Origin of the sequence: Lutibacter sp. TH_r2 (genome assembly GCF_033101135.1) — a bacterium.
In the GTDB taxonomy this organism is placed as follows: Bacteria; Bacteroidota; Bacteroidia; order Flavobacteriales; family Flavobacteriaceae; genus Lutibacter.
In genome coordinates, this window is sequence record NZ_JAWMPV010000005.1 from 173,014 (window position 1) to 213,780 (window position 40,767).

39 protein-coding genes and 1 tRNA gene (1 of these 40 only partly in view) are annotated in these 40,767 nt (G+C 28.2%); 19 read left to right on the forward strand and 21 right to left on the reverse strand.

Going from position 1 to position 40,767, the window contains the following annotated elements:
- The 3 genes from R3X25_RS14025 to secA all read left to right on the forward strand — a co-directional run.
- Window positions 1-299 carry the 3' portion of a cob(I)yrinic acid a,c-diamide adenosyltransferase gene (locus R3X25_RS14025; protein WP_317675580.1) on the forward strand. Its footprint begins 277 nt before the window's first position, so only the last 299 of its 576 coding nucleotides appear in the window; its start codon lies off the left edge, out of view; its stop codon occupies window positions 297-299.
- An 86-nt stretch (window positions 300-385) separates the two neighbouring features.
- A complete protein-coding gene (locus R3X25_RS14030) occupies window positions 386-607 on the forward strand; it encodes a DUF2795 domain-containing protein (protein WP_317675581.1) in 222 nt (73 codons plus the stop codon).
- A 172-nt stretch (window positions 608-779) separates the two neighbouring features.
- A complete protein-coding gene (gene secA, locus R3X25_RS14035) occupies window positions 780-4,127 on the forward strand; it encodes a preprotein translocase subunit SecA (RefSeq protein ID WP_317675582.1) in 3,348 nt (1,115 codons plus the stop codon).
- 57 nt (window positions 4,128-4,184) lie between these two features.
- Here secA and ppk2 (R3X25_RS14040) read toward each other — a convergent pair whose 3' ends face one another.
- The 10 genes from ppk2 (R3X25_RS14040) to R3X25_RS14085 all read right to left on the reverse strand — a co-directional run bounded on the left by ppk2 (R3X25_RS14040) (window position 4,185) and on the right by R3X25_RS14085 (window position 14,404).
- Window positions 4,185-4,973 carry a polyphosphate kinase 2 gene (gene ppk2, locus R3X25_RS14040; RefSeq protein WP_317675583.1) on the reverse strand — a complete coding sequence of 263 codons (789 nt, stop codon included), beginning with the start codon at window positions 4,971-4,973 and terminating at the stop codon, window positions 4,185-4,187.
- A 2-nt stretch (window positions 4,974-4,975) separates the two neighbouring features.
- Window positions 4,976-5,836, reverse strand: a complete 861-nt coding sequence (gene ppk2, locus R3X25_RS14045) for a polyphosphate kinase 2 (RefSeq protein WP_317675585.1) — start codon at window positions 5,834-5,836, stop codon at window positions 4,976-4,978.
- Window positions 5,837-5,840: 4 nt separating this feature from the next.
- The gene (locus tag R3X25_RS14050) at window positions 5,841-6,563 is read right to left on the reverse strand and encodes a sulfite exporter TauE/SafE family protein (protein ID WP_317675586.1); all 723 of its coding nucleotides are present in this window, start codon (window positions 6,561-6,563) and stop codon (window positions 5,841-5,843) included.
- Between the two features lie 3 nt (window positions 6,564-6,566).
- On the reverse strand, window positions 6,567-7,019 hold the full coding sequence (locus R3X25_RS14055) for a FixH family protein (protein ID WP_317675587.1): 453 nt from the start codon (window positions 7,017-7,019) through the stop codon (window positions 6,567-6,569).
- 88 nt (window positions 7,020-7,107) lie between these two features.
- Window positions 7,108-8,517, reverse strand: a complete 1,410-nt coding sequence (gene ccoG / locus R3X25_RS14060; protein ID WP_317675588.1) for a cytochrome c oxidase accessory protein CcoG — start codon at window positions 8,515-8,517, stop codon at window positions 7,108-7,110.
- Between the two features lie 176 nt (window positions 8,518-8,693).
- Window positions 8,694-9,335 (reverse strand): cbb3-type cytochrome c oxidase N-terminal domain-containing protein, encoded by a 642-nt coding sequence (locus tag R3X25_RS14065; RefSeq protein ID WP_317675589.1) that lies wholly within the window; start codon window positions 9,333-9,335, stop codon window positions 8,694-8,696.
- On the reverse strand, window positions 9,328-9,522 hold the full coding sequence (locus tag R3X25_RS14070) for a CcoQ/FixQ family Cbb3-type cytochrome c oxidase assembly chaperone (RefSeq protein WP_317675590.1): 195 nt from the start codon (window positions 9,520-9,522) through the stop codon (window positions 9,328-9,330). The genes R3X25_RS14065 and R3X25_RS14070 overlap by 8 nt, the downstream gene beginning before the upstream one ends.
- 6 nt (window positions 9,523-9,528) lie before the next feature.
- Window positions 9,529-11,700 (reverse strand): cytochrome-c oxidase, cbb3-type subunit I, encoded by a 2,172-nt coding sequence (ccoN, locus tag R3X25_RS14075; protein ID WP_317675591.1) that lies wholly within the window; start codon window positions 11,698-11,700, stop codon window positions 9,529-9,531.
- A gap of 31 nt (window positions 11,701-11,731) precedes the next feature.
- A complete protein-coding gene (gene ccoS, locus R3X25_RS14080) occupies window positions 11,732-11,926 on the reverse strand; it encodes a cbb3-type cytochrome oxidase assembly protein CcoS (RefSeq protein ID WP_317675592.1) in 195 nt (64 codons plus the stop codon).
- 114 nt (window positions 11,927-12,040) lie between these two features.
- Window positions 12,041-14,404: a heavy metal translocating P-type ATPase gene (locus R3X25_RS14085; RefSeq protein ID WP_317675593.1), complete on the reverse strand. Its 2,364-nt coding sequence runs from the start codon at window positions 14,402-14,404 to the stop codon at window positions 12,041-12,043.
- A 110-nt stretch (window positions 14,405-14,514) separates the two neighbouring features.
- On the opposite strand from R3X25_RS14085, the gene R3X25_RS14090 reads away from it, so the two are divergent.
- Window positions 14,515-15,201 (forward strand): Crp/Fnr family transcriptional regulator, encoded by a 687-nt coding sequence (locus tag R3X25_RS14090; protein WP_317675594.1) that lies wholly within the window; start codon window positions 14,515-14,517, stop codon window positions 15,199-15,201.
- A 67-nt stretch (window positions 15,202-15,268) separates the two neighbouring features.
- Here R3X25_RS14090 and R3X25_RS14095 read toward each other — a convergent pair whose 3' ends face one another.
- The 3 genes from R3X25_RS14095 to R3X25_RS14105 form a co-directional block, all read right to left on the reverse strand.
- Window positions 15,269-16,519, reverse strand: a complete 1,251-nt coding sequence (locus R3X25_RS14095; RefSeq protein ID WP_317675595.1) for an aminotransferase class I/II-fold pyridoxal phosphate-dependent enzyme — start codon at window positions 16,517-16,519, stop codon at window positions 15,269-15,271.
- Between the two features lie 145 nt (window positions 16,520-16,664).
- Complete coding sequence (locus tag R3X25_RS14100) at window positions 16,665-17,702, reverse strand: cysteine synthase family protein (RefSeq protein WP_317675596.1); 1,038 nt, start codon at window positions 17,700-17,702, stop codon at window positions 16,665-16,667.
- A 76-nt stretch (window positions 17,703-17,778) separates the two neighbouring features.
- On the reverse strand, window positions 17,779-19,878 hold the full coding sequence (locus tag R3X25_RS14105) for a S9 family peptidase (RefSeq protein WP_317675597.1): 2,100 nt from the start codon (window positions 19,876-19,878) through the stop codon (window positions 17,779-17,781).
- Window positions 19,879-20,024: 146 nt separating this feature from the next.
- On the opposite strand from R3X25_RS14105, the gene R3X25_RS14110 reads away from it, so the two are divergent.
- The 3 genes from R3X25_RS14110 to R3X25_RS14120 all read left to right on the forward strand — a co-directional run bounded on the left by R3X25_RS14110 (window position 20,025) and on the right by R3X25_RS14120 (window position 22,713).
- A complete protein-coding gene (locus R3X25_RS14110) occupies window positions 20,025-20,345 on the forward strand; it encodes a YbaB/EbfC family nucleoid-associated protein (RefSeq protein WP_317675598.1) in 321 nt (106 codons plus the stop codon).
- Between the two features lie 80 nt (window positions 20,346-20,425).
- Window positions 20,426-21,535, forward strand: a complete 1,110-nt coding sequence (locus tag R3X25_RS14115; RefSeq protein ID WP_317675599.1) for an FIST signal transduction protein — start codon at window positions 20,426-20,428, stop codon at window positions 21,533-21,535.
- A 26-nt stretch (window positions 21,536-21,561) separates the two neighbouring features.
- Window positions 21,562-22,713, forward strand: a complete 1,152-nt coding sequence (locus R3X25_RS14120) for a sensor histidine kinase (protein ID WP_317675600.1) — start codon at window positions 21,562-21,564, stop codon at window positions 22,711-22,713.
- On the opposite strand, the gene R3X25_RS14125 is transcribed toward R3X25_RS14120, so the two are convergent.
- Entirely contained in the window at window positions 22,703-24,130 is a 1,428-nt protein-coding gene (locus R3X25_RS14125) for an ATP-dependent RecD-like DNA helicase (RefSeq protein ID WP_317675601.1), read from the reverse strand. The genes R3X25_RS14120 and R3X25_RS14125 overlap by 11 nt on opposite strands.
- Before the next feature lie 109 nt (window positions 24,131-24,239).
- Here R3X25_RS14125 and R3X25_RS14130 point away from each other — a divergent pair, with 109 nt between their 5' ends.
- The 3 genes from R3X25_RS14130 to R3X25_RS14140 are packed head-to-tail and all read left to right on the forward strand — an operon-like array spanning window position 24,240 to window position 26,341.
- Window positions 24,240-24,965, forward strand: coding sequence for a hypothetical protein (locus R3X25_RS14130; RefSeq protein ID WP_317675602.1), 726 nt, complete (start codon window positions 24,240-24,242; stop codon window positions 24,963-24,965).
- On the forward strand, window positions 24,940-25,785 hold the full coding sequence (locus R3X25_RS14135; RefSeq protein WP_317675603.1) for a DUF3822 family protein: 846 nt from the start codon (window positions 24,940-24,942) through the stop codon (window positions 25,783-25,785). Before R3X25_RS14130 ends, R3X25_RS14135 begins: the two co-directional genes overlap by 26 nt.
- Window positions 25,786-25,789: 4 nt before the next feature.
- Entirely contained in the window at window positions 25,790-26,341 is a 552-nt protein-coding gene (locus R3X25_RS14140; protein ID WP_317675604.1) for an RsmD family RNA methyltransferase, read from the forward strand.
- Here the strand turns inward: R3X25_RS14140 and R3X25_RS14145 are convergent.
- From R3X25_RS14145 to R3X25_RS14165, 5 genes are all read right to left on the reverse strand, one after another.
- Window positions 26,333-27,286, reverse strand: a complete 954-nt coding sequence (locus R3X25_RS14145) for a MoxR family ATPase (RefSeq protein ID WP_317675605.1) — start codon at window positions 27,284-27,286, stop codon at window positions 26,333-26,335. The genes R3X25_RS14140 and R3X25_RS14145 overlap by 9 nt on opposite strands.
- A gap of 1 nt (window position 27,287) precedes the next feature.
- Entirely contained in the window at window positions 27,288-28,640 is a 1,353-nt protein-coding gene (locus tag R3X25_RS14150; RefSeq protein WP_317675606.1) for a peptidylprolyl isomerase, read from the reverse strand.
- The gene (locus R3X25_RS14155; protein WP_317675607.1) at window positions 28,633-29,490 is read right to left on the reverse strand and encodes a hypothetical protein; all 858 of its coding nucleotides are present in this window, start codon (window positions 29,488-29,490) and stop codon (window positions 28,633-28,635) included. Before R3X25_RS14155 ends, R3X25_RS14150 begins: the two co-directional genes overlap by 8 nt.
- A gap of 4 nt (window positions 29,491-29,494) precedes the next feature.
- Window positions 29,495-31,099 (reverse strand): peptidylprolyl isomerase, encoded by a 1,605-nt coding sequence (locus R3X25_RS14160; protein WP_317675608.1) that lies wholly within the window; start codon window positions 31,097-31,099, stop codon window positions 29,495-29,497.
- 89 nt (window positions 31,100-31,188) lie between these two features.
- Window positions 31,189-31,470 carry a DUF493 family protein gene (locus R3X25_RS14165; RefSeq protein WP_317675609.1) on the reverse strand — a complete coding sequence of 94 codons (282 nt, stop codon included), beginning with the start codon at window positions 31,468-31,470 and terminating at the stop codon, window positions 31,189-31,191.
- A gap of 107 nt (window positions 31,471-31,577) precedes the next feature.
- Here R3X25_RS14165 and R3X25_RS14170 point away from each other — a divergent pair, with 107 nt between their 5' ends.
- From R3X25_RS14170 to R3X25_RS14190, 5 genes are all read left to right on the forward strand, one after another.
- Window positions 31,578-32,111 (forward strand): ATP-binding protein, encoded by a 534-nt coding sequence (locus R3X25_RS14170; protein WP_317675610.1) that lies wholly within the window; start codon window positions 31,578-31,580, stop codon window positions 32,109-32,111.
- Entirely contained in the window at window positions 32,111-34,006 is a 1,896-nt protein-coding gene (locus R3X25_RS14175) for a RecQ family ATP-dependent DNA helicase (RefSeq protein WP_317675611.1), read from the forward strand. Before R3X25_RS14170 ends, R3X25_RS14175 begins: the two co-directional genes overlap by 1 nt.
- A gap of 1 nt (window position 34,007) precedes the next feature.
- Window positions 34,008-34,952 (forward strand): methionyl-tRNA formyltransferase, encoded by a 945-nt coding sequence (fmt, locus tag R3X25_RS14180; RefSeq protein ID WP_317675612.1) that lies wholly within the window; start codon window positions 34,008-34,010, stop codon window positions 34,950-34,952.
- Window positions 34,953-35,141: 189 nt separating this feature from the next.
- Window positions 35,142-35,414 carry an HU family DNA-binding protein gene (locus R3X25_RS14185; RefSeq protein ID WP_317675613.1) on the forward strand — a complete coding sequence of 91 codons (273 nt, stop codon included), beginning with the start codon at window positions 35,142-35,144 and terminating at the stop codon, window positions 35,412-35,414.
- A gap of 96 nt (window positions 35,415-35,510) precedes the next feature.
- Window positions 35,511-36,068: a YqgE/AlgH family protein gene (locus R3X25_RS14190; protein WP_317675614.1), complete on the forward strand. Its 558-nt coding sequence runs from the start codon at window positions 35,511-35,513 to the stop codon at window positions 36,066-36,068.
- On the opposite strand, the gene R3X25_RS14195 is transcribed toward R3X25_RS14190, so the two are convergent.
- Both R3X25_RS14195 and R3X25_RS14200 read right to left on the reverse strand, forming a co-directional pair.
- Window positions 36,060-36,881 (reverse strand): aminotransferase class IV, encoded by an 822-nt coding sequence (locus tag R3X25_RS14195; protein WP_317675615.1) that lies wholly within the window; start codon window positions 36,879-36,881, stop codon window positions 36,060-36,062. The two genes, R3X25_RS14190 and R3X25_RS14195, sit on opposite strands and share 9 nt — an antisense overlap.
- Window positions 36,882-36,964: 83 nt before the next feature.
- Window positions 36,965-37,348 carry an START-like domain-containing protein gene (locus R3X25_RS14200; RefSeq protein ID WP_317675616.1) on the reverse strand — a complete coding sequence of 128 codons (384 nt, stop codon included), beginning with the start codon at window positions 37,346-37,348 and terminating at the stop codon, window positions 36,965-36,967.
- 126 nt (window positions 37,349-37,474) lie between these two features.
- Between R3X25_RS14200 and R3X25_RS14205 the strand changes: the two genes are divergently transcribed.
- The 4 genes from R3X25_RS14205 (at window position 37,475) to R3X25_RS14220 (ending at window position 40,241) form a co-directional block, all read left to right on the forward strand.
- Window positions 37,475-37,548: transfer RNA gene (locus tag R3X25_RS14205), tRNA-Met, on the forward strand.
- 53 nt (window positions 37,549-37,601) lie between these two features.
- Entirely contained in the window at window positions 37,602-38,933 is a 1,332-nt protein-coding gene (locus R3X25_RS14210; RefSeq protein ID WP_317675617.1) for a tyrosine-type recombinase/integrase, read from the forward strand.
- Window position 38,934: 1 nt separating this feature from the next.
- Window positions 38,935-39,699 carry a hypothetical protein gene (locus R3X25_RS14215; protein ID WP_317675618.1) on the forward strand — a complete coding sequence of 255 codons (765 nt, stop codon included), beginning with the start codon at window positions 38,935-38,937 and terminating at the stop codon, window positions 39,697-39,699.
- A gap of 17 nt (window positions 39,700-39,716) precedes the next feature.
- The gene (locus tag R3X25_RS14220; RefSeq protein WP_317675619.1) at window positions 39,717-40,241 is read left to right on the forward strand and encodes a hypothetical protein; all 525 of its coding nucleotides are present in this window, start codon (window positions 39,717-39,719) and stop codon (window positions 40,239-40,241) included.
- The last annotated feature ends 526 nt before the right edge of the window (window positions 40,242-40,767 follow it).

The following is a 40,767-nucleotide window of genomic DNA, read 5'->3' on the forward strand; positions in this document are numbered from 1 at the left end:
ATCCAGAATCTATTCAACTTCTAGAAAATGAAATAGATAATATGAATGAAAGTTTAGACCCAATGACTCATTTTGTATTACCTGGCGGACATACTTCAGTGTCATTTTGTCACATAGCACGTTGTATCTGTAGAAGAGCCGAAAGAATAGCCTCAATGCTCAATGAAACGGAGAAAGTAGACGAACAAATCTTAATCTATTTAAACCGCCTTTCTGACTATCTTTTTGTACTGGCACGGAAGTTGACATACATTAATAAAGCGGAAGAAATTAAGTGGATTCCGGAGAAAAAAAAATAAGTTCTTATTATTATTGAAAAAATACAAGAAAAAACTTGACTTTTTAAGTAAAAAAATTATTTTTGCAGAAAATTAATACGAAAATTATGTATTGGACATTAGAACTAGCATCTTATTTAGCAGATGCACCTTGGCCAGCGACAAAGGATGAATTGATTGATTATGCAATTAGAACAGGAGCACCTTTAGAAGTAGTTGAAAACCTTCAAGAAGTTGAAGATGAAGATGAAAACTATGAAACAATTTTGGAAATTTGGCCAGATTACCCATCCGAAGATGACTATCTTTGGAATGAAGATGAATATTAAACCATTAAAAAAATAAAAAGTCTCTAAATCGAGGCTTTTTTTTTGCTTTAAACATAAAAATTTAAGTTAATTTTAAACCTTTTTCATTGTAAAAAAGTTTAAATTCGCTAACTATCAAAAAATAAACATACACACTTATTATTTAAGTATAAAAAAACATATATTACTAAAAATGAACATATTAAATTCAGTTCTTAAAATATTTGTCGGAGACAAAAATAAAAAAGATTTAAAATTATTAGAACCTATTGTAAAACAAGTTACAGCATTTGAACAAGAAATTTCAAATCTCTCAAATAACGAACTTCGGAATAAAACAGTTTATTTTAAACAGAAAATTTCCGAAGCAACAAAAGATCTAACTAAAAAAATTACTGATTTAAAAGTAGAAGCACATAAAGAAGACACACATATTGATAGACGTGAACAAATTTATAATGAAATTGATAAATTTGAAGATGAAGTATACCAAATTTCAGAAAAAGTTTTAGAAGACATTATGCCTGAAGCCTTTGCAGTTGTTAAAGAAACTGCAAAACGATTTGTTGAAAATAAAACTATTACAGTAACCGCTACTCCATTTGATAGAGAACTTTCCGCAGAAAGAGAAAATGTAACTCTAGATGGTGAAAATGCTATTTGGGCAAATACATGGGATGCTCAAGGAAAAGAAGTTACTTGGGACATGGTACATTACGATGTACAATTAATTGGTGGTGCTGTTTTACACCAAGGTAATATTGCTGAAATGATGACTGGTGAAGGTAAAACTTTAGTATCTACCCTACCCGTATACTTAAATGCATTAACCGGACGTGGTGTACATGTTGTAACAGTAAACGATTACCTTGCTAAACGTGATGCTGCTTGGATGGGACCAATTTACGAATTTCATGGTTTAAGTATTGATTGTATAGATCACCACCAACCAAATTCTGATGCACGTAGAAAAGCATACAATTCAGATATTACTTTTGGTACAAATAACGAATTTGGTTTCGATTATTTACGTGATAACATGGCACACTCACCAAACGATTTGGTACAACGTCCACACAATTATGCTATTGTAGATGAGGTAGATTCTGTATTAATCGATGATGCTCGTACACCTTTAATTATTTCTGGAGCTACTGCCAATGCTGATCGCCATGAGTTTAACGAATTAAAACCAGGTGTTGACAAACTAGTATCAATGCAACGCCAACTTTTAACAAGTGTTTTAGCTGAAGCAAAAAAATTAATTAATGAAGGTGATACAAAAGAAGGTGGATTTTTACTGCTTCGTGTTTTTAGAGGTCTTCCAAAAAGTAAAGCTTTAATTAAATATTTAAGTCAAGAAGGAGTTAAACAGTTACTTCAAAAAACTGAAAACTACTACATGCAAGATAACAACCGCGAAATGCCAAAAATTGATGCGGAATTGTATTTTGTAATTGACGAAAAAAATAACTCTATTGAATTAACAGATAAAGGTATTTCTTACTTATCTGGAGATGATAAAAATGATGAATTCTTTATTTTACCAGATTTAAGTACTGAAATTGCTAAAATAGATACAGAATTTACTGATAAAAAAGAAAATACAGCCAAAAAAGAAGAATTATACCGAGATTATAGTATAAAAAGTGAGCGTATTCATACTATGAATCAACTATTAAAAGCATATACCCTTTTTGAAAAAGATGTGGAATATGTAATAATGGAAGATAAAATTAAAATTGTTGATGAGCAAACAGGTCGTATTATGGATGGCCGTAGATATTCTGATGGTTTACACCAAGCTATTGAAGCTAAAGAAAACGTAAAAATTGAAGATGCTACCCAAACCTATGCTACCGTAACACTTCAAAATTATTTTAGAATGTATCGTAAACTATCTGGTATGACAGGTACTGCGATTACTGAAGCTGGTGAATTTTGGGATATTTATAAATTAGATGTTATTGAAATTCCAACAAATGTTCCTTTATTAAGAAAAGATAGAGAAGATTTAGTTTTTAAAACAAAGCGTGAAAAATACAATGCTGTAATTGATCAAATTGTAAAGCTAGTTGAAGAAGGTCGTCCAGTATTAGTTGGTACAACTTCTGTTGAAATTTCAGAATTATTGGGTAGAATGCTTGGTATTAGAAAAATACAACACAACGTATTAAATGCTAAACTTCATAAAAAAGAAGCTGATATTGTTGCGCAAGCAGGTAATGCAGGTGTTGTAACTATTGCAACAAACATGGCTGGTCGTGGTACCGATATTAAGTTAAGTGATGAAGTGAAAGCAGCTGGAGGTTTAGCCATAATTGGTACAGAACGTCACGATTCTCGTCGTGTAGACCGTCAGTTACGTGGTCGTGCCGGTCGTCAAGGAGATCCAGGATCGTCTCAATTCTATGTTTCTTTAGAAGATAACCTAATGCGTCTATTCGGTTCAGAAAGAATCGCTAAAATGATGGATAGAATGGGATTACAAGAAGGTGAAGTTATTCAACATTCTATGATTACCAAATCTATTGAACGTGCGCAACAAAAAGTAGAAGAAAACAATTTTGGTGTTCGTAAACGATTGTTAGAATATGATGATGTAATGAACTCTCAACGTGAAGTTGTTTATAAACGTAGAAGACATGCTTTAGATGGTGACCGTTTACAAGTAGATATTGTAAATATGGTGTATGATACTTGTGATTTACTAGTTAGAGAAAATAAACCAACAAATGATTACACAAACTTTGAGTTTGAACTAATTCGTTTTTCTTCAACAAGTTCACCTTTTACTGAAGAAGAATTTAAATCAAAATCTGATCAAGAGTTAATAGATGAATTATTTGATGTTGTATACAAACATTATAAAGATAAATTAGAAAGAAGCGCACTAGCTGCCTATCCGGTAATTAAAGATGTTTATGAAACTCAAGGCGATAGATATGAGCGTATTGTGGTTCCTTTTACAGATGGTACTAAAGAATTAAAAGTTGTTACAAATCTAAAAGAAGCTTATGAAACCAGTGGTAAAGGATTAGTAACAGATTTTGAAAAAAACATTACATTGGCAATAATTGATGATACTTGGAAAGATCATTTACGTCAAATGGATGAATTAAAACAATCTGTTCAAAATGCTACATATGAGCAAAAAGATCCTTTATTAATTTACAAATTTGAATCGTTCGAGTTATTTAATAATATGTTAGATACGGTTAATAAAGAAGTACTTTCGTTTTTATTTAAGGGTGAATTACCATCTCAGGATTCTAAACAAGTTTCACAAGCTAGAGAACAAAAACGTGAAAAAGTTCAATTAAGTAAAGAAGACTATAAAAATACTTCGGAACAAACTCAAACTAATCAAACTCAACAACCACAAGTTACTGAAACTATTGTACGTACTGAACGTAAAATTGGTAGAAATGAAATAATTACTATTAAAAATGTAATGAATGGTGAAAGTAAAAAAATAAAGTATAAGCAAGCTATTCCTTTAATTAATAAAGGTGAATGGGTTATTGTTCATGAAGATTAATACGTAACTAAATTTAGTATAGTAAAAAAAAAGCCTCGCAAATTGCGAGGCTTTTTTTTATATCTCTTTATTTTTATCGTAAGGAATACTTTTTAAAACATGATTAATAACATTTACTCTGGCAGAAGTTTTTCTATTAGCTTTAATAATTTTCCATTTTACTTTACCATGTTTTGTTACTTCAAACATTTTATTTTTGTATTCTGTATAAACATCCCAAAGTTCTTGAGCCTTTTCATCTACAGGAGTCATTTTCCATTGCTTTAATGGATTATTTTTAATTTCTTCAAAACGCTTTGCTTGTTCTCGTTTAGAAATAGACATATACATTTTTACAAGTCTAATACCCGATTCAACAATCATTCGTTCAAAATCATTTACTTGATTCATAAACGTTTCGTGCTGTTCTTTAGTACAAAAACCATTTACTGGTTCAACCACAGCTCTATTGTACCAACTTCTATCAAAAAAAACTATCTCACCCGCTTTTGGAAATTGCATAACATAGCGTTGAAAATACCATTGGCTTCTCTCATCTTCAGTTGGTTGAGGTAATGCTACAATGCGTAAATGTCTAGGATTCATTCTTTCAGTTATTCTACGTATTGCTCCACCTTTACCTGCTGCATCTCTACCTTCAAATAATACTATAATTCGTTCATTTTCATCAATTGCCCAATGCTGCATACGAATTAACTCTACCTGTAATTTCTTCAGTTTTTTTTCGTAATTAACATATCTAATCGCTTTCTCTATATTATATGGTTTACGAGAAAGTAATGCTCTTAATCCTTTATTTGTGTTCAATATTTGAACATCGTCATCTGATAATTCAATTTCTCTCATAATTAATCTATTTGATTTGATGAACGAAAATATCGCATAATTATATTTGGATCAGGTGCAATTGTTGTTAGTGCCTCCTGTTTACCATCATATTCAAATTGTGATAATACATAACGAATACATTCTAACCTTGCTACCTTTTTATCATTTGCTTTTACGGTAATCCAAGGGCTATAACTTGTATGAGTTTTACTAAACATTTGCTCTTTATAATACGTATATCTATCCCATAACTCTTGACCTTTTCTATCAACTGGACTAAATTTCCAACGTTTTAAAGGAGTAGCTATACGTGAATTAAAACGTGACAACTGCTCATCTTTTGAAATAGAAAACCAAAACTTAATTAAAATTAGACCATCTTCGTATAACATGTGTTCAAATTCTGGGACTTGAACCATAAAATTATGATATTGATGTTCATCACAAAACCCCATAACAGGCTCAACTACAGCTCTATTATACCAACTTCTATCAAAAAATACTATTTCTCCTGGATTAGGTAATTGTTTAATATAACGTCTAAAATACCACTGACCTCTTTCCACTTCTGTAGGCTTATTTAAAGCTACTACGCGCATTGATCTTGGATTTAAATGTTCTGTAAACCTTCTAATATTACCTCCTTTTCCGGCTGCATCTCTTCCTTCAAAAATAACAGCAACAGTTTTTTTATTTTTTGAAATCCATTGTTGAAGTTTTACTAACTCTATTTGAAGTTTTCTTAATTCTTCTTCATAAAAAAGTCTACTATTTACTTTATCTAATGAAATCTGTTTTTGTTCAATTATATTTCTTAACCCTTTATTTGTTGAAGATGTTAAAAAATCTTCTCGAGTAAGTTTTGGAGTTTCATTTCCCATAAATTTAGTCTTTTTGTTCAATAGGCACACAGTCTGCCGGATTATTGGATATTTGTAATTTTGCATCAGAAGGAGAAATATAAGGTATTCCTAATCCTAATCCACGCAATATAAATAATAAACCAATAATAACTACAAAAACTGGTATAGCCTTTTGTATTTTATTCCTTAAAGATAAATTTACGAAATTTCCTAATAATATAGCCGTTGTCATTAAGGGAATTGTTCCAATTCCAAAAACGGCCATGTATAAAGCTCCTGTATAATAATTACCTGTAGAAATTGCTCCAATTAATGCCATATACACTAATCCGCAAGGTAAAAATCCATTAAAAAATCCAATTAAAAAAAGTGCTTTATTTGATTTTTTATTTAAATAGAGTCCTAGCTTTTGTTTTACTTTACCTATAACCCCATAAATAGGTTTTGTTATATTAAATTTACCTAACAACGAAACTGGTAAAACAATGGCTAATATCATTATTACACCCATTAAAACAGATAAACGTTGCTGAAAACCAGCCAAATACAAGCCTTTACCAATAAACCCAAATAGAACTCCAATTAGTGAGTAACTTATTATTCTACCTAAATGATATAGAAATGTTTGATAGAATAATCTAAATTTTGAGCTTCTGTCAACTGGTAAAACAAATGCGATTGGACCGCACATTCCTAAACAATGAAAGCTTCCAACCAAACCCAAAACTAATGCTGTCCAAAGCATAAATTAATAGTTAATTTTTTGTTTTAATAGATACTCTTTTTCTTTAGCTTTCCATTCAATTTTAACATTCCACTTTCCTTCAACTAAATCTTGATTTTTAATTAAAACAGTGTTTGTTTCTAATTTTATTGGTAACTCAAAATCAATTTTACTATTAGATAGTCTTTGAAAATAAATTTTTCCTGTAATTTCTTTAGGATTAAATTCTGAAGGAAAAATTATAGATAATCCTTCTACTGTTTTCTCTATTAATACATTTTGTTTTAACTCTACAGCATTATTTAATTTATCAATTTCTTGTTGATAATTTAATTCATCTTTATAATAATCTTCAGATACTAACTGATGGTTATATTCATCTAAAAAAGTAACTTTAAATACAAAAGATAATATAAATATAACAAATGCAACTAATGCAATTGTTATACCCATTGGCCAACTAATTCTAAATTTCATGTGTTTATTTTTATTGTTTTTCAAAGGTCACATGGAACATCAATACAATTAATTTTATACTACTTAATTGCTATTTTGATTGTTTCATTTATTTTATTTTTAATGGTCCCATAAAGTTTGTTGAAGTTGTTTCAATTAATTTTCCTCCAGAATATACCCCAAACTCTAATTCTTCTTTAGACGAATTTAAGTCTTTTCTATCAATCTCAACAAATATAGTCCCTTCTTTTAATCCTTGTTTAGGTACTGTTAATTCTCCCCCAACTAGTACAACTTTACCTTTATGAGAAGTTAATTTTAATTCTACATTTTTTATTTCTTCAGTAGTTTTATTTATTAACTTAAACGTATAAATGTTTTTAATTGTTGTTGGTGTTGATTGAAATGTTTGACCAGGTAAACGCAAAATAGTTGCTTCAACATCATTACGTAAAAATAACATTGTTACTAAAACAACTGCTAATATTGTAAGTATTCCAGAATATGCAATTAATCTAGCGGTAAATTTAAATTTTTCCTTTTTTTCAATATTATCTTCTGACGCATATCTAATTAATCCTTTTTCAAAGCCAGTTTTCTCCATAATTGCATCACAAGCATCAATACAAGCAGTACAATTAATACACTCTAATTGAGTTCCGTTTCTAATATCAATTCCTGTTGGACAAACTTGCACACATTGTTTACAATCTATACAATCTCCATGTCCTAAAGCATCTCTATCTTCATCTTTTTTAATTTTTTTTCTACCTGCTTCATTTTCTCCTCTAACAAAATCGTAAGCTACGTTAATAGATTTATTATCTAAAAGTACGCCTTGTAACCTTCCATATGGACAAACAATAATACATACTTGTTCTCTAAACCAAGCAAAAACAAAATAAAATACAGTTGTAAAAATTAATAATTTAATTAGAGTACCAACATGAGCCATAGGTCCTTCAATTGCGTATTGTAATACTTCATCACCTCCTATTAAATATGCTAAAAATACATTGGCTATAAGAAATGAGATTAAAAAGAATACAAACCATTTTAGAACTTTCTTTCTAATTTTTTCAGCATTCCAAGGTTGCTTATCTAATTTTATTTGTTTAGACCTATCTCCTTCTATTAAATATTCTACTTTACGAAAAATCATTTCCATAAAAATAGTTTGTGGACACATCCAACCGCAAAAAATTCTTCCAAAAACAACTGTAAACAATATAACAAAAACAACACTTAAAAGTATTGATATAACCAATAGATGAAAATCTTGTGGCCAAAAAGGAAAACCAAAAATATGGAATTTTCTTTCTAGTACATTAAATAGCAAAAACTGATTTCCTTTTATTTTAATAAATGGAGCAACAAACAGAAATGTAATTAATACCCAACTTACATAAGTTCTATACTTGTAAAACTTCCCTTTAGGTTTTTTTGGATGAATAAAGTTACGTTTACCTGATTCATCAATGGTTCCGATTGAATCTCTAAATTTTTCGTTTTTTTGCATTCTTATAATATTAAATAAAAGGCTGAAACTTTAATTTTTTGCCACATACAAAAATAATCTTATCTTATAATTATTAAGATACAAAAGTGACAAATAATTAAAATAACAGCCTAATTACTACTAACTAAAAAATTAAAGCACAGTTTTAGTAGACTAAAATGTGCTTTTATAAATTACTATTCTGGCCAAGTTATATCACCTTCAGGTGCTTTTGGAGCTGCTGGAGTAGATCCTTGCATTGAAATAATATAACTAGCTAATTCTATTCTTTCTTGTCTACTAATGGTACTTTCCCATGCAATCATACCTTTACCAGGTCTACCTCCATTAGTTAAGGTGTTAAATATATTTTTAACACCACCACCTAAAATCCATTTATTATCAGTTAAATTAGGCCCTATACTACCACCTAAATCTGCTAAATGGCAAGCTGTACATGTTTTTGTAGCAAATAGTTCTTTTCCTTTTGCTATACTTTCAGCATCAGTTAAAGCTACAATATTTGAATCGTCAAACAATTCTGGATTTGCATCTTTATATGCTTGTATTTCGATTTTAGCTGTTTCTAATTCAGCTGTTAATTCATCGTATTGATTCCACCAACCAAATCCTAAAACTGCTATATAATAAAATACACAAATTATTATAGTTATATAGAAACCATATAACCACCATGGTGGTAAAACATTATCTAATTCTTTAATTCCATCATAATCATGGTCTAACATGATATCTTCTTCTGTTCCTAACTCGTGGGCTTTAGTCATGGATTTCATGAACTTTTTCCAACCCGATATATTTTCTGATTTTTTACTCATTGTCAATTTCTTTATTGTTTGTATTATCTAAAGGCAATTGGCTTATTTCATCAATATTTTTTTTTGGTAATTTAAATACAAAAATTAACATTAATACAAATACAGTGAAAAATAATAGAAGTGAAATAATTGGATATATTTCAACTCCATCAATACCTGATAAATTATGTTTAATAAACTTTAGCATAATCTTTTATTTTAATGCTGTACTTGAATTTACTTTTATATCTGTACCTAGACGTTGTAAGTAAGCTATTACTGCAGTAATTTCTTTATTTTGAATATTACTGTTTCCATAATTTGTAACAAATTCTGGATCTTGACGCAAGTTATTTTCAATTTCTTTTGCTTGAGTTAACAACGTTTGTTTAGCATTAGCGATATCTTCATCACTATAAGGAACTCCAAGCTTAACTAAACCTTTCATTTTCTTTTCTAAATCTGATGCATTTAAGTCATCTTTAATTAACCAAGAATAACGAGGCATAATTGAACCTGGTGAAGTTGAACGTGGATCTAGCATGTGATTAAAATGCCAATTATCGTTGTACTTCCCTCCAATTCTATGAACATCTGGTCCTGTTCTTCTTGATCCCCATAGGAATGGAAAATCATATACAAATTCACCTGCTTTTGAATACTCTCCATAACGTTCAACTTCCGAACGGAAAGGACGAATCATTTGAGAGTGGCAGTTATTACAACCTTCTCTAATATAAATATCTCTTCCTTCTAATTCTAAAGGTGAATAAGGTTTCACACTTTCAATAGTTGTTACATTTGATTTCACCATTATTAATGGTACAATTTCTACTAAACCTCCTATTAATATAGCTATTGTTGTTAAAATTGTAAACAAAACTGTTCTTCGTTCTAACCAAGTGTGCCATCCTTCACCTGCAATACGTTGACCACTAATTTTTTTCAATGGTGCTGCTTCTGCTAATTCATCTTCAACAACAGAACCTGCTTTTGCTGTTTTAATAACATTATATGCTAATAAAATAAAACCTGTAACGTATAAAGTTCCACCTACTGCACGCATCATATACATTGGTATAATTTGAGTTACAGTTTCTAGAAAGTTACCATAAATTAGTGTTCCATCTGGGTTAAATTGTTTCCATAAAAATGCTTGTGTAAATCCAGCAACATATAATGGAATAGCATAAAACATAATACCTAATGTTCCTAACCAAAAGTGTGTATTTGCTAATTTTCTAGAATATAATGGTGTTTTCCATAGCTTTTCAGCTAACCAATAAACAATACCTGCAATCATAAATCCATTCCAACCTAATGCACCAATATGCACGTGACCTACAATCCAATCGGTATAATGTCCAATTGCATTTAAGTTTTTAAAAGATAACATTGGTCCTTCAAAAGTTGACATACCATAACAAGTAATACCAACTACAAAGAATTTTAATATTGGATTTTCACGCACTTTATCCCAAGCTCCACGCAGCGTTAACAATCCATTAATCATACCTCCCCAAGAAGGGAAAATTAACATTACAGAAAACACAGTACCTAAATTTTGTGCCCATCCTGGTAAAGCTGTATATAATAAATGGTGTGGTCCTGCCCAAATATATAAGAAAATTAATGTCCAAAAGTGTATAATAGAAAGTCTATACGAGTAAACTGGTCTATTAGCTACTTTAGGAACAAAATAATACATTAAACCTAAAATTGGTGTTGTTAAAAAGAATGCTACTGCATTGTGGCCATACCACCATTGTACTAATGCATCTTGTACACCTGCGTAAACAGAATAACTTTTAAATCCTGTTACTGGCATTTCAAGGTTATTAAATATGTAAAGAACAGCAATAGTTACTAGTGTTGCTATGTAAAACCAAATAGCAACATAAATATGTCTCTGTCTTCGTTTTAAAATAGTTCCAATAAGGTTAATTCCAAAAACAACCCAAATTAAAACAACGGCAATATCTATTGGCCATTCTAATTCTGCATATTCTTTAGATGAATTAAAACCTAATGGTAGTGTAATAGCTGCCGCAACAATAATTGCTTGCCACCCCCAAAAATGTATTCTACTTAATACATCATTAAACATTCTTGCTTTTAGCAATCGCTGTGTAGAATAATAGACTCCTAAAAAAATTCCATTACCTACAAAGGCAAAAATTACAGCGTTGGTATGTAAAGGTCTTAATCGACCAAAACTTAACCACGAAATTGCATTTTCTGATCCTGTAAATTCTAATAATCCTGGGAAAACAAATAGCAAGGCAACTATAAGCCCTACTAACATACCTACAACTCCCCATAGAATTGTAGCCCAAAGAAACATTTTTACGACTTTATTGTCATAATAAAACTGTTCTTTTTCCATACGTGTTTGATTAATTGTTAATTGTTAATTTTTATTTATTATCTGTTTGCTTGTTCTCTTTAGTTTCTTTTTTTGGCTCTGTAACTAATTCATCATCAAACAACATACGCACTGAAGGTGTATATGTGTCTTCATATTGTCCAGATTTAACGGACTTTATAAAAATAATAAAGAAAAATACGGCTACAATAATACTTACGCCTATTGTAATGTAGACAACTTCCATTTTTTAGTTAAGAGTAATTTTTATTTAATTTTACAAACATATAATTATCATAAGACAAATAAAATGACAATTATCATATAAAAATAGTCATTTATTTCATCTAATAAAACGAATTTATAATTTTTTAGAAATCCAATTTGTGAGAATAGTTACAAAAACCACAATACTAATAGAACTTAAAGGCATTAAAATAGCTGCAACAACTGGTGTTAGTTGACCTGTTAATGCAAAATACAGTCCTATTATATTGTACAAAAATGAAAAGATAAAACTATATTTTATTACACTTATTGTTTTTTTAGATAACTCAAAAAATGTTGGTAACTTGTTAAAAAGTTTTGCATCTAGAATTGCATCACAAGCAGGTGAAAAAACATTTACATCTTCAGATATTGCAATTCCAACATTGCTTTGTGCTAATGCACCAGCATCATTTAGCCCGTCTCCAATCATTAACACGTGTTCTCCATTTTTTTGAAGTTCCTTTATAAATTGCAGTTTGTCTTCAGGTTTTTGATTAAATTTAAATTGTGTGTTTTTAGGTAATATTTTTTCTAAATATGCTTTTTCTCCTTCATTATCTCCAGATAGAATTACAAGTTTATATTTTTTAGATAATTCTTCAAAAACCCTTTTTGTACCTTCTCTATAACTATTATGAAACACAAAGGAGCCTTTATATATTGCATCTATTTCAATATGAATAGCTGTTTCATTTGTACTTTTAGCTTCAATATTTAAAAAACTTGCAGAGCCTAATTTAATAGAAGCATCTTTAATTTGTGCAACAATACCTTTACCTAATATTTCTTCAAAATTAGTTGGTTTCTCTTCTAAACTATCTATTGAAATAAAACAATACAAACTTCTACTTAAAGGATGGTTTGATGCTCTTAAAACAGTTTTTATATGTGATAATTCTTCTGAAGTTAATATTTCTCCTTCATAATTTATTTTAGAATTATCATTTGTTGTAATTGTTCCTGTTTTATCAAATATTATTGTACTTATTTTAGAAAGGTTTTCAATAGTTTCGGCATTTTTTAAATAGAATTTTTTATAACCAAAAATTCGTAACATATTTCCAAATGCAAATGGACTAGATAAGGCTAAAGCGCATGGACAAGCAATTATTAAAACAGCTGTTACTACATTTATAGCCATTGATGAATCTATAAAATACCAAATAACACCTGCAACTAACGCAATACTTAAAATAGCAATTGTAAAATATTTACTAATGGTATCTGTTAAATTTTTAATGGTGAAATCTTCACTTTTATTAAAAACATCATTACTCCATAATTGTGTTAAATAACTTTGTGAAATAGTATTAATAACTTCCATTTCAATTGCTCCTGCTGTTTGTTTACCTCCTGCAAATAATTTATCACCAGATTTTTTTGTAACAGGAATGGATTCCCCTGTAACAAAACTATAATCTAATGCGGCATTCCCATTTATTAAAATACCATCAACTGGAATTAGTTCTTCATTTCTAATTAGCAACCTATCGCCTTTTTTAATATCTTTTACTTGTATATTTTTTTCTTCATTATTCAATATTTTTGTAACTGCTATTGGAAAGTAAGACTTGTAATCGCGCTCAAATGATAAAAAATTATAGGTTTTTTGCTGAAAAAATTTACCAAGAAGTAAAAAGAATACTAAACCTGATAAGCTATCAAAAAAACCAGAACCTAAATCAAAAAGTACTTCAACTGTGCTTCTAATAAATAGTACTGCTATTCCTATAGAAATTGGTACATCAATATTTAAAATACCATGTTTTAAACCTTTGTAAGCTGAAATAAAATAATCTTTTGCAGAATAGAATACTACTGGTATTGCCATAACCAACATTAATCCACGAAAAACATACTTGTATTTATCTAACCAAAACTCATCTACCTGAAAATATTCTGGAAAGGATAATAGCATAATATTTCCAAAAGCAAAAGCCGCAATAGAAATTTGATAAATAAGTGTTTTATCTACTTTATGTTTTTTTGAATCAGCATCTTCTAAACTTATATAAGGTTCGTAACCAATAGAGGTCATTAATTCAACAATACTCTTTAAACTTGTAATCTCATTTTTAAATGTAATTCTTACAGTTTTTTTGGGAAAATTAACTAATGAAGTTGTTACGCCTTCATTTAATTTAGATAAATTTTCTAAAACCCAAATACAAGAACTACAATGTACACTAGGAATGTAAAGTTCTACTACAGATGTTTCTCCATCATTAAATTCTACTAACTTTTCAATTATTTCTTCATTATCTAAATAATTGTATTTTCCTTGTATTTCTGTAGGTATAGTTCCAGGTGTAGCCTCTAAATCGTAATAACAAGTTAGCTCATTTGCATTTAAAATTTCGTATACAGTTTTACAACCATTACAGCAAAATTCCTTATTATTAAATTTTACTGGTTTTTTACCACAATCTGCACCGCAATGATAACAATTACTCAATTAATTAGTGTTTAGTTTTTTACAAATTTATTGATTTATTACGGTATAAATATGACAAATATCATTAAATTTTGTACATTTGTGTAATTACTATAATTAGCAATTTTTATATGTCAAAATGTACACAATGTATTATAAAGCGTTTTAATTCATTACATAAACTTAATCATGATGAATTGGAAAACTTTTCTGAACATAAAACTTCTCTTATTATAAAAAAAGGAGAAAATTTAATGACAGAAGGTCACACAATTAATGGGCTTTACTGTATAAAGGATGGAAAGTGTAAGTTAACAAAATTAAACACTAATGGTAAGGAGCAAATTATAAAATTTGTAAAAGGAGGAGATATATTAGGTCATAGATCAATTTTAAGTGATGAGCCTGTTGGTTTAAATGTTACGGCTTTAGAAGATATGCATGTATGCTTTATTCCTAAAGGAGATATTTTAGATATGATTAGACAGAATTCACAATTTTCTTTAAGTTTAATGAAGAATATTTCACATCAATTAAACGAAGCTAACACATCTATATCTCAAATGGCTCAAAAACCTGTAAAAGATAGATTAGCTGAAACTTTACTTCATTTAGAAAATATTTTTGGTACTGATAAAGAAGGTTATATAGATGTTATATTAACTAGAGAAGAAATTGCTAACACTATTGGAACAGCTACTGAATCTGCTATTCGATTACTTTCTAATTTAAAGAAAGATCAAGTAATTGATTTATCTGGGAAAAAAATAAAAATTACGAATAAAAATGCTTTAAATAATATTTCTGAAGGATATTAAAAGTTTTAATTATAAAAAAAAGCCTTTGAATTATAATTCAAAGGCTTTTTTTTATTCTTATTTATTTTTATTGTTGCATCATTGCAGCTGCAATTCTTTTATAAATACCACCTTCTAATTTAGCTCGAATAGCAGAGAATGATTCAATTGTTACTTTTACATCTTCTAAAGTATGAGTTGCCGTTGGAATTAATCGTAAAATAATTAATCCTTTTGGAATTACTGGATATACAACAATAGAACAGAAAATCCCATAGTTTTCACGTAAATCATTAACCATTGCCATTGCTTCTGGTATATCACCTTTTAAAAATACTGGTGTTACACAAGTATTTGTATTTCCAATATCAAATCCGTTTTCTTTTAATCCGTTTTGAAGTGCATTTACATTCTCCCAAAGCTTATCTTTCAATTCTGGAGAAGTTCTAATCATATCTAAACGTTTCAAAGCACCTTTTACCATTGGCATTGGTAAAGATTTTGCAAACATTTGAGAACGCATATTGTATTGTAAATATTGAATAATATCTTTATCTGCTGCGAAAAATGCTCCAATACCTGCCATAGATTTTGCGAAAGTTGCAAAATATACATCAATATCATCTTGAACACCTTGTTCAAAGCCTGCTCCTCTACCATTTTCACCTAAAGTTCCAAAGCCATGAGCATCATCAACTAATAATCTAAAGTTATATTTTTTCTTAAGTTCAACAATTTCTTTTAACTTACCTTGCTCTCCTCTCATTCCAAAAACACCTTCTGAAATAACTAAAATACCACCATCATGTTCATTCGCGATTTTAGTTGCTCTACCAAGCATTTTTTCTAAACTTTCAATATCGTTATGTTGAAAAGTAAAACGTTTACCTGGATGTAAACGTACACCGTCAATAATACAAGCATGAGCATCAATATCATATACAATTACATCGTTTTTAGAAACTAAAGCATCAATTGCAGATACCATTCCTTGATATCCAAAATTCACTAAATATGCAGATTCTTTATTTACAAACTCTGCACATTCTTTTTCAAGTTGTTCATGATACTTTGTGTGTCCAGACATCATTCTAGCTCCCATTGGATAAGCCATACCATATTCAGCTGCTGCTTCAGCATCTGCTTTTCTAACATCTGGGTGATTCGCTAATCCTAAATAGTCATTTATACTCCACGTAATTACATCTTTTCCATTAAATTTCATTCTATTAGAAATTTCACCTTCTAATTTTGGAAAAACATAGTAACCTTCAGCTTTTTCAGCCCATTTTCCTAAAGGACCTTTATCTTTAATTATTCTATCAAATAAATCTCTCATTATAATATGTGTTTGTGCAAAAAAAAGTTAATTACATCCTTTTTTACAAGACTACAAATTACGTCTTTTTTTTTGGGTTTTCAAATGAACATAACAAAAAAAGAGGTTTCATATGAAACCTCTTTTTAAAAATATTTTTACAAAACTATTTTATGTATTCAACTACCTCATTTTCTTTGGTTTGAGAATCAAAAAAGCCTTGCTCTTTCATCCAATCATCACTATAAATTTTCTCCATATATCGAGAACCGTGATCGGGTAAAATTAAAACTACATTAGAATTTTCATTAAATATGCCTTTTTCACCATATTGTAATGCGGCTTGCACAACTGCGCCACTAGTATAACCTGTAAACAATCCTTCTGTTATGGCTAACTCTCTTGCTTTATGTGCAGCTGCTTCATCTGTTACTTTTTCAAAAACATCAATTACATTAAAATCAGTTGCTGTAGGAATCAAATTTTTTCCTAAACCTTCAATTCTATAAGGGTAAATTTCATTTTTATCAAATTCACCTGTTTCATGAAATTTTTTCAAAATAGAACCAAAAGCATCTACTCCTAATATTTTAACATTTGGGTTTTGTTCTTTTATATATTTTGAAACTCCAGATATAGTTCCTCCAGTTCCACTAGCTGCAACAATATGAGTTACTTTTCCGTTAGTTTGTTTCCAAATTTCAGGTCCTGTTGTATTGTAATGCGCTTCAATATTTAATTGATTAAAGTATTGATTAATATATACTGAATTTGCAGTTTCTTCATGCAATCTTTTTGCAACAGAATAATACGATCTTGGATCGTCTGCTTTGGCATGAGCAGGACAAACATAAACTTTTGCTCCCATTGCTTTTAGCATATTAATTTTCCCTGCAGATGCTTTTGAATTAACTGCTAAAATACATTTATAACCTTTTATTATACTTACTAAAGCTAAACTAAAACCAGTATTACCTGAAGTGGTTTCAATAATTGTATTTCCTGGTTTTAAAATTCCTTGTTTCTCTGCTTCTTCTATAATATGAAGTGCAATTCTATCTTTCATAGAATGCCCTGGATTGTAAGCTTCATATTTAGCATAAAAACTACCTGGAATATGTTGGGTAATTTTATTTAATTGTATAAGAGGAGAGTTTCCTACAAGTTCTAAAATATTTTTACAAATACTTGTATTTTCTATCATTTTATAATTTTAAATTCAAATATTAAAAATTCAAAAATTGAATTATTTAATAACATGCAAATTTAATAATTTATTTTTAAAGTTCTACTTTTCCTTCTAGGTCTAGTATAAAGGTATAGTCTCTAGCTATTTCTTTTAAAGCATCAAAACGTCCAGAAGCTCCTCCATGACCTGTTTCCATATTTGTATGAAGCAATAACAAATTACTATCTGTTTTAAAATCTCGTAACTTGGCTACCCATTTTGCTGGTTCAAAATATTGCACTTGCGAATCGTGTAAACCAGTTGTTACCAATAAATTTGGATAACTTTGAGCCTTCACATTATCATATGGAGAATAAGATTTCATATACTGGTAATATTCCTTTTCGTTTGGATTTCCCCACTCATCATATTCACCGGTTGTTAATGGAATTGTTTCATCTAACATAGTTGTAACAACATCAACAAAAGGTACAGAAGCAATTACACCGTTAAACAATTCTGGATTTATATTAATAATAGCTCCCATTAATAAACCACCTGCAGATCCTCCACTTGCATACAAATGGTTTGCTGATGTATACTTTTTATCTATTAAAAATTCAGCACAGTTTATAAAATCGGTAAACGTATTTCTTTTATCTAATAATTTTCCGTTCTCGTACCATTTTCTTCCTAAATATTCACTTCCTCTAACATGCGCAATTGCAAAAACAAAACCTCTATCTAATAAACTTAAACGTGTTGAACTAAAACCAGCATCTATTGTATAACCATAAGATCCATAACCATATAATAATAATGGTGTGCTTTCAGATAATTTAGTGTTTTTATGATATACTAATGAAATTGGAATTTTTGTACCATCGGTAGCGTTTGCCCAAAGTCTTTCACTTTTATAGTTTTCTTTATTAAACTTACCTCCTAAAACTTCTTGCTCTTTCTTTATTTCTTTTGTTTTATCATCTACATTGTAATCTATAACAGAACTAGGTGTTGTCATAGAATTATAACCGTATCTAATAATATTGGTGTCAAATTCTGGATTTCCATAAACTCCAGCGGAATAAGCTTCTTCATTAAAAGGCATGTAATAGTCTTCTGTATTATCCCAACGCTTAATTCTTATTTTACACAAACCATTTATACGTTCTTCAAGCACTAAAAAATCTTTAAAAACTGAAATATCTTCTACTAAAACATCTTCTCTATGCGGAATTACATCTACCCAATTTTCTTTTGAAGTTGAGTTTTCATTCACCTTCATTAATTTAAAATTGGTAGCATTATCTTTATTAGTCAACACATAAAAATCTGTTCCGTAGTGTGCTATACTATATTCTAAATCGCGTTCACGTTCTTGAAATATTTTAAAATCTTCCGTAGGATTTTCAGTACTAATAAATCTATATTCTGTTGAAACAGTACTCGATGAACCTATTATAATGTACTTTTTAGATTTTGTTCTGTAAACATAACAACCGTAGGTTTCTTCATCTTCATGAAACACTTCAACATCTTCAGAAGGGTTTGTACCTAAAACATGGCGAAATATTTTTTCTGAACGTAACGTTGTTGGATTTTTTTGAGTATAAAAAATTGTTTTATTATCATTTGCCCAAGCAGCTCCGCCTGTTGTGTTTTCAATTTTTTCTGGATAAAGTTCACCCGTTTCTATATTTTTAAATTGAAGTGTATATTGTCTTCTACTTATTGTATCAATTCCAAATGCCGCAATTTTATTATTTGGACTTACAGAAATGCCTGAAAGTTTAAAATAACTGTGCCCTTTTGCTAATTCGTTTACATCGAACAATATTTTTTCTTCAGCGTTTAAGCTTTGAAATTTTCTAGTATGAATTGGATATTGTTTTCCTTTTTCATAACGAGTAATGTAAAAATAATTATTCTTTTTATAAGGAACAGATTCATCATCTTCTTTAATTCTTCCTTTTAATTCTTCAAATAAATTTTCTTGAAATTTTTGAGTGTGCTTTGTTTTTGCCTCAAAATAATTGTTTTCAGCATTTAAATAATCGTACACTTTTTGTGTTTGAGCATCTTTAACTTCAGCATTTTTTTGCTCATCCGTTAAACGCATCCAAAAATAATCATCAATTCTAACATCTCCATGTATCTCTAATTTTTTTGGTGTTTTTTCAGCAATTGGTGGTTTTGCAGCGTTATTTTTCATTTGTGATTCGGTTTTTTTACACGAAGTAGCAAAAATAAGACTTAAAACGCATATATAAGTGGCAACTTTCATGATCTCAATTTTTTTCATTAATAATTTTTCAAAAATACTATATTTGTCAACGTAACAAGTTAAAAAATATACAAATGTTTGGTGATTTATCTGGAATGATGGGCAAATTGAAAGAAGCTCAACAAAAAATTGAAGAGACAAAAAAAAGATTAGATACTATTTTAATTGATGAAACTTCTGCTAACGGACAAGTTAAAGTTTGTGTTACTGCTAATAAACAAGTTAGAAGCATTTCTATTGATGAAAATATTACTGATAAAGAAGAAATTGAAGACTACTTAATTATAGCATTAAATAAAGCGCTTTCTAGAGCAAATGAAATTAGTGAAACTGAATTAGCTGCCGCTGCAAAAAATGGAATGCCTAATATTCCTGGAATGGATATGTTTGGGTAAAAAAATTGTATTAAATAAATAATATTATCTTTAAAAATATTTAACCCTAAATTTTCTAAAGAATAAAATATATTAAAAATATGGATGAGCTATACCTACTAAACTCAGACAACATTGACAAACTTCATAAAAGCTTAAATAGATTTGAACGTGACAAAACGGTTAAATCTGTTTTACTTTTTATGGCTGATACTGATAAATTTTCGGATACTTTATTAGAACCTATACTTCAAAAATTTTCAAAACCTATAATTGGAGGAGTTTTTCCCGAACTAATTTTTAAAGGTAAACGTAAAAAAACTGGAACTTTAATTATTCCATTGGAGTTTAAATTAAATACGCAAATAATAAAACTTTCTGATTCACAAGATTCAATACTTAAGCAATTAGAAGAAGTGCAAAAACACTCCACAGACACATCTAGCTCTTTATTTGTATTTTTTGATGCTTTGGGTAAAAGTAAACGTTTATTTATTCAATCTCTTTTTAATTTTTTTGGTGTAAACCCTACATATATTGGTGCCGGAGCAGGATCATTAAATTTTGAATCTTTTCCATGTATTTATAATAATTCTGGCATTCATAAAAATGTTGCTGTAATTGGTTGGGCTAAAAAAGAAGTTGCAATAGGTGTTGCGCATGGTTGGAAACCAATATCAAAACCTTTAAAAGCTACAGAAACATTTAAAAATGAAGTGAAAAGTATTAATTGGGAACCTGCTTTTAAAGTTTATAAAAACATTGTTGAAAAACATTCTAAAAAAACATTTAACAATTTTAATTTTTTTGAAATAGCAAAATCTTATCCTTTAGGAATATCTAAAATTGAAGCAGAAAAAGTAGTTAGAGATCCATTTAAAATTGTAAATAACAACATACATTTTGTTTCTTCTATAAAACAAGGTGAGTACATCGAAGTACTTCATGGAAACACAAACTCACTTTTAAAAAGCGCCGCTACTGCTATTGATAACTCTATTAATAATTGGCAAAACAAACCAATACATACTGTTTTTTGTGTTGATTGTATATCTAGAGCGCTTTTTATGGGTAATGAATTTAATAAAGAATTAGAAATTATTGAGAATAAAGGTTTAACCTCTGGTATTTTAGGAATTGGCGAAATTGCAAATACTGGAAATTCTTTTTTAGAAATTTATAACAAAACAATTGTTATGGCAATATGGTAGAACGAAATCTTCAAACTGAAATGTTAATGGAACTAATTTTTAGTTCAGACAACGAGAGTAATGAAACTCAAATATTAAAAGAAAGTCTTCCTGTATATTTAAGAAAATTAAATTGTTTTATTGCAGGAGCATTAAAAAAAACAAAACATAACTACTCTGAAATTGTATTGTTTCCGTATGTTGCAAAAAAATCCAATGGTTGGGAAAAAGTAAAAGCCTATTTTATTGAAAACCCTATTAATAATTTACCTTTTTCTACATTTTATTTTGAAAATTCTAATTACTACGCATACAATTTAAGTAGTTACGGAATTTTAATTTTAGGAAGAAGGAATGAATTTAGCAACGCACTTGCTAATGAACTAAAACAAATTGTAAATCATTTAGGAAAAAAATTAGCACTTGCATATGAAATTGAACAAAGAAAAATTGCTGAAAAAAATTTAATAAAAGCTAAAGATGAAGCTGAAAAAAATGAACGATTAAAAACTGCATTTCTAGCAAATATTAGTCATGAAATTAGAACTCCTATGAATGGTGTTTTAGGTTTTTCAGACCTATTAAAAACCCCAAATTTATCTGAAGCTAAAAAAGAAAAATACATTCACGTAATTGAAAAAAGCGGTGAACGTATGTTAAATTTAATTAACAATTTAATTGATATTTCAAAAATTGAAGCAAAACTGATAGAAAAATCAATTTCAAACGTAAATTTTAATCAACAAATAGATAGTATTTACGATTTTTTTAAACCTGAAGCTAAAGCTAAAAATTTAACTTTAATTATATCTAAAACTTTAAATTCTAATAAATCTTATATAGCTACCGATTTAGAAAAATTCTACGCTATTTTAACAAATCTGGTAAAAAATGCTATTAAATATACAGATAATGGTACTATAGAATTAGGCTACAATTTAAAAACACAAAATAATAATTCTTATATTGAATTTTATGTTGAAGACACTGGAATTGGAATACCTATAGAAAGCCAGAAAGTAGTTTTTGATAGATTTATACAAGCTGATATTGAAAATAAATATGCTAGGCAAGGAACAGGTTTAGGGTTATCTATTAGTAAAGCGTATGTTGAATTATTAGGTGGTGAAATTTGGGTTGAAAGCACCGAAAATATAGGTTCTAAATTTTACTTTAACTTACCTTTTACTATTCAATAAAAAATTCATCTTTAAATCCAATAAGGTAAACTTTTTCTTGAGCTCTAGTTATTGCAGTATATAGCCAACGTAAATATTCTATATTTTGCCCATCTGGTAAGTAAGGTTGTTCAATAAAAACGGTTTTCCACTGACCTCCTTGTGATTTATGACACGTAACTGCGTAAGAGAATTTTACTTGTAAAGCATTAAAATACTTGCTTTTTTTAACGCCTAATAACTGCTTGTATTTCGCCTTTTCATCAGCAAAATCTTTTAAAACTTCTTGATACAATCTATTAGAATCTTCATAAGATAAAGAAGGTGTTTCAGACGTTAACGTATCTAATAATAAAACTGTTTCAAATGGTTTTTGATTAGGATAATCAATCATTCTAACTTTAACTTCAGCAAATCTAAATCCATAAAGCTCTTTAAAATTAAAAATTTCTAATATTTCGCAAATATCACCATTTGCAATAAAACCTGCCTCACTCGAATCAGAAAGCCAATGGTAATTATTTTTAACAACCATTACAAAATCTCCAGTAGAAATTTCACTTTCTTGTCCACGAATTTTACTTCGTATTTGTTGATTGTATTGATTGGCTCTTTTATTTGAACGTACTATAAATGCAGTATCTTCTACTCCTATATTATCGTACGCAGTATTAATAGCATCTTGGATATCGTAACCATCTACCAATCTAATTAAATCTGGAAACCCTAATTCGAACTGAAAATCTGAATAGCCGTTATTAGCTAAAATCATTCTTAATTGAGTTGCGTTAGTTAATATTCCAGAATCTTGATGTTGACGCATTACTTCACTTAATTCTATTTCTGTAACATCTTTATTATAATTTAATTCTAATTTAGTAACATCTAAAGCTGGACTAATATTTAACCTTACAGGTGGTAATTGCGCTGTATCACCTATAAAAACTAACTTACACTGGTGCCCTGAATAAACATAAGACATTAAATCGTCCAATAAAGATCCGTTTTCAAACAATTTACTATTACTTGGAGCGTCGGGAATCATAGAAGCTTCATCAACAAAAAATATAGTATTAGTATGTTTATTTGTTTGCAAAACAAAATCTACGCCTCCTCCTCTATTTTTTTTGGGATGGTATATTTTTTTATGAATAGTAAAAGCACTACGTTTAGAATAATTTGAAATTACTTTTGCAGCTCTTCCGGTTGGTGCTAACAAAACTGCCTTAACACCTACTCTCCATAAATTATTTACCACAGTACTTATAGTAGTAGTTTTACCTGTTCCAGCATACCCTTTTAAAACAAATAAAGATTGGTTGTTTTTATCAAAAATAAAATCAGCTAAATTATTTAGTAAATTTTCTTGAGAAACAGTAGGCTCAAATGGAAATTTTTCGAGTAGTTGAGTTCTAAATTCAGATGGAGTTTTTATCATTACAAAATTAAATGTCAAATATACAAATACTTTATACTGAAAAGTTTTTCTGAATGAAAAAAATTTGTAGATTTGCGTATATAGACACTAAAATTTAATACATAACATTATGACATTTTTAATTATACTTGCAGGTATAGTAGTTACAGGCTTATTAGCTTACCTCATTGTAAATTTCATTCCAAGAAAATTGCATTGGATAGTTTCAATTATTTTAATTGCATTAGCAGCATTTTTAGTTTACAAAATTAATTTTGAAATTCAAAAACCAGTTAAATTTAATAAAGAGAAAAAAGTACGTTACGCAAAAGTTATCGAAAATATGAAAATTATTAGAGATGCTGAAGTTGCTCACAAACAAGTAACTGGTAAATACACTGCTAAAGGAGAGGATTTAATTAAATTTATTGATACTGCAAAATTTGCTGTTACTGAAGTAAAAAACGTTCCAAAAACAGTTAGTCTTGGTGGTGGTATTACTAAAGAAATTGAAGAAAGAATTGTTGACACTGTTGGCTACAAAGATGTAAGAGCTAATTTTGTTGGTAAAGATTATAAAAACATGATGAATATTCCAGGAACTGAAGGTAAAAAATTCAAAATTGAAGTTGGCGTAATTGAAAAAATTGCTGGTTTAAAAGCTCCTGTATTTGAAATTAAAGTTGATAAAGCTATCGTTTTAAAAGGAATGGATTATAATTTAATTAAACAAGAAAAAGAAGCAATTGGTGGTGAAGAAATAAAAGGTGAGTTTCTTAGAGTTGGTTCTTTAGCAGAAGTTAGTGAAGATGGTAACTGGCCTCCATTTTATGATAAAGGAGATAAAAAAGATTAATAATACTATAGATTTAAAAAATCTAAATGAGAATAGTCTATCCATCCAAATTAGTTTGGATGGATTTTCTTTTTGTATCTATAACTCATATGAAAAAGAGATCGTAGCTTTAAGTTCGTATGAATTAGAATATGATACAACAATTACTCCAGAACAACATCTAGTTTTTATAAAGGACGTATTTGAAAAAGAAACTATTTTAAAATCAAATTTTAAATCTGTATTAGTTACACATTACAATAATTTAATTACGCAAGTACCAAAACCATTTTTAGACAAGGATAACCTAGAAAGTTATTTAAAATATTCTGTTAAACTTTTAGAAAATGACTATGTTACTTTTGATGAAATTGAAAATTCAGATATTGTTAATGTCTACATTCCCTTTGTTAATATTAATAATTTTTTAATTGACATTTATGGAACTTTTGTTTTTAAACATTCTTCTACTCGATTAATTGAAACTATATTAGTTAACTACAAAAACAACGATAAAGATTATATGTTTATTAATGTATTAAACAATACATTTGAACTTGTAATTTTAAAGAATACTAAATTTCAATTATACAATCAATTTAGTTTTAAAACTAAAGAAGATTTTATTTATTATCTATTATTTACTGCTGAACAATTAGAATTAAATCCAGAAGAATTTGAATTAAAATTATCTGGAGAAATTGAGAAAGAATCTGAACTTTATACTGTTTGTTACCAATATATAAGAAACATTTCGTTTTTAGAAGTTAAAAACTTTCCTTCATTATTAAATAATGAACTATCAAAACACTCATACTATACACTTTTAAGTCAATTATAATTTAATGAGAATTATTTCAGGAAAATTCAAAAGTAAACGTTTAACAGCTCCAAAAAACCTACCTGTTCGTCCAACAACAGATATGGCAAAAGAGGCCTTATTTAATATTCTAAACAACTTATATTACTTCCATAACATACAAGTACTTGACTTATTTTCGGGTACAGGTAACATAAGTTTTGAGTTTGCCTCTAGAGGTACTGAAAATATAACTTCAGTAGATGCTCATTTTGGTTGTGTTAAATATATAAATCAAATTTCTAACGAACTTGACTTAAATATTAATACTATAAAAAGTGATGTTTTTAAATATTTAGGAAAAGCTTCAGGAAAATATGACGTTATTTTTGCTGATCCACCTTACAATTTTGAAATTGAACAGTTTGAAAATATTGTAAAATTGGTATTTGATAGCAATTTTTTAAATAACAATGGTGTTTTAATTGTAGAACATTCAAAACATACAAAACTAGATCATTTGCCTAGTTTTAGCTATTCAAAAAAATATGGTGGAAATATGTTTAGTTTTTTTGAATTAAACACTGAATTAGAATAACGATTCAATAATTTTCTTTTCCGAAATACCTTCTGCTTCTGCTTTGTAGTTTTTAACTACTCTATGTCTTAAAATAGAAAAAGCTACAGCTTGTACATCTTCAATATCTGGAGAATATTTTCCATTAACCGCTGCATACGCTTTTGCACCTAAAATTAAATTTTGTGAAGCTCTTGGGCCTGCACCCCAATCTACATAATTATTTACTAAATCTGTGGCGTATTCACCTTTAGGTCGTGTTTTTGAAACAAGCTTAACAGCATACTCAATAACATTATCTGTTACAGGAATTCTACGAATTAAATGTTGAAATTCATTAATCTGTTCTGAAGATAATAAAGTGTTTAATTTTGGAAACTCATCGTTAGTTGTACTTTTAACAACTTCAATTTCTTCTTCAAAAGAAGGGTATGTTAACTCTATAGAAAACATAAACCTATCTAATTGTGCTTCGGGTAAAGGATAAGTTCCCTCCTGCTCAATTGGATTTTGAGTTGCTAATACAAAAAATGGTTTTGCTAATTTATAATGGTGTCCGGCAACCGTAACAGAACGCTCTTGCATAGCTTCTAACAAAGCTGCTTGCGTTTTTGGAGGTGTTCTATTTATTTCATCCGCTAAAATAATATTACTAAAAATTGGCCCTTTTATAAATTTAAAATTATTTGTTTCGTCTAATATTTCACTTCCTAAAATATCAGAAGGCATTAAATCTGGTGTAAACTGAATTCTTTTAAAATCTAAACCTAATGTTTCAGAAATTGTACTTACCATTAGGGTTTTAGCTAAACCTGGCACACCAATTAATAAGGAGTGTCCACCACTTAAAATAGATAATAATACATGATCTACGGCATCGTTCTGACCAATTATTATTTTACCAATTTCAGCCTTTAAGGCTTTAAAAGTTTCAACTAAATTTTTAAGTGCTGTAACGTCAGACATATTAATCTTTTTTCCAATTTTTATCGAAAGTACATTTTTTATAATCTTTATTTATTTTAATGTACGTATCGTTTATTTTATCTTTTGACCATTTTTCAACAGTTTCTTCTTGTTTTTTCTGAAGTGTTAATTGTTGAATTTTCTCATAGTCTTTAGTAAATTCAGCTTTATGCCCATCTACTTTAGATTTTACTAAAATAATTTTGTGCATTTTTTCTCCACCTCTAACATCTTCATAAAAAGGCTCTGTTATTTCTCCTTGTTTTAAGCTACTAACTTTATTAAATAGATTAGGATCCATTCTTGTTAAATCAAAATGGGTATCGTTAGTTTGAGAATTTAGTAGTAGTCCTTTATTATTTTTTGTGTCTTTGTCTTCTGAATATTTAGCAACTGCATCTTCAAAAGAAATTTCGTTATTTAAAATTTGAGTTCTAATTTTTGCTAATTCTTCTAAAGATTTTGCTAATTCTTCGTCACTAATTTTTGGCTGAATTAAAATATGACGTACATCTCTTTCTTGTCCTTTTATTTTTTCAACTTGTAAAATATGGAAACCAAAACCAGATTCAAAAGGTTCTGAAATTTCACCTTCGTCTAAACTAAAAGCTATTTCTTTAAATTCTTTTATAAATCCACTTTCTCTAGTTAATGTGTACAATCCTCCATTTTGAGAAACTCCTGGATCATCAGAATTAATAATAGCTTTTAATCGAAAGCTATAGCCATTTTCAATGTCTTTTTTAAGCTCATTTAACTTATCTAAAACTCTTTTGGTTTCTTCTTCAGAAGGTTTTAAAATTTTAACAATTTGCGCTAATTCTATTTCTGCACTAAATTCTGGTAAGTTATTATCTACTTCTAAATTTTTAAAATACGTTCTAACTTCTTCTGGTGTAACATCAACGTTTTCAGTTAGGCTAGCTCTTTCTCTTTGAATTAGTAATTGCTCTCTTTGAATGCTTCCTAATTCATTTCTTAAATCTTCTTCATCAGAAAAACCGTAATAATCAACTACTTTCTCTAAGGAACCTAATTGTTGCTTAAAATATGAAATATTACGTTCTACTTCGCTTTCAACTTCAGCATCTGAAACTACAATACTATCAACTACTGCATGGTGTGCAAGTAATTTCTGTGTCATTATTTCTTCTAAAATTTCACAATCTGAAATGTCAACTTTTCCTTCAGTTCTTTGTGCTAATTCTTTTTTAAATTTATCAATATCAGAATCTAAAACTATATTTTCACCTACAACTACTGAAACTCCATCTATTTTAATTCTTTCAGAGTTTTGGGCTTTTATACCAATAAAGGCAAATAAGAAAGCGATTACTAAACTATTTTTACTCATTTTTAAATATTTCAAATTGTTCTTCTTTTTGTGCATCTTCAAATAATGTTTTTTCAATATTTTTTAACAACAACAGCTTACGTTGGTGTAAAATCATTTGTTCAATTGTTGGTGTAATATAACTTTTGGGAGCTATGTTATTTCTATATAAAACATCTTTAACAGTTACCAAATATAAACTTAATGAATCTTCTTTTTTAATAAAATTTCCTTTTTTTAAAATTTCATTTTTATCCATTTCCTTTAGAATTGGAACTTGAGCTAACAAATCGCTGTATTTAACCCAAATAGAATCATTTAAATGAAATGATTCTAACGATAAATGTTGTTCTTGTAAAGCTTTAGTATCTTCTATTTTTGAAGATTTAAACAGCTTTTCAATTACTTTTTTATCTTGAATTTTATTGTTGAGTTTTATATATTTTAGTTTTAACAACTCTTCGTTTAGCATAAAGTTTTGGCTGTTATTTTTATAAAACTTATCAATATCACTTTGTGTAATATCAACATTTAAATATTCTTGTACTACAGCTTCTTTATATGAGTTTATAAACAAATCCTGACGATATTTTGAAACAAGTTCGTCGAATTCACTTTGTTTATCTGCCAAATTAATTTTTGCTTTGGATAATAATAATTGCTGCTTAATCCAATTATTAATATAGTTTGTAGTTAGTAAAATACTATCTTGTTTAGGAATATTATCCGTAACAATGTTATCTAAATCATTTTTATATAAATAATTTTCTCCAACTCTTGCCACAGCTTCTCTATCATCTTTACGCAACGAAAAATAATCGCATGATGAGAATAATACCGCAATATATATATATATTAAAACTTTATTCAACTACTTAAAACTTTTGTTTTAAAACTTTTTTCTTTTCTCTTTTATTCACTTCAACTTTATAGGTATTATAAAGCTCTTGAATCCAATTTTCTTCTAATTTGTTTTGATAATCTGAAATTACCTTTCCTTTTATATTTTTAAGCTCTTTATTTTTATACTTTTCAGCTTTAAGGTTGTTATAGAAATTAGTTAGCCCAGTACTATCTTTTGATTTTTCCCAAACTTTTTGTTCTAACAATTCAAATAACATTAATCCTTCACTAAATTCTTTTAATGTAGCTGCAAATGTAGGGTTTGTAAATTGTAAATTTTCTTTATAATACGTTAAAACTTCAGTTTCTTTAAATTTTTCAAAAGCTTCATTTACGTTTAGGCCTTTTGCTTTTTTTAAAAACAATATAAAATCTTGTTGCAAAATATTTTTATCTTGAATTTTCAACAATTCTGAAGTGAATTTTTCTGGTGTTTCTTTCCAGTTAACAGTATTAAATTGTTTTAAACTTACTGAATTAACTTTGATTGTATAATTTTTATACAAACTATCAATTATAGATTTTCCTATTAAATTAGAGCGACTGTCTTTTTCTATTTTTTGTTTTAACTCTTCTTCAATAGCATTAAAACTTTCAACTGGATATTTTTTAAGTAATTTAATAATATGCCAACCAAATTTAGTTTTAAATGGTTTTGCAATTTCCTCTTCATTTTCTATAGCAAAAGCTTGTTTAGCAAACGGCTCTAACATTCTACCATAAGTGAATTTCTTCATTTTACCACCCTTAATTGCACTTGATGCATCTTGAGAAAACTTTTTAGCTAAAGCGCCAAAATCTTGTTTATCAACTGTTAGCAACTTGTAAATTGAATCAATCTTATTTTTATTTTTATCAGAAGGTGTTTTTAACATTATATGTGCCACTTCAACTTCACCTTGAGCTTTACGTATGTTATTTATTTTTAAAATATGGTATCCAAATTTAGTTTTAAACGGTTCTGAAACTTCTCCAATTTTAGTGTTGTAAGCTACGTTTTCAAATGGGTAAACCATTTGTAAAGCAGTAAAATAACCTATATCACCTCCATTTTGTTTTACTGAAGGATCTTCAGAATACTCTTTTGCAATTGTTTCAAAATCTGCTCCATCCACTATCTTTTTTCTAGCTTCTACTAATTTATTAAACGCTGCCAAGGTATCTGCTGGTGTATCTTCCTTTTTTGAAAAAATTAAAATATGACTCGCATTAACCTCTTTCAACATTCTTTCGTAAGCCTCTTTTACTAATTTATTTGTTACTGCTTCGTCTTTTAAATAAGGCATTAGCAAAGACTCCTTATATTGATTTAATTCTTTTTTATATTGCGAAAGTGTATCTAGCTTTAAATCTTTGGCCTGTTTTACTTTTAATTTGTAATTTATATATAATTCTAAATAATTATCAATTCCGTTTTCTCCTTCGTTTATTAAGTTTAAATTTTTCTTATAAACATTTATAAATTCAGAAGTTAATACAGGCTCATCAGCCACTGTAAATAAAACTTTTTCTTTTTTTTGTGAGAATAAATTAACCGTTATAAATAAAAAAGTGAACAGTAGATATTTAAAATTCATTAGTAAATATATTTTGAATAGTTATTGATTTGTAAATAATAAAAACGTTGCAATTTATTTTTTATTTTTTGAAAAACCTGTATAAATCATTATAAAGATATAATGCCTTCAACTTTTTCTGCATCTTTATATTTTTGAATAACATTTTCAGCTTTTTTCATAACTACTAATATTGATAAACTAGTAAATTTACCTGTTTTTGAAGCTTTTTTGGTAATCACAGCTCCTTCATGATTAAACATGTTTTCTACTTGTAAAATTTTTTCTTCATTCGAAGGAACAATAAATTTAAACAAGTACTTTGAAGGAAATTTAGTATCCTTTTTTAATTTTTTTTGAAGTTTTTTATAAAATTGATCTCTAGAATCCATATATATCTTTTATATAAAGGCTAAACAATTATAATACCAACATTAATTTGTTAATATTAGCTGACAAAATTACATTAATATTTTTACTAAATCCTTATTTTTGCATTATGCAACAAAAAATTGTAATTATAGGTGGTCCAGGAACTGGCAAATCAACAGTAATTAACGAGTTAATTAAAAGAAATTATACTTGTTTTGAAGAAATTTCAAGGCAGGTAACTTTAGATGCTCGAGAAAGAGGAATTGAACAGCTATTTTTAAAAAAGCCATTACTATTTAGTAAATTATTATTAGAAGGAAGAGTTAATCAATACCTTGAAGCTGAAAAAACAACAAGTGATTTAGTATTTTTTGATAGAGGAATTCCCGATGTACATGCTTACATGAATTATATTAGTATCGATTACCCAGATATTTATATTGAAAAAAGTAAATTTCATAAATACGATTATATTTTTTTAATGCCACCTTGGGAAGAAATTTATATTTCAGACAATGAACGTTATGAAAGTTTTGAACAAGCACTTGCTATTCACAATCATTTAGAACGCAGCTATAAAGAAATTGGCTACCATATAACTGAAGTTCCAATTGGAACAGTTGAAGAACGTACAGATTTTATTTTGAATGCCATTAAATAATGCTTTCAATAACAGAAATATTGAAAAAATATTGGGGATTTTCAGAATTTAGAGAACCTCAAGAAGCTATAATTCAATCAGTTTTAGAAAAAAAAGATACACTTGTTTTATTACCTACAGGTGGAGGAAAATCGCTTTGTTATCAAATACCTGCATTAGCTCAAGAAGGTATTTGCATTGTAGTTTCACCTTTAATTGCTTTAATTAACGACCAGGTAACTAGTTTACAACAAAAAGGAATAAAAGCAGTTGCTTTAACTTCTCAACTATCGGAAGATGATTTAATTAGAGCCTTTGACAACCTTCAGTTTGGAGATTATAAATTTTTGTATTTATCACCCGAAAAATTTCAATCGGCTTTAGTTCAGGAAAAAATTAAACAATTAAATGTTAGTACAATTGCTATTGATGAAGCGCATTGTATTTCAGAATGGGGACACGATTTTAGACCTTCTTATTTAAAATTAAATACGTTAAGAGAATTAAAACCAAATGCTACAACCATTGCTTTAACGGCAACAGCTACTAACAAAGTTTTAAACGATATACAAAAGCAACTAGAACTTGAAAATGCTGTTTTGTTTAAAAAATCTTTTAAACGCACAAACCTAAACTACAATGTAATACATACAGAAGATGTTTACGGAAAACTTCTTCAATTATTAAATAGATTAAAAGAACCTTCAATTGTTTACACAAATAACCGAAAACAAACAAAAGAGGTTTCCTCCTTTTTAAATAGAAATGGCATAAAAAGTTGTTATTATCATGGTGGACTTTCTGTAACAGAAAAAAATTCTGCTTTTGAGCTTTGGATGAACGAAAAAACTCCTACAATTGTGGCTACAAATGCTTTTGGAATGGGAATAGATAAAGCAAATGTAAGGTGTGTAATTCACATTAATATTCCACAAAGTATTGAAAACTATATCCAAGAAGCTGGTAGAGCTGGTAGAGATGGAAAACCATCATATGCTATTGCTATTACCAACAAATCTCAATTATTTGAAGCTGAACAAAAGTATAATAACACTATAGCGTCAACAAGCTTTGTAAAAGAAATATACAATCATTTAAACCAATTTTTTAGAATTTCAATAGGCGAACTTCCAAATCATGTTTTTGACTTTTCTTTACAAGAGTTTTGTGTAATTTACAAACTAAACTACCTTCAAACATTTAATGCCATAAAAGTTTTAGAACGAGAAGAAGTGTTGCTTTTAGATGAAAATTACTCAAAAAAATCTACCTTAAAATTTATTGTTTCAAATAACCAAGTATTAAATTTTATTGAAAACCATCCAAAATTAAATCCCTTAATAAATCTTATTTTAAGAAATTATGGTGGAATATTTGAACATTACACGGTTATAAATGAAGCTTTTCTCTCCAAAAAATTGGGGATTCATAAAAATGAAGTAATAAAACAACTCCATATATTAAATAAAGATGGATATGTACATTACAAATTTGAGAATTCAACTTCAAAATTAACTTTTTTAATAGAGCGAGAAGATAATTATACAATTAATAAAATAAAACCTAGAATAGAACAGCAAAACACATTAAAATTAAATAAGCTAAAGGCTGTTTTAAATTATTTTACAAATAATAAAACGTGTAGAAATATTCAATTACTTCAATACTTTAATGAAAAAGTTTCTGAAAATTGTAACAATTGTGATATATGTATTGCAAAAAACAAAAAAATACAAATTTCAACTATTGAACAACCTATTTTAAATCTACTACGTATAAATTCAGAATTAACATCATTTCAAATTTGTGACCTTTTAGAATTAGAAAAAGAACCTGTTTTAAATTCATTAAAAATTTTAATTGAAAAAAATAAAATTGCGATAACTTCGCAGAATAAATTCAAATTATATAAGTAATATGAGAGATTTAAGAATTGTTTTTATGGGAACACCTGATTTTGCAGTTGCAACATTAGACGCTATTCTAAAAGCTGGCTTTAAAGTGGTTGGTGTAATTACAGCTCCCGATAAACCTGCTGGAAGAGGACGAAAATTAAATCAATCGGCTGTAAAAAAATACGCATTAGAACATCAATTAAATATATTACAACCAACCAATTTAAAAAACGAAGATTTTATTGAAGAACTTCGTTCATTAAAAGCTAATCTTCAAATAGTAGTAGCATTTAGAATGTTACCAAATGTTGTTTGGAAAATGCCAGAGTTTGGTACATTTAACCTTCATGCCTCGCTTTTACCAGATTATAGAGGAGCTGCACCAATTAATTGGGCTATTATAAATGGAGAAACTAAAACTGGAGTTTCTACTTTTTTTATTGATGAAAAAATTGATACTGGAAATATTATTTTAAATGAAGAAGTTAGTATTGGAAAGGACGAAATTGTTGGAGAACTACATGATAAATTAATGAATGTTGGAAGTAAGTTAGTTGTTCAAACAGTTCAAATGATAGAACAAGGCACTGTTGAAACAATAAAACAACCTAAAAAAGATACTAAACCTGCTCCAAAAATATTTACTGAAACCTGTAGAATTAATTGGCATGAAAACATTAATACTATTTACAATCTTATTCGAGGTTTAAATCCATATCCAGCAGCATGGACAACTTTAATAAACGGTGATTCTGAAATTAAACTTAAAATTTATACTGTAAAAAAAGAGCTTGAAGAACATTCTTTTACAGTAGGTTCTATAGTAACTTCGAAATCTGAATTGAAAATTGCAGTTAAAAATGGATTTATAAATATAAAAAGCTTACAACTAGCTGGTAAGAAAAAAATGGATACTAAAAGTTTATTAAATGGCTATACTTTTAACCAAAACTCAAAAGTACTTTAAGCCTTATATAATAGGCTTTACAGCGTTTTATCTAGAAATAAGCTTAAGGTTATTAACAAAAGTTATCTTTTATTAACAAAATAGTGTCTTTTTTTAATCAAAACTTGCACAAGCCCTTATTCCGTCTAACTTTGTTATGCTTTTAAAAGCAAAATAAATTGTTTAACCAATAAATTTAATATTAAAATTATGAACAAATCAGAATTAATTGATGCAATGGCAGCTGATGCAGGCATCTCAAAAGTAGCAGCTAAAGCAGCTTTAGAATCTTTAACTGATAACGTAACAGCTACACTTAAAAAAGGTGGGAAAGTTGCATTAGTTGGATGGGGAACTTGGTCTGTATCTCAAAGAGCAGCAAGAACTGGTAGAAACCCTCAAACTGGAAAAACTATTGAAATCGCAGCTAAAAATGTTGTGAAGTTTAAAGCAGGAGCTGGATTTAGCGATGCCGTAAACTAATAAATACAATAATTTATTACTTATAAAAACTCTCTATTAAATAGAGAGTTTTTTTTATTCCTAAATTTTACTATATTTAAAAAAAGAAAAAAACCTATGTCTGCATTAATTCCTGAAAAAGGTAAATTATTAATTTCTGAACCTTCTATTTTGAATGATCAATCATTTAATAGATCGGTAATTTATTTAACAGAACATAATAATGAAGGTAGCATTGGATTTATTATAAACAAACCTACCGAATTTGTTATTAACGATTTGATCCCTGAAATAAATTGCAATTTTACGGTTTATAATGGTGGACCTGTAGAAAAAGAAAATTTATATTTTGTACATAAAATACCTAATAGAATTCCAAACAGTGTTGAAATAGCAAACGGTATTTATTGGGGTGGAGATTTTAATGCGTTAACAGAACAATTAAATAGCAAATCTATTAAACCGTGTGAGATTAGATTCTTTTTAGGTTATTCTGGTTGGTCTGTAAAACAATTAAGCCAAGAGCTAGAAGAAACTTCATGGATTGTTGTTAAAAATAATTATGAAAACATTCTTAATATAAATACTAAAGAAATTTGGAAAAATCAATTACTAAAAATTGGTGGTGATTATAAAATTTGGGCAAATGCTCCGTTAAATCCTTCGTTAAACTAAATTAGGAAGCACTTTATTTATAATGCCTTCTGAAATTTCAGTTTTAAAAACTTTTTTACGATAATTTGTAACTGGCTGAATACCAACTATAACATTTGTAACAAAAACTTCTTCTGCTTTTTGAATGTCAAATGGAGAAATACTTATTTCTTCGCAAGTATATTCTTTAGTTCTATCAAAGTAATCTAATAGTTTAGAACGTACAATTCCTTTTACACATCCATCAGAAATTGGTGGTGTTTTTATAACTCCATTGGAAATAATAAAAATATTACCATTTATTGCTTCTACAACATTTTTCTTTTCGTTTAAAAGAATACAATTATTATAATTGTTTTCACTTGCAAAAATACTTGCTAAAACATTGGTAATTTTATTGGTAGTTTTTAAAGTTGAAAGTAATCCTGAATTTAAATAGAAATCTTTATATAATTCAACTTCATAAGTCTGCTTAATTTCAACTTTTAATTCTTTTGCTTCAATACTATAATTTACTTTATTAGAATTTGGAGTGTATAACCCTCCGTCTTTTCTATATACGGTTAATCTTACACGTGCATCAATCAATTCATTAGCCTCTACCGTTTTTAACACTTCACTTTCAAAAAATTCAAGTGTTAAACCCATAGAAATTTCCATACGCAACATTCTCATTGAAGCCATTAACCTAAAATAATGACTCTCCGTATAAAGAATTTTACCATTCACTACTTTTAAGGTTTCAAACAAAGCATCTCCATATTTAAATGCTCTATTCGTTGAATTAAATAACAATTCGTTATCTGGTTTTAATCTTCCGTTAAAGTTTATCATATTCTAAATTTATGAAACAAAATTACATAAAAAAACCCTGAATAAATCAAGGTTTTTTTAGTTGTTTTTAGTATTTGTATTATTTACGCACCAATGGTATGTTTTAATTCGTCGATTTGATTTTCCCAAAACATTTTAGCTTCATCTACTTCGTCTTCTTCAGCAAAATCAGTTACAATCAAAGCTACATCTTTTGTAATATCATCAATTTCTAGTCTAAATTCAAAATAAGACTTTGGATCTTCATCTTCTTCCCATTTAAATTTTATTTTTTCTTCAGGACGTTCTTGCAAAACTTTTGCTTTTTCTTCAGATCCATCCCAAATAAAAGTAAACATTTCTCCTCTAGAATTTACATTATCTGCAAACCACTCTGATAAGCCAGATGGAGTTGCAAAATATTGGTATAACATTTTAGTTGATGCATGTATCGGGAACTCAATTTCAAACTTAACTTTACTCGACATATTTCTAATAATTTGAAGCACAATATATATAAATTATTGTTTTAAAAAAAATTAACCTATTAAAAAATATAAATGATATTTAGTTGCTATAAAAATAATAATTTTTATATTTGCAATCGCAAAAAAGGCGTGGTAGCTCAGTTGGTTAGAGCGTCGGATTCATAACCCGGAGGTCTGCAGTTCAATTCTGCATCACGCTACAAACATTTAAACCATGTAAATCAGCAGTTTAGCATTCTAAACTGCTTTTTTTATGTTTAAATTAAATGAAATTCTTACTTTTGAATACGAAAGTGCATACGATTTTGCATACGATTTACAAATGAAAAAGAATTATTCGAACCCCAAAATCTACATTGCCAATGGTGATTTAAAAAAACGTTGGTATGTCTATTTCTCTTACAGAAATCAAAAAACAGGAAGATTAAAACGTGTAACTCCATTTTATGGAGATGCTCACAAATACAAAACTAAAGAGGATCGCCTATTTGTACTATCTGTCTATCGCAAAAAAATTCTTGAATTATTAAAACTGGGATACAATCCATTTGAAGATAATCAAGAACTCTATCAGAAACAAAAAAACAAAAAATCCGAGCAACCAGTTAAAACTACTGTTGAAACTAAACAAGAAATAACACCAATAGCTGAACCAGCACCAAAAATAATAAAGCCAACTGGTAAAACTATTGCAGAAGCTTTTGAGTTTGCGCTATCAATTAAGAAAAATGTTGTTGGTGAACGAACTTATGAAGGTTACATTAGTAGACTAAAATCATTAAAAAAATATTTAGATGATAACTATCCAGTTATTAAATACGCTGAACAACTGACTAAAAGTATAATTGTTCAATACTTAAATGCTGTGTTACTTAAAACTAGTGCAAGAAGCAGAAATAATACTCGTATTGCATTAAGTAGTCTATTTCAAATGCTTGAAGATAATGAAATCATTCCTACAAACTTCATAAAGAACATACCAGTATTAAAAGCTATACCTGAAAGAAACAAAACATACACAAAGGAGATCCAAGAACAAATATTCGAGTATTTAGAAAAGAAGGATCCTATACTACTATTATATATTAAATTCATCTCCTATAACTTCCTCCGTCCAATTGAAGTAAACAGATTAAAGGTTGGAGATATTAATCTGGAAGAAAAAACCATTTCATTTAAAGCCAAGAATAGTCCTTTAAAAACAAAAATTATTCCAGATATTTTAATTCAAGATCTACCAGACCTAACAGGATTAAAAAAAGAAAACCCACTTTTTACACCAGATAAATTTGGTGGTGAATGGACAACTTCAGAAAAAAATAAAAGAGATTATTTTTCTAAAAGGTTTAAACGAGTTGTAAAAGAACATTTTAATTTAGGAAAAGATCATGGTCTTTATAGTTTTAGACATACATATATTACCAAGCTGTATAGAAAATTAGCAGAGAACTCCTCTCCTTTTGAAGCAAAAAGTAAATTAATGTTTATCACTGGTCATTCTACCATGGTGGCTTTAGAAAAGTATTTAAGAGATATAGATGCAGAATTACCAGAAGATTATTCAAAATATCTAAAAACACATTAGAATGAACATAGATCCAATACAAACAAATGTTTTTTTAGAAGAGCTAATCAATGTTTACTATCATAAATTTATCATCTATATTCCTGAAGAAGTTATTGATAAAAATGTTTTGAATGAAATTAAGGAGGATATTAAAGATACTTTCTTAAATGATTTTTATTTTTTAGATAATAATTTAGGAAGCTCAAAAGTTAACAATGAAGATGCAGCAGAAGTAAATATCTATTTAGGAGAAAAAAGAACATTTCTACAACAAAACACCTTTAAATTATTAGAAAAGAGTAAAGATTTAAATACAGTTGAATTTTTAATTATAATAGAAAAATACTACGAACAACTCTCTCTTTTTATTTATATCACAGAATGGTTTTGTAAAAACATAAAAAAGTACAAAGGCGAAACTGTTAGCTTAAGTCTTATTGGTGCTTTTAATATCCAATACCAAATGTTTATTGCACATTTGAAAGATGTCTGTAATTATTTTGGATCTTTTATAGATTTTGACAAAGATTTTGACTTTTCAAAAGAAACACTGGTATTACAACACATACCTGAATTAGTTTCTAGATATGTGAAAATTGCAGAAACTCAAAAAAAATCAAAGGTTCAGGAAAAGCCTAAAAATACACTGGAAAAAAAAGAACTGGACCAGTCTAAAAAAACAGATAAGAAAATAACTAACCCAAAGAAAAGAAAACGACCTCAATTAGATGATAAAAAAATAGAAGCTATGATTTTATCAAAAGTGTTTAATGTGGAAGTTTAGAATAAAATATTACTAGAATGTCAGCAAAACAAAAAACAATAATTGAAGATGCATCAATTAACTTTAGACTATCTCCAGAGTTAAAAGAGTGGATAACAAATGAAGCTAAAAAAGAAAACAAAAGTATTTCTAATTATTTGAGAGATCATTTTGAGTCTTATAAAAAAGGGGATTTATATACAGAAGATGTTGACTATTATAAGAATACTTCCTTTATTAATTCAACTTCATTTCTGCAATTGATTGCCTTTGTTTTTAGCAAAAGAAATAATGAATCTTGTACAGCATCTACAAAGCAAATGAATGATTATATCAGTACTATAAAGCAATTACCTAATGAAAATATTCCTGAAGATATAATAACTGAATTTGACAAAGTTCTTATGGACTTGATACGCGTTAAAAATACTGGTTCTGCAATTATTATGACCACATTTCAATTTTGTAAAAGTTCTTTTACTGAACCAGGTTTTAATTATGATTTACTAGAAAAGTACTTACTGGTTGATTTAAAAGCTTATACTATAATTAAAATTTCATAACAAAATTAGCTGCAATATTTCACGTGATACATTTGTGATATTTACGTATTTAAAATATATCACAACTATTTAAAACTATAAAACATACCACAAAAACAATCAAAAAAACCTTTTATTTATAAGAGCTATGTGTAGTTCCTAAAAAAACAACTGGGGTGTATCAATTTTTACAGTGTATATTTATTTGTGATTATTTTTTAAATACAAATAAAATTATTCAGGATCTAACTTTTAAAAACGTGACTGGTACCAGTGTAAATATTTTAGAGTTTTTCATCTAATTCAAAATAAACTGTTATTTGCCATTTCCTACCTGTTCCAGTGTAATAATTGCATAGTTTATAGAATTGTTAAGATTATGAAAATCAAAAATAATCAACCCAACAAACGTTTTTTTTTTATATTATCTACAATTGAAATACGTTAATAAACATGTCTTCTTCTTTATCAAAAATTCTGGATAAACTATCAAAAACAACCTATTATAGAAGTTCAAACCCTTTAAAAATAATTAATTGCGCATATT

What these genes read in the sequence shown, in the direction of transcription:
- R3X25_RS14030 (WP_317675581.1), top strand. Translation starts at nt 386, where the DNA reads ATGTATTGGACATTAGAACTAGCATCTTATTTAGCAGATGCACCTTGG.
- secA (WP_317675582.1), top strand. Translation starts at nt 780, where the DNA reads ATGAACATATTAAATTCAGTTCTTAAAATATTTGTCGGAGACAAAAAT.
- ppk2 (WP_317675583.1), bottom strand. Translation starts at nt 4,973, where the DNA reads ATGAGAGAAATTGAATTATCAGATGACGATGTTCAAATATTGAACACA.
- ppk2 (WP_317675585.1), bottom strand. Translation starts at nt 5,836, where the DNA reads ATGGGAAATGAAACTCCAAAACTTACTCGAGAAGATTTTTTAACATCT.
- R3X25_RS14050 (WP_317675586.1), bottom strand. Translation starts at nt 6,563, where the DNA reads ATGCTTTGGACAGCATTAGTTTTGGGTTTGGTTGGAAGCTTTCATTGT.
- R3X25_RS14055 (WP_317675587.1), bottom strand. Translation starts at nt 7,019, where the DNA reads ATGAAATTTAGAATTAGTTGGCCAATGGGTATAACAATTGCATTAGTT.
- ccoG (WP_317675588.1), bottom strand. Translation starts at nt 8,517, where the DNA reads ATGCAAAAAAACGAAAAATTTAGAGATTCAATCGGAACCATTGATGAA.
- R3X25_RS14065 (WP_317675589.1), bottom strand. Translation starts at nt 9,335, where the DNA reads ATGAGTAAAAAATCAGAAAATATATCGGGTTGGAAAAAGTTCATGAAA.
- R3X25_RS14070 (WP_317675590.1), bottom strand. Translation starts at nt 9,522, where the DNA reads ATGCTAAAGTTTATTAAACATAATTTATCAGGTATTGATGGAGTTGAA.
- ccoN (WP_317675591.1), bottom strand. Translation starts at nt 11,700, where the DNA reads ATGGAAAAAGAACAGTTTTATTATGACAATAAAGTCGTAAAAATGTTT.
- ccoS (WP_317675592.1), bottom strand. Translation starts at nt 11,926, where the DNA reads ATGGAAGTTGTCTACATTACAATAGGCGTAAGTATTATTGTAGCCGTA.
- R3X25_RS14090 (WP_317675594.1), top strand. Translation starts at nt 14,515, where the DNA reads ATGTCAAAATGTACACAATGTATTATAAAGCGTTTTAATTCATTACAT.
- R3X25_RS14095 (WP_317675595.1), bottom strand. Translation starts at nt 16,519, where the DNA reads ATGAGAGATTTATTTGATAGAATAATTAAAGATAAAGGTCCTTTAGGA.
- R3X25_RS14100 (WP_317675596.1), bottom strand. Translation starts at nt 17,702, where the DNA reads ATGATAGAAAATACAAGTATTTGTAAAAATATTTTAGAACTTGTAGGA.
- R3X25_RS14105 (WP_317675597.1), bottom strand. Translation starts at nt 19,878, where the DNA reads ATGAAAAATAACGCTGCAAAACCACCAATTGCTGAAAAAACACCAAAA.
- R3X25_RS14110 (WP_317675598.1), top strand. Translation starts at nt 20,025, where the DNA reads ATGTTTGGTGATTTATCTGGAATGATGGGCAAATTGAAAGAAGCTCAA.
- R3X25_RS14115 (WP_317675599.1), top strand. Translation starts at nt 20,426, where the DNA reads ATGGATGAGCTATACCTACTAAACTCAGACAACATTGACAAACTTCAT.
- R3X25_RS14120 (WP_317675600.1), top strand. Translation starts at nt 21,562, where the DNA reads ATGGAACTAATTTTTAGTTCAGACAACGAGAGTAATGAAACTCAAATA.
- R3X25_RS14125 (WP_317675601.1), bottom strand. Translation starts at nt 24,130, where the DNA reads ATGATAAAAACTCCATCTGAATTTAGAACTCAACTACTCGAAAAATTT.
- R3X25_RS14130 (WP_317675602.1), top strand. Translation starts at nt 24,240, where the DNA reads ATGACATTTTTAATTATACTTGCAGGTATAGTAGTTACAGGCTTATTA.
- R3X25_RS14135 (WP_317675603.1), top strand. Translation starts at nt 24,940, where the DNA reads ATGATAAAGGAGATAAAAAAGATTAATAATACTATAGATTTAAAAAAT.
- R3X25_RS14140 (WP_317675604.1), top strand. Translation starts at nt 25,790, where the DNA reads ATGAGAATTATTTCAGGAAAATTCAAAAGTAAACGTTTAACAGCTCCA.
- R3X25_RS14145 (WP_317675605.1), bottom strand. Translation starts at nt 27,286, where the DNA reads ATGTCTGACGTTACAGCACTTAAAAATTTAGTTGAAACTTTTAAAGCC.
- R3X25_RS14150 (WP_317675606.1), bottom strand. Translation starts at nt 28,640, where the DNA reads ATGAGTAAAAATAGTTTAGTAATCGCTTTCTTATTTGCCTTTATTGGT.
- R3X25_RS14160 (WP_317675608.1), bottom strand. Translation starts at nt 31,099, where the DNA reads ATGAATTTTAAATATCTACTGTTCACTTTTTTATTTATAACGGTTAAT.
- R3X25_RS14165 (WP_317675609.1), bottom strand. Translation starts at nt 31,470, where the DNA reads ATGGATTCTAGAGATCAATTTTATAAAAAACTTCAAAAAAAATTAAAA.
- R3X25_RS14170 (WP_317675610.1), top strand. Translation starts at nt 31,578, where the DNA reads ATGCAACAAAAAATTGTAATTATAGGTGGTCCAGGAACTGGCAAATCA.
- R3X25_RS14175 (WP_317675611.1), top strand. Translation starts at nt 32,111, where the DNA reads ATGCTTTCAATAACAGAAATATTGAAAAAATATTGGGGATTTTCAGAA.
- fmt (WP_317675612.1), top strand. Translation starts at nt 34,008, where the DNA reads ATGAGAGATTTAAGAATTGTTTTTATGGGAACACCTGATTTTGCAGTT.
- R3X25_RS14185 (WP_317675613.1), top strand. Translation starts at nt 35,142, where the DNA reads ATGAACAAATCAGAATTAATTGATGCAATGGCAGCTGATGCAGGCATC.
- R3X25_RS14190 (WP_317675614.1), top strand. Translation starts at nt 35,511, where the DNA reads ATGTCTGCATTAATTCCTGAAAAAGGTAAATTATTAATTTCTGAACCT.
- R3X25_RS14195 (WP_317675615.1), bottom strand. Translation starts at nt 36,881, where the DNA reads ATGATAAACTTTAACGGAAGATTAAAACCAGATAACGAATTGTTATTT.
- R3X25_RS14200 (WP_317675616.1), bottom strand. Translation starts at nt 37,348, where the DNA reads ATGTCGAGTAAAGTTAAGTTTGAAATTGAGTTCCCGATACATGCATCA.
- R3X25_RS14210 (WP_317675617.1), top strand. Translation starts at nt 37,602, where the DNA reads ATGTTTAAATTAAATGAAATTCTTACTTTTGAATACGAAAGTGCATAC.
- R3X25_RS14215 (WP_317675618.1), top strand. Translation starts at nt 38,935, where the DNA reads ATGAACATAGATCCAATACAAACAAATGTTTTTTTAGAAGAGCTAATC.
- R3X25_RS14220 (WP_317675619.1), top strand. Translation starts at nt 39,717, where the DNA reads ATGTCAGCAAAACAAAAAACAATAATTGAAGATGCATCAATTAACTTT.